Here is a 52,127-nt window from a genome sequence, read left to right as displayed (position 1 = left end):
ACGGCGAAGGACCGCACCGAGGAAGTCGGCAACCATCGTCGCGACAAGACGGCCGCCAATCACACGGCAGACATCGGTGGTCATCTGGAGCAGCGCGTGCAGGGGCATGCCGAGCTGGAGGCGGGACAAGCCATCCGACATCGCACCAAGGTTGTTGAGCTGCAAGCCGGTGAGGTATTCCGACTGCGCGGCCCGGGCGGCACGATCACGCTGGACGACAGCGGCATCACCCTCGACGCCGTGATGACGCGATTCAAAGGCCCACTGGCGGGCGGCGGGGTCGGTCGTGGCAATCGCTTCGGCATCGACGGCAACCCACTGCCTGGCGCGCCCACCAATCCGACCGACTTGCCGCTCTCCGAGTAACCCCCAGGAGCCCACCCATGCTCATCAGCTTTCCTTTCTTGCGCGTGCCTAAACCGCGGACCGACGACGACCAGAACGACGGGACATTCGGCCTGGGGGAAAAGAGCGGTAAGGGTGCCTTCCCCGTCAGCTACCAGTTCGGCTGGCACGGCGGTGTGCATCTGGTGGCGCCGGGAGGCGACGCGAATCCAGAGCCGGTACGTGCCATCGCCGATGGCGAAGTCGTGTTCGCCCGCGTCAGCGCACCCAAGCCGAAGCAAACGCCAAGCGGGGCAGAACGCGACGCGAACCCCCTGTACTACTACGCTGGCTGGACCAGCAACGGTGTCGTTATCCTGAAGCACCAGACCGAAATCGGCGAGGGCGTCGAGGTGGTCTTTTACTCGATCTATCAGCACCTGAGCACCGTGGCGAACAAGCCGGGCACGCAGGAGGCGTTGAAGCCGGGCACCAAGGTGTATCGCAAGGATCCGATCGGTCAGGCTGGCGACATCTACGGCAGGCGCAACCGCATCCACTTCGAAATCGTCGCAGACAAAGCGAACGTGGTAAAGCTGATGGGGCGCAGCGAAGGCAAGCTTCCGGGTGACGAAGGGCGGCGAAACTGCGTTTGGGGCGACATGCACATCGTGGTTCCCGCCGGCACGCCCCTTTACGCGGTCAATCCGCGTACCGAAACCCGGAAATATGTGGTGCGGGCCTTCAATTCCGCCGTAGGCGCGGCCAACGATACGCTCGAAAGCGTCGCGCAGCGCTTCCGCACTACGCCGGCGCGCATTCTCGCGCTCAACGGCAAGACCGAGGCGCAAGCTGGCGATTGGTGGCCGAGGGTCACCGGCGCCTACCAAGCGGCCAGGGCATCAGCCCCGCAATCAGGCAAGAAGCAGCCTGCCCTGCACACGGATGCGCAGCGCACCATCCGCGTGCCTGCAGTCTATGGGGCGGCGGCCGCGACGCCCCCCGACGGTCTGACCGCCGAAGTGTGGGCGCAGTGGACGGTACAGCCCATCGGCCGAACCAAGGAAGCACTCATCGTCACCCTGAGCGAGGCGCGCGGCGACATTACCCTGATTACGCGTGACGTCAACAACAAGCGCAGAGGTAACACGTCCGAGCCCCAAGGAGGCTACAACCTCTACAAGACTGCGGTAGACACCTACCCCGGATGTCCCAGTGCCGGCTACGAGATGCTGCGCTTCGGACGTATCCTTGGGCCCGACGCGCCCGCCGAGACGGACCTCCACGAAGGCCGCCTGCCACACTTTCGCAAGATCGCCATCGACGCGAGCGCGACCGCCTTCGTCGACCTCAACTGCGCGGGTGTCAAGGTATACAGCGACGCTGACTTCCCCCATTGGCAAGGCTGGACCTTTATCGATGACGATACAGACGGCAATAGCAGCTGCGACTCGACGCAATTGCTCGATCTGATCGAGCCCCGACTCCCAACAAAGCATCCCGCCCCGGGTTTGCCGGATCCTGGCAACGTGCCGCGAGATGCGGCCACCGTCATCGACGCCGCTACCGAATACCGCGGTCGGCGGATTCGCGCCTACGCTAAAGCGCAGACCGGCGAAATGCGCGAGCGCTTGAGTTACTGCGTGGTCAAGATGCCGAGCGAATGGGCTCGTGACGATTTCGACAAACGTTGGGACTGGCTGAAAGGCGCCGAAGGAGAGAGCGCCGTTGCAAACATTGTGTTTCCGATGCACCTAGGCGACCCGGCATATGAAAGGCTCAAGCGCCATCATCAAGCCTTGGCGTTTTGGGAGGAGGCGGTGTCGAAAGGATTGGCATTGGATAAAGAGCACTATCACTTTCATCCGGTAAAGTTTATTGATGCGTTGAAACGTTGCAGTTGGCGCAGTATCCGTGAGTTGGCGCAAACCTTACCTCGGCGCTCCTCCCCAAATGCAGGAGGGGTGATCCCATGGTCAATTGCTTGGGATCGATGGGCGCGTGGTAATAGCGGAGATGGCTTCATGCCGCGAAACATGCACATTGCTATAAATCGCATGTGGTTGAAATATGGGTTTATCACTCCACTGAGGCAGGCTCACTTTCTGGCGCAAATATACAAGGAGAGCGGTGCTTTTAAATCGACTGCTGAGAAAGGTGATGAGCGCTACTTTCGTACCATGTACGAAGGTTTAACGCCAACAGAGGCTGGCGAGGATTACGACAATAAGCGGGCCTGGTTACAGGCTATGGGATTTCTGAGGGGAAGGGATCGTCCAACCTATGTCTTGCAACGCCCTGGGGAAATTCGCGCAAAAGCTCAAAGTTTAGGGAATACCCAACAGGGCGATGGGCCTCGTTTTCGGGGGCGCGGACTGATACACCTCACCGGCCGTAATGGCTATAAAATCTATGGCGAATTCCGCAATGCCGATTTCTTGACAGATCCGAATCCGACTAGGTTGGCAACAGATCCGTCTGTCGCGGCAGACTCGGCTGGGTACTTTTGGACAAGCAAGATGATGGTGTCGCCAAATACCGGTGCTCTCCGGAGTGGTATGAACATCCATCGTCGAGCCGATCTAGGCACGACCGACATCAATGTGTCAGCAATTACAACTCCGGTGAATGGCGGTAATACAGGATTGCTAGAGCGGCAAGAATTTTTTAAATACATCCACTTCATTTTTGATAATGGGGAAATTATGCTGTCAAGTTTGATATTAAAAAGGCAGGTTGAGGATTGAATTGCGTGTTGCCTGAAAATGAAATTCAAGGAAATTCAATGCGTAAAAGTAGATTGGGTGTGGTTAATCCGGGGCGATGTATTTCGTGCTTGTCGGTAATCATTTGTTTGTTATTTTTTGGACCTTCTATCTCGGAAGGTCGCGAGTCGATGCGGCGTTATGGTTCTTATCAGAACTGTGGCCTGTCACTTAGTCTTCCAAAAGCCCTCGCTCCTGTTGTTGATTACGCTGCGAGGCCGTGCGTGGGTTCGTATCGTGAGCAAAATGGCGCGACAATGCTGATCGGTTCTTTAGTCGGCGGTCGGAAAAATCCCAATCTACTCGAAAAATTACCAGCATTACACATCTACAGGCGCGATCTCGATAGCGTTTTGACATCAATCAACGGAAGCGGTTTGCGTCGAATTGCAAACGGATCTGTCATCTCAATAAGTGAATTCGAAGAAAAGGAGTGTGGATTATCTGGTGCGACGCATATATCCGAGGTCGTGGGGGCGAATTGGAGAGGTTGGGTTGCGGAAGATTTTTACAAAAATAACCGGGGCGTCGTATCGAACCCGGATTATTGCGAGAGATTTGATGGTCGGCATCGATGTATCAGATTAATCGTTGGAAACGCAAAAGAAACTGTGGCAATGAGCCAATATTGCCGACGAGGCGGAGACTTCGATCTTGATGCAGGGTTGAGCTATGACATTTTTATGGAAATCCTCGAATCTATAAAACTGCTTGAAGAATGAGACAAGAACAAGGGCCGGTTCACTGTTGGCATGATGACCGCTGAAGCATGAACAGGGTCGGATGCTCGATCTGACGCGACACATCACGGTGGTAAATCGCGCAAATGTCGGTCAGCTATTCTGCCGTTCAGGCTCCAACGGAACCCCGCATCCGTCCGGATCGCCGGACGGATATTTTCCGGAAATCCGGAATCCCGGATTTCCTTGCCTGCCGCATTATGAGAAATACAATGAAAACAATGGCTTGAGGGGTTCCGGAAACCTGGCATCGACCTTGCGATATGAAAAGCACGGCCATCCCCCCCGGCCTGACTATTAAACCAAGGAGACAATCGATGACCACTGCCTTCCACTCCCTCCGGACGTCCTGAGGCATCGCTTGTTGCGGCACGGCAGCCGCGCGGGCGAATGGCTCTTCCCCTGACATTCGTCCGCGCGCGTGACGCCGTTTCCACCGGCTCATCTACTTCAGCAGGAACCATCGTGAAGAAGAAACCCTTCTACAAAGTGCTCTACGTGCAGGTGATCTTCGCCATCATCGTCGGCGTGATCCTCGGCCACTTCTACCCGGCGCTCGCCACCGACATGAAACCGCTCGGCGACGGCTTCATCAAGCTGATCAAGATGGTGATCGGACCGATCATCTTCTGTACGGTCGTCACCGGCATCGCCGGCATGGAGGACATGAAGAAGGTCGGCCGCGTCGGCGGCAAGGCGCTGCTGTACTTCGAGATCGTGTCGACCTTCGCGCTGCTGCTCGGCCTCGCGGCCACGCACATCCTGCGTCCGGGCGTCGGCTTCAACATCGATCCGGCGACGCTGAACGGCAAGGAAGTCGCGTCGTACGCGGCGAAGGCGCACGGGCAGTCGACGGTCGACTTCCTGATGCACATCATCCCGAACACGATGGTCGATGCGTTCGCGCAGGGCGAAATCCTGCAGATCCTGCTGATCGCGCTGCTGTTCGGCAGCGTGCTCGCGCACCTCGGCGAGCGCGGCAAGGTCGTGACCGACTTCATCGACGGCCTCACGCGTGTGCTGTTCGGCATCGTGCACATCGTCACGAAGCTGGCGCCGATCGGCGCGTTCGGCGCGATGGCGTTCACGATCGGCAAGTACGGCGTCGGTTCGCTGGTGCCGCTGCTCAAGCTGATCGGCACGTTCTACCTGACCTCGGTCGTGTTCGTGCTGGTCGTGCTCGGCGCGATCGCACGCGCCACGGGCTTCTCGATCATCCGCTTCGTGTCGTACATCAAGGAAGAGCTGCTGATCGTGCTCGGCACGAGCTCGTCGGAAGCGGCGCTGCCGCAGCTGATGGAAAAGCTGGAGAAGGCCGGCTGCTCGCGCTCGGTGGTTGGCCTCGTCGTGCCGACCGGCTACTCGTTCAACCTCGACGGCACCAACATCTACATGACGATGGCCGTGCTGTTCATCGCGCAGGCGACCAACATCGAACTGACGTGGATGCAGCAGCTCACGCTGCTGGCGGTCGCGATGCTGACGTCGAAGGGCGCGAGCGGCGTCACGGGCGCGGGCTTCATCACGCTGGCCGCGACGCTCGCCGTCGTGCCGACGATCCCGCTGTCGGGCATGGTGCTGATCCTCGGCATCGACCGCTTCATGAGCGAATGCCGCGCGCTGACCAACATCATCGGCAACGGCGTCGCGACCGTCGTCGTGTCGGCCTGGGAAAAGGAACTCGACCGCAACAAGCTGCGCCAGGCGCTGAAGGGCGGCGGCGAGGTCACGACGACCGAGACGGCCGGCGTCTGACGTCATGAAGGAGCAGGCGGCGGCACCGCCCGCGGGCGGCGCGCCGCGCGGTGGCCCGGGCGGAGATGCGGAGCCCTATGACACAATAGGCGATCCGCATCGCCAGGAAGTCACGTCCGTGAAGCGCCGCCTGCTCATCCTCGTCGTGCTTGCCGCCGCGCTCGCGGCGGCGTGCGCGCTGACGTGGACCGTCACGTGGCGGCGCGGCGTCGCCGAGCTGCAGCGCAACGCCGCGGTGCGCGTCGACCGCACCACCAACGCGCTCAAGAGCACGCTCGACCGCTACGAGTCGCTGCCTTATCTGCTCGGCAGCCACCCGTACGTGCTGGACCTGCTCGCCGAGCCGAAGCGCGCCGATTTCACCGCGCGCGCGAACCGTTATCTCGAAGACCTCAACGAACACGCGCACGCGACCGTCACGTACGTGATCGGCGCGGACGGCCTGTGCGTCGCCGCCAGCAACTGGCGCGCGCCCGACAGCTTCGTCGGGACCGGATACCAGTTTCGTCCGTATTTCATCGATGCGATGAGCGGCCAGGTCGGCCGCTTCTTCGGGATCGGCACGATCTCGCGCGATCCCGGCTACTACATCTCGCAGCCGGTGTGGCGCGACGGCAGGATCGCGGGCGTCGTCGTCGTGAAGCTCAATCTCGAATGGTTCCAGGGCGCCGACGCGTCCGAACCGCTCGTCGTCGCGGACGATCACGGCGTCGTGTTCCTGTCGTCCGTGCCCGCGTGGAAATATCACACGCTGCATCCGTTGACGGGGCCCGTCGCCGCGTCGATCTACGAGACGCGCCAGTACGCGCAGCAACCCGTCACGCCGCTGCCGCTGCGCGTCGAGCAGGTGCTCGACGCCGACGCGGAGATCGTGCGCCTCGGTCCCGGCCTGCGCGCGCCGCGCTTCCTCGCGAGCAAGCGGCGGATCGGCGAGCCCGACTGGCTGCTGGTGACGCTCGCGCCGATCGCGCCCATCGACGCCGACGCGCGCAACGCGACGATCGTCACGGGCTTCGGCTTCGTGTCGGTCGCGCTGCTCGCGTTTTACTGGCGCATGCGCCGCGCACGCGTGCGCGAGATGATCCGCGGCCGCGCATTGCTGCAGCAGGCGTATGCGGAGCTGAACCGGCGCGTCGAGGAGCGCACGGCCGACCTGTCGGAGGCGAACGAGCAATTGCAGAAGGAGGTCGGCGACCGGATCCGCGCGGAACAGGAACTGCGCGCCGCGCACGACGAACTGATCCAGGCGAGCAAGCTCGCCGCGCTCGGCCAGATGGCGGCCGGCATCACGCATGAACTGAACCAGCCGCTCGCGGCGCTGCGCAGCTTCTCGGACAACACGCGCGTGCTGCTCGATCGCGGCGAGCAGGCGGCCGCGCGCGAGAACCTCGAGGCGATCGCCGCGTTGACCGAGCGGATGGGCAAGATCACCAATCAGCTGAAGCTGTTCGTCGGCCGCGCGAAGCCGCGCAACGAACGGGCGCTCGTCGTGCGCGCGCTGCGCAGCGTGCTGTCGCTGCTCGGCGACCGGCTGCGCGGCGTCGCGCTCACGCTGACGTTGCAGGATGCGACCGTGTCGCCCGCGCAGGATGCCCCGCTCGACCTCGCGTGCGACTATCCGGAACTCGTCGCCCGCTGCGAGGACTTGCGCCTCGAACAGGTGCTGATCAACCTGATCGGCAACGCGCTCGACGCGGTCGCGGGCGTCGCGGCACCGGCGATCGAAGTGACGATCGCGGTGTCGGTCGCGACGCTCGCGATCGAGGTGCGCGACAACGGCTCCGGCATCGCGCCCGACTTGCTGCCGCGCCTGTTCGAACCGTTCTTCACGACCAAGGAAATGGGGCGCGGGCTCGGGCTGGGCCTCGCGATCTCGTCGTCGATCGCGAGCGATGCGGGCGGGGCGCTGACCGCGCGCAATGCACCGTCCGGCGGCGCGCTGTTCGTCTTGACGCTGCGGCGCGCGCGCACGCATCATCCGGACTCGGTGTCCGAACCGGCGGGCTCGCACTAGGGCCGACCGGCATCAACGAGGGCCGCGCGCACCAGCGCCGCGCGGCCTGTCAGGAGCAAGTGACCAAGATGGCCAACCGGCTGCAAGTGATCTATATCGAAGACGATGCGCTCGTTCGCCGGGCGAGCGTGCAGAGCCTCCAGCTCGCGGGGTTCGACGTCGTCGGGTTCGAATCGGCCGAGGCGGCCGACAAGGCGATCGTCGCGGAAACCGCCGGCGCGATCGTCAGCGACATCCGGCTGCCCGGCGCGAGCGGGCTCGACCTGCTCGCACAGTGCCGCGAGCGCGTGCCCGACGTGCCGGTGATCCTCGTCACCGGCCACGGCGACATCTCGATGGCCGTGCAGGCGATGCGCGACGGCGCGTACGACTTCATCGAAAAGCCGTTCGCGGCCGAGCGGCTGATCGAGACCGTGCGCCGCGCGCTCGAGCGGCGCGAGCTCGTGCTCGAGAACCATGCGCTGCGGCGCGAGCTGGCCGGGCAGAACATCGTCGCGCCGCGCATCATCGGCCGCAGCCCGGCGATCGAACAGGTGCGCAAGCTGATCGCGAACGTCGCGCCCACCGACGCATCGGTGCTGATCAACGGCGACACGGGCGCCGGCAAGGAGCTGATCGCGCGCAGCCTGCACGAGCTGTCACCGCGTCGCGACAAGCCGTTCATCGCGGTGAACTGCGGCGCGCTGCCCGAGCCGATGTTCGAGTCGGAGATGTTCGGCTACGAGCCCGGCGCGTTCACCGGTGCCGCGAAGCGCCGCGTCGGCAAGCTCGAATACGCATCCGGCGGCACGCTGTTCCTCGACGAAATCGAAAGCATGCCGCTCGCGCTGCAGGTGAAGCTCTTGCGCGTGCTGCAGGACGGCGTGCTCGAACGGCTCGGCTCGAACCAGCCGATCCGCGTGAACTGCCGCGTCGTCGCGGCCGCGAAGGGCGACATGAGCGAACTCGTCGCGGCCGGCACGTTCCGGCGCGACCTGCTGTATCGGCTCAACGTCGTGACGATCGCGCTGCCGCCGCTCGCCGAGCGCCGCGAGGACATCGTGCCGCTGTTCGAGCACTTCATGCTCGACGCGGCCGTGCGCTACGGGCGGCCGGCCCCCGTGCTGACCGACCGGCAACGCGCGAGCCTGATGCAGCGCGACTGGCCCGGCAACGTGCGCGAGTTGCGCAACGCGGCCGACCGCTTCGTGCTCGGCGTCGCCGACATGCCGCAGGAAGCCGGCGCGGGCGGCGACGATGCGGAGAGCGACCAGACGCTGAAGGAGCGCATCGAGCAGTTCGAGCGCGCGGTGATCGCCGAGGCGCTGAACCAGACGGGCGGCGCGGTCGCCGCGACGGCCGACCGGCTGCATGTCGGCAAGGCGACGCTGTACGAGAAGATGAAGCGCTACGGGCTGTCGGCGAAAGGCGAAACCGAACGCTGAAAAAGAGACGGACCGCGGAACCGGGCTGGCCGGTCGGGCGGTCCGTGGTGCGGAGCAGGGCGCGGTGGGCGGCCCCGCGAGTCTTGTCGTGCGGCGCTCAGGCCGCGTTGCCGTCGAGCGCCTTCTTGAGCAGCGCGTCGAGTTCCGCGAATTGCGGGGCGCCGACGTAGCGCTTCAGGATCTTGCCGTCCTTGTCGACGACGAAGGTCGTCGGCGTGAGCTGCACGTTGCCGAACTGCTTCGCGACGCTGCCGTCGTCGAGCGCGACCTTGAACGGCAGCTGACGCGTCTGCGCGTAGTTCGCGACGTACATCGGCGGATCGTAGTTCATCGCGACCGCGACGAATTCCAGCCCCTGGCCCTTGAAGCGATTGTAGGTATCGACCATCTGCGGCATTTCCTGCATGCAGGTCGCGCAGCTCGTCGCCCAGAAATTCACGAGGTAGACCTTGCCCTTCAGGTCGCCGGCCGTCGACACCTTCTGGCCCGACAGCAGCGTGAACGTGGCATCCGGCACGGTGGACTTGCCGTTGAACGCGAAGAAGCCGGCAACGGCGATGGCCGCGACGACGACGGCCGCCACGATATAGCGGACGGGGCCGGTGCGGCGCTGGGCGGGAGGCGTGGTGTTCATCTGCGGTGCTCTCGGAGTCGGTCGATGACGCGGATCGATGCAAAGGACGTCGAAATTCGGCGCTCATTTTAGCGCGAATGCGGCGCGCGCACCGGCGGCCGCCACGCATACCGGGCGCCGGCTTCGGCGGATAATGGGCGTTTTTGCCTGTCCCCATCACTGCCATGCCGAAGGAAGTTCTCCATTCGTTGCGCCCCCTTTTTCGTCCGCTGCGACACTTCGCCGCGCTCGCATGCGTGAGCGCGGCGCTGGCCGCGTGCTCGCCGTCGTATGACTGGCGCACGCTGCACAACGACGCCGGCTACACGATCGACCTGCCGGCGAAGCCGACCGTCGAGGATCAGCCGGTGGCGGTCGGCGGCGCGTCGATGCCGATGCGGATGCAGGCCGCGCACGTCGACGGTGCGGTGTTCGCGGTCGGCACGCTGACGCTGCCCGACGACCGCGACGATACGCGCCGCGCGGCGCTCGAGTTCCTGCGGTCCGGGTTGTCGCGCAATCTCGAAGGCGCGCCGCAGACGGCCTCGGTGCCGGTGCCGCTCGCGGCCGGTGGCGCGGTGAACGGGCTCGAACTGCGCGTCGCGGGCGCGGCCAGCGGCGGCGACCATTCGCACAAGACGATCGTCGCGCGGCTCGTGGCGCGGGGCCGGCACGCATATCAGGCCGTCGCGATCGCCGACCGGCCGCTCGCGCAGGAGCAACTCGACCAGTTTTTCGGTTCGTTCAAACTCGACTGACAGCAGCCGGCGAGGGCGCTTGGACGCTTCGTGACAATTGAAAGTTCATTCGCAGCTTTCGACGCTAATCGCCGGATTTTGCGGGGATTTTTCGGCTATCCACAGTGCATGTGGATAACTTTGTTGAAAAGTTGATCGAATCTCCCGCAAAGCCGCGCCGGACGGCCTTCCGGCGCATTTCACAGCTCGTGATCATTTTGAGAAAAATCAATAAAAACAAAGGGATACGAATTTTGCGATGAAAGGGCGCCCATGCAGGGTGATCCGGGGCCGGATTCGTGAAATTGTGCATAAGTCAAGTCTTGACAGCCGTATTTTGTCCTCCGAAGGCGCTCACAGCGCCGTGAGCGCACGCCGGTAGCGGATCGCTTCGGCGATCTGCGCGGCCGTCGGCAACGGGTCGCCGGCGAGGTCGGCGATCGTGCGCGCGACCTTCAGCACGCGGAAATACGCGCGCGCCGACCAGCCGAAGCGCTCGCCGGCCTCGCGCAGCAGCCGCTCGCCGTCGTCGGTCGGCCGACACAGGTCGTCGGTTTCTCGGCCGCTCAGCATGTGATTGGTCTTGCCTTGCCGGTCGCGTTGCAGCGCACGCGCCTGGGCGACCCGTGCGGCGACCGCCGCGCTCGGCTCGCCCGGTGCCGTCGCGCGCGACGCGAGTTCGGCCGGCGACAGCGCGGGCAGGTCGATCTGGATGTCGATCCGGTCGAGCAGCGGGCCCGACAGCTTGCGCAGGTAGCGCGCGGCGGCATCGGGCGTGCAGCGGCAGCGCCCGGACGGATCGCCGTGCCAGCCGCACGGGCACGGATTCATCGCGGCGATCAGCTGGCACGCGGCGGGGAAGTCGGCCTGCTGCGCCGCGCGCGAGATCGTGATGCGTCCCGCTTCGAGCGGCTCGCGCAGCATTTCCAGCACGTGCCGGTCGAATTCGGGCAGCTCGTCGAGAAACAGCACGCCGAGGTGCGCGAGCGTGATCTCGCCCGGCTGAGGCGGGTTGCGGCCGCCGACCAGTGCGGCGGCGCTCGACGAATGGTGCGGCGAGCGGAACGGGCGCCGCCGCCACTGCGAGGGCGAGAAGCCGATGCGGCTCGCGGAAAGGAGCGCGGCCGACGTCAGTGCCTCGTCGTCGGTCAGCGGCGGCAGGAGGCCGGGCAGCCGCGCGGCGAGCATCGACTTGCCGGCGCCGGGCGGCCCGATCATCAGCATGTGGTGCCCGCCCGCGGCAGCGACTTCGAGCGCGCGCCGGGCGCCGCGCTGGCCGACGACGTCCGCGAGATCGGGCGCGGCGGGCGCCGGCACGCCGTCGAGGCAGGGCGCCGCGACCGGCGCGAGCCGGGCATCCGGCGTGCCGGCCAGGTGCGCGCACAGCGCGGGGAGGTCGGGCGCGCCGAACACGGTGACGCCCGGCACCAGCGCCGCCTCGGCCGCGCTGTCGAGCGGCAGGTACAGCTCGGGCGGGCGCGACAGGGCTGACACGCCGGATATCGCGACGCAATCGACGCCGGAATGGCCGCTGGAATCGAAACGGGAACCGGGACCGGAATCGAGGTCCGCTGCGGCATGACCCGCGCGCCAGTCGCGCGCGGCGCCGCACGCCATCGCGAACGCACCGCGCATCGGCCGCAGCGCGCCGGTCAGCGACAGTTCGCCCGCGAATTCGCGGCCGGCCAGCGCGTCGGCCGGGAGCTGGCCGTTCGCGGCGAGGATGCCGAGTGCGATCGGCAGGTCGAAGCGGCCCGATTCCTTCGGCAGGTCGGCCGGCGCGAGATTGACGGTGATACGCCTGACGGGGAAATCGAATCCGCAGTTCTGCAGCGCGGCGCGCACGCGCTCGCGGCTTTCGCGGACTTCGAGATCAGGCAGGCCGACGATCGAGAACGACGGCAGCCCGTTGGCAAGATGAACTTCGACGGTGACGTCCGGCGCGCGGCCGGCCGCCGGCGCGCGACTGCGCACCACGGCGAGCGACATGGCGAGGCTCCTGTAGATGAATCGGACGGGCTACGGCCGTTCGGGGCCGCATGCCGCGGGAATCGGAGGAATCGGTGCGCGCTGCCGGCGTGGCGCGGGAAAGAACGAGGAACGACGAACTGCGAAGAGCGAGGAACAGCGAAGAACGACGGAACGGCTAGCTGACTGGCTGATTTCCGGGTGACAGGCGCGGGCCGCACGAGGCGGCCCGCGCCCGGAACAGTCGGTCGGGTGGGGCGTCAGGCCTGGGACGCTGCGAGCTTCTGCTCGAGTTCCGCGACGCGCTTCTCGAGTTCCTCGAGACGCACGCGAGTGCGGGCGAGCACATGTGCCTGCGTGTCGAACTCCTCGCGCGTGACGAGATCGAGCTTCGAGAAGCCTTGCGACAACATGGCCTTCACGTTGCGCTCGACATCCTTGGCCGGCGAGTTTTTCAGCAGATCGCTGACGCGCGACTGCAGGTCGTTGAAAACATCGCTGGGTTGCTTCATGAGATTTCCTTCCTTGCACAAAAAGTGTGCATATTCAGTTGCATACGTGCCCATGATGCACGCATGACCGGAAATGGTGCGCTCGCGGCGCGATTTCCGGGCACGGCGCCCGCATGGGTGAATGGCCCGGTAAGCCGGGACGTGCGTGCACTCTAGCAACGATCCTTTCGGCGCGCCAGCAAACCGGGCCATGTTGGCCATTCGGCCGGGCTTCCGCACCTTTCAGCATCGGATGCGACCCTGTTTAAGAGCGGTTCGAGGCGGTCTTCGCACGAACATGGCATGCGAGTTGCTGAGGAGAGACCGTTACACCATTCCAACCAATTCGACGGGACCACCCAGCGAGAGGACTTCATGAAACTGATTACCGCAATCATCAAGCCGTTCAAGCTCGATGAGACGCGCGAAGCGCTCTCCGCGCTCGGCGTCTCGGGCATCACGGTCACTGAGGTGAAAGGGTTCGGGCGCCAGAAGGGGCACACCGAGTTGTACCGGGGCGCCGAATACGTGGTCGATTTCCTGCCGAAGATGAAGATCGAGGCGGCCGTGTCCGACGATCTCGTCGACCAGGCGGTCGAGGCGATCGAGCGGGCCGCCCGCACCGGCAAGATCGGCGACGGGAAGATCTTCGTCACGCCGATCGAGCAAGTGATCCGGATCCGGACCGGGGAGACCGGCGCAGACGCGCTGTAACAGACAAAGACAAGCGACAAGAGGAAACCCGAGATGCGCAAACTTCTGATGTCCCTGCTGATGGCCGGCTCGCTGATCGCGGCCGGTGTCGGTCCCGCGCTCGCCGACGACGCGGCTTCCGCCGCGGCTGCGTCCGCGCCCGCCGCAACGGCGTCCGATGCGTCGGCAGCCGCCGCTCCGGCCGCTTCGGCGCCGGCCGCCACGGACGCATCGGCGCCTGCCGCTGCCGCCGCACCCGCTTCGGGCGCCGCCTCCGACGCATCGGCCGCTGCCGCCGCGTCCGCGCCGGCCGCACCCGCCGCGCCGACCGAGCCGTTCTCCGTCGATTCGTCGAAGATCAGTGCCGGCGACACCGCGTGGATGCTGACGTCCACCGCGCTCGTGCTGTTCATGACGATCCCCGGCCTCGCGCTGTTCTACGCGGGCATGGTCCGCAAGAAGAACGTGCTCGCGACCGTGATGCAGAGCTTCGCGATCACCGCGGTGATCACGGTGCTGTGGACGGTGGTCGGCTACAGCCTCGCGTTCACGCCGGGCAACGGCTTCATCGGCGGGCTGTCGCGCGCGTTCCTGCACGGCATGAGCTACGTGAAGGGCGACAAGGCGACCACGCTGACCGTCAGCCACCTCGCGACGACGATTCCGGAATCGGTCTACTTCGTCTACCAGATGACGTTCGCGATCATCACGCCGGCCCTGATCTGCGGCGCGTTCGCCGACCGGATGAAGTTCTCGGCGATGCTCGTGTTCATGGCGCTCTGGTCGCTGATCGTCTATGTGCCGATCGCGCACATGGTGTGGGAGCCGACCGGCTGGCTGTCGGCCGACGGCGTGCTCGACTTCGCGGGCGGCACCGTCGTGCACATCAACGCCGGTATCGCGGGCCTCGTGTCGTGCCTGATGCTCGGCAAGCGCGTCGGCTTCGGTCGTGAGTCGATGGCGCCGCACAACCTCGTGCTGACGATGATCGGCGGCTCGATGCTGTGGGTGGGCTGGTTCGGCTTCAACGCGGGCTCCGCGGTCGCGGCCGACGGCCGTGCCGGCTTCGCGATGCTGACGACGCAAGTCGCGACGGCGTGCGCGGCGCTCGGCTGGATGTTTGCCGAATGGATCTCGCACGGCAAGCCGTCGGTGCTCGGCATCGTGTCGGGCGCGGTCGCGGGCCTCGTCGCGATCACCCCGGCCGCCGGCTTCGTCGGCGTGACGGGTGCGCTCGTGATCGGTATCGCGGCGGGCGTCGTGTGCTTCTGGTCGGCGACCTGGCTCAAGTCGAAGCTCGGCTACGACGATTCGCTCGACGCGTTCGGCGTGCACGGCATCGGCGGGATTCTCGGCGCGCTGCTGACGGGCGTGTTCGCGGTCAAGGACATCGGCGGCGCCGACGGCAGCCTGCTGCTGCAGGCGAAGGGCGTGCTGATCACGCTGGTGTACAGCGGCGTGCTGAGCTTCGTGCTGCTGAAGCTGATCGACCTGACGATCGGCCTGCGCGTGACCGAAGAGGAAGAGCGCGAAGGCCTCGACGTGGTGCTGCACGGCGAGCACGTCGAATAAGTCGTACGGATGACGGCGGGCCGCCGCGCAGACGGAGCCCGCCCCGAATGAGCGCAGCGACTTCGGCCCGCCCGCCCGGCGGGCTTTTTTTCTCCCGCCGCGTGCTGCCGTAGCGCATAACCCTTCACGCTATCGGGTCAATAGCCGAAAACTTCCTCCAAACCCTTGCGAAGCCGGGAACAATCCCCAAATGGGCGGGGCAATTGCTCTACAATCTTCATTCTCCCGCTCGCGAGTGATTCATGGTTCCCCACCTCGTTACCGCGTTGAACGGTCCGCTGCTCGAGCTCGAGCGGAAGATCCTCGACGCGACGCCTGCGATCGAACGCTGGTTCAGGCTCGAATGGCAGGAACACACCCCGCCGTTCTATTGTTCGGTGGACCTGCGCAACGCCGGTTTCAAGCTGGCGCCCGTCGACGCGAACCTGTTCCCCGGCGCGTTCAATAATCTGCCGTCCGAAGTGCTGCCGCTCGCCGTCCAGGCCGCGATGGCCGCGATCGAGAAGATCTGCCCGGACGCGAAGAATCTGCTCGTGATTCCCGAGCTGCCGACCCGCAACGCGTTCTACCTGGAAAACGTCGCGCGGCTCGCGACGATCATGCGCCAGGCCGGCCTGAACGTGCGCTTCGGCTCGCTCGACCCGAGCATCACCGACATGACGCCGATCACGCTGGCCGACGGCCAGAAGATCGTGCTCGAACCGCTCGAGCGTTCGCAGCGCCGTCTCGGCCTGAAGAATTTCGATCCGTGCTCGATCCTGCTGAACAACGACCTGTCGGCCGGCATTCCCGCCGTGCTGGAAAACCTGCACGAGCAGTACCTCCTGCCGCCGCTGCACGCGGGCTGGGCCGTGCGCCGCAAGTCGACGCACTTCTCGTGCTACGACGACGTCGCGAAGAAGTTCGCGAAGATGGTCGGCGTCGATCCGTGGATGGTGAATCCGTATTTCGCGCACGTCGAAGGCGTCGACTGGCAGGGCCATGAAGGCGAGCAGGCGCTCGCCGACGCGATCGACGGCGTGCTGAAGAAGATCGCGCGCAAGTATCGCGAATACGGGATCAGCGAAAAGCCGTACGTCGTCGTGAAGGCCGACGCGGGCACCGCCGGGCGCGGCGTGATGACCGTGCACGACGCGGCCGAAATCGGCCGCATGTCGAAGGCCGAGCGCGCGCAGATGGCCGAGTCGAAGGCCGGCCTCGCGGTGCGCGACGTGATCGTGCAGGAAGGCGTCTACACGTTCGAGCGCGTCGGCGACGAAGTCGCGGAGCCGGTCGTGTACATGATCGACCGCTACGTGGTCGGCGGTTTCTACCGCACGCACGGCGGCCGCGAGCGCGACCAGAACCTGAACGCGCCCGGCATGCACTACGTGCCGCTCGGCTTCGAGCACACCGCGCTGCCGGATGCCGGCGCGAAGCCGGGCGCCGCGCCGCCGAACCGTTTCTACATGTACGGCGTCGTCGCGCGCCTGTCGCTGATCGCGTCGTCGATCGAACTGGAAAAGACCGATCCCGAAGCCATCCAGGTGTAACGGCTTCGCTACGTACAGGACCCGCATGGACATTCTCTTTATCGCCGACCCGCTCGAGCGCTTCAAGATCTACAAGGATTCGACCTACGCGATGATGGCGGAGGCCGCGCGGCGCGGGCATGCGGTATACGCGTGCCAGCCGCACCAGCTCGCGTGGACGGGCTCGGGCGTCGAGGCGGACGTGCAGCGCGTGACGATCGTCGGCGACACGGCCGACCTGCATCGCCATCCGTGGTACGAGACGGGCGCGCACGAATCGCGTCAGCTGACGTCGTTCGGCGCGGTGCTGATGCGCAAGGATCCGCCGTTCGACATGGAGTATGTGACGGCCACCTGGATGCTGGAGCTTGCCGAACGCGCGGGTGCACGCGTGTTCAACAAGCCCCAGTCGATCCGCGATCATTCGGAGAAGCTGGCGATCGGCGAGTTTCCGCAGTTCGTCGCGCCGACGCTCGTCACGCGCGACGCCGCGCGCTTGCGTGCGTTCCACGCCGAGCATGGCGACGTGATCGTGAAGCCGCTCGACGGCATGGGCGGGATGGGCGTGTTCCGCGTGAAGGCCGACGGGATGAATCTCGGCGCGATCATCGAGATGCTCGGCCACGACGGCACGCGCTCGCTGATGATCCAGAAGTTCATCCCCGAGATCACGGCGGGCGACAAACGCATTCTGCTGATCGCGGGCGAGCCGGTGCCGTATTCGCTCGCGCGGATTCCGCAAGGCAGCGAAGTGCGCGGCAATCTCGCCGCGGGCGGGCTCGGCGTCGCGCAGCCGCTGACGGCGCGCGACCGCGAGATCGCCGAGACGCTCGGGCCGGTGCTCGCCGCGCGCGGGCTGCTGCTGGTCGGGCTCGACGCGATCGGCGACTGGCTGACCGAGGTGAACGTGACGAGCCCGACGTGCTTCCGCGAAATCATGGAGCAGACGGGTTTCGACGTCGCCGCGATGTTCATCGACGCGCTGGAGCGGGCGGCCGCGTAGCCCGCTTTCCGCGCAAGCCCGGCGGCGGCCGCGCAGGTCCCCCGTCGCCGGAGCGGTTCGACCGGCCTGCTACAATGCCCGCTTGCCCGGTGCCGCGACCAGCGCGCCGAAGGCCCGGCGGTCGGGCCGAAACCGTTGCAAGGCTGAACATGAAACGATTCCCTCACTCGCTACGCTCGTTGCCCCGCTGCGGGGCGTCGGCCCGCCAGGGGCGGCCGGGGGCAGTCTGACATGGCCGGGATTCTGATCATCGCGCACGCACCGCTCGCCACCGCGCTGCGGGACTGCATCGCGCACATCTACGGCGGCGTGCCCGCGCGCATCGGCTGCATCGACGTGCTGGCGGACAGCGATCCCACCCAGGTGATGGCGTTCGCGCACGCGGAGCTCGCGCGGCTCAGGGAAGAAAATGGCGTCGTCGTGCTGACCGACATGTACGGCGCGACGCCCGCGAACATCGCGGGCCAGCTCGCGAAGCTCGACAACGTGCGCGTGCTGGCGGGCGTGAACCTGCCGATGCTGGTGCGGGCCGTCTGCTACCGTACCGTGCCGCTCGACAAGCTCGTCGACAAGGCGCTGTCCGGCGGCGCGAAGGGCGTCCACGAAGTGGCGGCCGGCACACCGCCGCCGCCGACCGAAGTCGGCTGCGGCCAGTGCGCGCCGATTCCGCCCGAGCCGCAACCGCGCACCGAATCGCACTGACTGCCCCGTTTTCCGTTTTAGACCGACCCGCCGACGCACGTCGCCGGCGGCCGCGACCGACCCGACCGAGAACCATGCTTCAACAAGAAACCACCATCGTCAACAAATTGGGGCTCCATGCACGCGCATCGGCCAAGCTTACGCAACTGGCCGGCAACTTCCAGTCGGAAGTCTGGATGACGCGCAACGGACGCAAGATCAATGCAAAAAGCATCATGGGCGTGATGATGCTGGCGGCGGGCATCGGCAGCACCGTGACGATCGAGACCGAAGGTCCCGACGAACGCGAGGCGATGGATGCGCTGCTCAAGCTGATCGCGGACAAGTTCGGCGAAGGTCAGTGATCCCCGCGCGGGATCGTTGTCGTTTCGAAGCAGAATGCCGCGCTTGTCGCGGCATTTTTTTCGTCCGCGGCATTGATGCGGAAATGGCAATGCTGCGCTGCACGCAGTCAGCATGGAGGTACGGAATTTATAATCGCTAACCGGGGTCATAAGCGCATCGCAGCAGTGTGCCGCGGCTTTACATGTACAGAGGAGGTGCGCGTGTCCTTCACGCTGCATGGCATTCCCGTCTCACGTGGTATCGCGATCGGGCGAGCATACCTGATCGCGCCGGCGGCGCTCGACGTCGCCCATTACCTGGTCGAGGCGAACCAGATCGACGCCGAGGTCGCGCGTTTCAGCACGGCGCGCGAGGTCGTGCATCACGAACTCGAGGCGCTGCGCGCCGACCTGACCGACGACACCCCGACCGAAGTGGCCGCGTTCATCGACGTCCACGCGATGATCCTGAGCGACGCGATGCTCGTGCAGGAAACCATCGACCTGATCCGCACGCGACGCTACAACGTCGAATGGGCGCTGACCGAGCAGCTCGAGCTGCTCACGCGTCACTTCGACGACATCGAGGATGAATACTTGCGCGAGCGCAAGGCCGACATCGAGCAGGTGGTCGAGCGCGTGTTGAAAGCGCTCGCCGGTGCGCCGTCGGCGTCGCAGGCGCTCGATGGCGCCGCCGCGCAAGGTCAGAGCGAGATGATCGTCGTCGCGCACGACATCGCGCCGGCCGACATGATGCAGTTCAAGTCGCAGTCGTTCCAGGCGTTCGTCACCGATCTCGGCGGCCGCACGTCGCACACGGCGATCGTCGCGCGCAGCCTCGGCATTCCCGCCGCGGTCGGCGTCCAGCATGCGAGCGCGCTGATCCGGCAGGACGACCTGATCATCGTCGACGGCGACCAGGGGATCGTGATCGTCGATCCCGCGCCGATCGTCCTCGAGGAATATTCGTACCGTCAGTCCGAGAAGCTGCTCGAGCAACGCAAGCTGCAGCGGCTGAAGTTCTCGCCGACGCAAACCCTGTGCGGCACGAAGATCGAGCTGTACGCGAACATCGAGCTGCCCGACGACGCGAAGGCGGCGGTCGAGGCCGGCGCGGTCGGCGTCGGGCTGTTCCGCTCCGAGTTCCTGTTCATGCATCAGAAGGAGATGCCCGAGGAGGAGGAGCAGTTCGCCGCGTACAAGCGCGCGGTCGAGTGGATGAAGGGCATGCCGGTGACGATCCGCACGATCGACGTCGGCGCGGACAAGCCGCTCGAGGCGCTCGACGAAGGCTACGAGACGGCGCCGAACCCGGCGCTCGGCCTGCGTGCGATCCGCTGGAGCCTGTCCGAGCCGCAGATGTTCCTCACGCAGCTGCGCGCGATCCTGCGCGCGTCCGCGTTCGGGCAGGTGAAGATCCTGATCCCGATGCTCGCGCACGCGCAGGAGATCGACCAGACGCTCGACCTGATCCGCGAGGCGAAGCGCCAGCTCGACGACGCGGGGCTCGCGTACGATCCGAACGTGCGCATCGGCGCGATGATCGAGATTCCGGCCGCGGCGATCGCGCTGCCGCTGTTCCTGAAGCGCTTCGATTTCCTGTCGATCGGCACGAACGACCTGATCCAGTACACGCTCGCGATCGACCGCGCGGACAATGCGGTCGCGCACCTGTACGACCCGCTGCATCCGGCGGTGCTGCACCTGATCGCCTACACGCTGCGCGAAGCGAAGCGGGCCGGCGTGTCGGTGTCGGTGTGCGGGGAGATGGCGGGCGATCCGGCGCTCACGCGCCTGTTGCTCGGGATGGGGCTCACCGAGTTCTCGATGCACCCGAGCCAGTTGCTGGTGGTGAAGCAGGAGATCCTGCGCGCGCACCTGAAGGCGCTCGAGAAGCCCACGGCCGACGTGCTGGCCGCATTCGAGCCGGAGGAAGTGCAGGCGGCGCTCAAGCGCCTGTCGGTCGCGGAGCCGCGCGCGGACGCGGCCGCCTAGGCGGCGCGGGCCGCACCGCGGAACCGTCGCGAAGGTTGCGAAACGTCACGCATGCGCCGTTCGGCGCATGCATCCCGCGCGCGTCAGTGCCGGCCCTGGCACACGGGGCAGTCGGCCTGGCGCGCGATCTTCATCGTCGTCCATTCCATCCGCAGCGAATCGAGCATCATCAGCCGGCCGTTGAGCGTCGTGCCGATCGCGCCGATCACGCGCAGCGCTTCGGCGGCCTGCATCGCACCGATGATGCCGACCGTCGGCGCGAACACGCCCATCGTCGCGCACGCGACTTCCTCGAACGGCTGGTCTTCCGGAAACACGCACGCGTAGCAGGGCGCGGCCGGGTCGCGGAAATCGAACGTGCTGATCTGGCCGTCGAAGCGCAGCGCGGCGCCCGACACGAGCGGCACGCCGTGCGCGACGCACGCGCGGTTGATCGCATGGCGCGTCGCGAAGTTGTCGGTGCAGTCGAGCACGACGGTGGCCCGCGGCACATGTTCGTCGAGCCACGCATCGTCGACGCGCGCCGCGACCGCATGCACGGTCACTTCCGGGTTCAGCCGCGCGAGCGCGTCGCGCCCCGATTCGACCTTGCTGCGGCCGACCGATGCGGTCGCGTGGAGGATCTGCCGCTGCAGGTTCGTGAGGTCGACCGTGTCGGCGTCGACGAGCGTGATCGTGCCGACCCCGGACGCCGCGAGATACATCGCGGCCGGCGAGCCGAGACCGCCGGCGCCGACGACGATCGCATGCGCGTCGAGAAAGCGCTGCTGCGCCTCGATGCCGATTTCGTCGACGAGGATGTGGCGGGAGTAGCGGAGGAGTTGATCGTCGTTCATGGGGAAGTCGTGAGCGGGGCGGAAGCGCCGGCGTATCGATTCATTCTAGGCGCACATGAAAAACGGGCCATCGCGGTCTTCCCGCGATGGCCCGTCGGATGCCGGCCGGCGCTTACTGCGGTGCCGACGCGGGCTTCGGTGCGGCCGCCTTCGCGCCCGACGCCTTCGTGGTGGACGCGGCCTTGGCTGCAGGGCTCTTCGTCGTGCTTTCGGCGAGCAGCGACTTCGATTCCTGCACCGGCTTGCCCTCGAGCTTGTTGAGCGCCTGCTGCATCATGAAGTCGTCGGTGCTGCCGAACTCGATCGGCTTGCGATCGCGGTCCTTCTGGCGCTGTTCCGGCGTCTTCTTGTCGTTCTGCTCCTCGAGGACGCGCAGCTGGTCCATCCGGCGCTGCTCGCGTTCCTCCTGTTCCTTCTTCTCGTTCGGATCCTGCGTGTTCGCGAGGTGGTTCGTGTAGTCGACCTCGCGCGTCACGAGCACGTCGTCCGGATCGCCGTCCGCGTACTGATCGACCGGCACGTCGGGCGTGATGCCCTTGTTCTGGATCGAACGGCCGCTCGGCGTGTAGTAGTAGGCCGTCGTCAGGCGCAGCGCGGTGTCGGCCGTCATCGGACGGACCGTCTGCACCGAGCCCTTGCCGAACGTCGTCTTGCCCATGATCTGCGCGCGCTTCGAATCCTGCAGCGCGCCGGCGACGATTTCCGACGCGGACGCCGAATACGCGTTCGTCAGCACGACCATCGGCACGGTCTTGAAGACCGGCGGCAGGCTCTTCAGCGGATCGCCGTCGAAGGACGGCAGGCGGTAGTTGTCGTAGGTGTCGCGGTAGACCTGCTTCGAATCCGGGATCTGGCCGTTGGTCGACACGACGACGGAGTCGGGCGGCAGGAACGCGCCGGCGACGCCGACCGCGCTTTGCAGCAGGCCGCCGCCGTTGTTGCGCAGGTCGAGGATCAGGCCCTTCAGATTCGGCTGCTGGCGTGCGATGTCCTGCAGCTTCGCGGCGAGATCGGGCGTCGTGCGTTCCTGGAAGCTCGTGATCCGGATGTATGCGTAGCCCGGGTCGAGCAGCTTCATCTTCACGCTCTGGACCCTGATGATCGCGCGCGTGACCGTGATCGGGAACGTGCGGTCGTCGCTCTTGCGGAAGATCGTCAGCGTGACCTTGGTGCCCGGCTCGCCGCGCATCTGCTTGACGGCCTTGTCGAGCGTCATGCCGCGCACGGGCTTGTCGTTGATGCGGGTGATCAGGTCGCCCGGACGGATGCCGGCGCGGAACGCGGGGGTATCTTCGATCGGGGAGATCACCTTGACGAGACCGTCTTCCTGCGAGATCTCGATGCCGAGACCCGCGAAGCGACCCTTGGTCTGCTCCTGCAGTTCGTCATAGTCGGTCTTGTCGAGGAACGACGAATGCGGGTCGAGGCTCGACACCATGCCCTTGATCGCCGCCGTCAGCAGCTTCTTGTCGTCGACCGGTTCGACGTACTCGCGCTTGATCTGGCCGAACACTTCCGCGAACAGGCGGAGCTGGTCGAGGGGAAGCGGCGCCGTGGCGGTCTGCTCGGCCGACGCCGAAACCTGCAGCGTGGCGAATACGCCCGTGGCGAGGCCCGCGGCAATCAGGCCGATGTTCTTCAATTTCATTCGCATAGAGAGTCTGGTGCGGTCGGGAAGCGCGTGGCGGTAGCGGGGATGTAGCGGACAAGTATAACTGTTCGTCCGATTGCCCAGTGGAACGGTGCGAATTGGCCCCGGAGCCCTGGTTCCCGGCGGGGTGCCGCCGGACGCGCAGCGGATTCGAAAGCGGATTCGACCGCACCGGGGCCGCGAAGGTTCGCGCCGCACGCCGGGTTGGGCCGGGCAGGCCGCGCGCGCGGCGGCATGCCCGGCATCGCGGGTATCAGCCCGCCTTGCCCTGTTTCGCGACGGCGGCCTGTGCCTTCGCGATCGCGTCCTGGTCGCCCAGGTAGTAGTGCTGGATCGGCTTCAGGTTCTCGTCGAGTTCATACACGAGCGGCACGCCGTTCGGGATGTTCAGGCCGACGATGTCGCTGTCCGAGATGCCGTCGAGGTACTTGATCAGTGCGCGCAGCGAGTTGCCGTGCGCGGCGATCAGCACCTGCTTGCCCGCACGGACGGCCGGCGCGATCGATTCGTTCCACAGCGGCAGCACGCGCGCGACCGTGTCCTTCAGGCATTCGGTGAGCGGCAGCTGTTCGCGCGGCACCTTCGCGTAGCGCGGGTCGGCGAACGGCGCGCGTTCGTCTGTCGGCTCGAGCGCCGGCGGCGGCGTGTCGTAGCTGCGGCGCCACACGAGCACCTGGTCGTCGCCGAACTTGGCGGCCGTTTCCGCCTTGTTCAGGCCCGACAGCGCACCGTAGTGGCGTTCGTTCAGGCGCCACGAGTGGACGACCGGCAGATACATCAGGTCCATCTTGTCCTGCACGTGCCACAACGTGCGGATCGCGCGCTTGAGTACCGACGTGTACGCGATGTCGAACGTGTAGCCTGCCTCCTTGAGCAATTCGCCGGCCTGGTAGGCCTCGTTGCGACCCTGTTCGGTCAGGTCGACGTCGACCCAGCCGGTGAAGCGGTTTTCCTTGTTCCACGTCGATTCGCCGTGGCGGATGAGAACGAGTTTGTACATGGATCTTGCGGTCGGTAGTGATAGGGAAGCGGGGCGCGTCGCGCGGTACCCGGTCCGGGTCCGCCATCGCGCAAGACGGTTATTTTATAATGGCAGGATTGTCCTTTTCCGATTTCTCTTTTTCCGGCGGCATTCCGTGACGTTCTTTACCAATTACACGAACCTGGCCCTTATCGCGATCCTGCTGGTTTCCGGCGGCCTGCTCGCATGGCCGGCCCTGCGCCGCGGCCGTGGCGGCCTGTCGGCCGCGGAGGCGACGCAGCTCATCAATCGCCGCAACGCGATCGTGATCGACTTGCGTACCGCGTCCGACTTCGCCGCCGGCCATCTGCCGTCGGCGCGTCAGGTCGCCGCCGGCGAGATCGGCGCGAAGATCGCGCAGATCGCGAAAAACAAGAGCACTCCCGTGCTGCTCGTCTGCCAGAATGGCCAGCAGTCGCAGAAGGCGGCGCGCGAGGTCGAGGCGGCGGGCTATGCCGAGGTGCACGTGCTCGAGGGCGGCGTCGCCGCCTGGCAGCAGGCCGGGATGCCGGTCGTCAAACAAGGAGTGGCGAAGTGAGCAAGGTTTTGATGTACAGCACGCAGGTGTGTCCGTATTGCATCCAGGCCGAGCGCCTGCTGAAGCTGCGCGGCGTCGAGCAGATCGAAAAGGTGCTGATCGACCGCGATCCGGCCCGCCGTGACGAAATGATGACGCGCACGGGCCGTCGCACGGTGCCGCAGATCTACATCGGCGACACGCACGTCGGCGGTTACGACGATCTGTCGAAGCTCGACCGCGAAGGCGGCCTCTTGCCGCTTCTGCAAGCGGCCTGATTAGGGCAGAATGGCCGCCGGTCGCGCCGCGGCTCGAGCGCGCAGGAATCAACCGAGGCGGCCGGCGTGAAGCCGGGCCGCCCCGTCACCACTTTTAGGGAAACACCATGTCCGACGTCGAAAACCAACCGTTCTTCAACATCCAGCGCGTCTACCTGAAGGATATGTCGCTCGAGCAGCCGAATTCGCCGGCGATCTTCCTCGAGCAGGACATGCCGTCGGTTGAAGTCGAAGTCGACGTCAAGGCCGAACGCCTCGCGGAAAGCGTGTTCGAGGTTGTCGTGTCGGGCACCGTCACCGCGAAGGTGAAGGACAAGGTCGCGTTCCTGATCGAAGCGAAGCAGGCCGGCATTTTCGACATTCGCAACATTCCCGACGAACAGCTCGACCCGCTCGTCGGCATCGCCTGCCCGACGATCCTGTTCCCGTACCTGCGCTCGAACATCGCCGACGCGATCACGCGTGCGGGCTTCCCGCCGATCCACCTGGCGGAAATCAACTTCCAGGCGCTGTACGAGCAGCGTCTCGCGCAGCTTCAGCAGCAGCAGGCCGGTGCGGCAGGCGCGCCGAACGGCACGACGCTGAACTGACGTTTCACTCCGGACCGGTGCTGGGTATGAAAGTAGCCGTTCTCGGCGCCGGTGCCTGGGGCACCGCGCTCGCGGGCCATCTGGCCGCGCGGCACGATACGCTTCTCTGGGCGCGCGACGCCGCGCTGATCGCCGGGCTGCAGGCCCGGCACGAAAATTCCCGCTATCTGGACGGCATCGCGCTGCCCGATGCGCTGCGCTACGACGCCGATCTCGGCGCCGCGCTCGCGCACGGCGCCGCGGACGACGCGCTGTGCGTGATCGCCGCGCCCGTGGCCGGGCTGCGCACGCTGTTCGGCGCGATGCGCGACGCCGGCTGCGTGCCGGCGCACATCGTGTGGGTCTGCAAGGGTTTCGAGGCCGACACGCACCTGCTGCCGCACCAGGTGATCGCGGCCGAGTTGCCGGAGCAGCACAGCAACGGCGTGCTGTCGGGGCCGAGCTTCGCCCGCGAGGTCGGGCTCGCGCTGCCCGTCGCGCTGACGGTCGCAAGCACCTCCGCCGAGTGCCGCGAGCGCACGCTCGCCGCGTTCCATCACGGCGCGATGCGGATCTATACGGGTGACGACGTGGTCGGCGTCGAGGTCGGCGGCGCGGTGAAGAACGTGCTGGCGATCGCGACGGGCATCTCCGACGGCCTCGGGCTCGGGCTGAACGCGCGCGCCGCGCTGGTCACGCGCGGCCTCGCCGAAATGTCGCGGCTCGGCGTCGCGCTCGGCGGCCGTGCGGAAACCTTCACGGGCCTCACGGGCCTCGGCGACCTGATCCTCACCGCGACGGGCGACCTGTCGCGCAATCGCACGGTCGGCCTGCAACTGGCAGCCGGCCGCTCGCTGAACGACATCCTCGGCGCGCTCGGCCACGTGGCCGAAGGCGTGCGCTGCGCGCAGGCCGTGCTCGCGCTCGCGCGCGCGCAAGCGATCGAAATGCCGATCACCGAAGCCGTGTGCGGCGTGCTGTTCGACGGCGTCGCACCGCGCGATGCGGTCAGCGGCCTGCTGCGGCGCGACGCGCGCGCCGAATAACACTGACGAATCACACCGATTTTTGCGGCCGGGCGCGCCCGCGCAAAGCGGGCGGCGCCAAAGCGCACTACGCTTGAACAATCTCCGGCGTTTCGGGAGGGTGTCATGCTGCAGATCGGTTCCACCACGTTCGACGCGCAACGCGTCGACATCACGACGCTCGACGTCGACGCGATCGTCAACGCCGCGAACGGTTCGCTGCTCGGCGGTGGCGGGGTCGACGGCGCGATCCATCGCGCGGCCGGCCCGGGCCTCCTGGCCGAGTGCCGCACGCTCGGCGGCTGCGAGACCGGCGACGCGAAGCTCACGCGCGGCCACGCGTTGCCGGCGAGGTACGTGATTCATGCGGTCGGCCCGGTGTGGCACGGCGGCGGGCGCGGCGAGCCCGAACTGCTCGCCGCATGCTACCGGCGCGCGATCGAGCTGGCCGAGGAAGTGGCGGCGACCTCGATCGCATTCCCGGCGATCAGCTGTGGCGTGTACCGCTATCCGGCCGAGGAGGCCGTCGACATCGCCGTCGGCACGGTCGCCGAAATGCTGCCGCAGGCGCCGAACCTCGCACGCGTGATATTCGCGTGTTTTTCATCCGATATCTACGACCTGTATCGCGCGCGGCTCGCGCGCAGCTAACGTTGCGTGGCCGCGCAGCGCGATGCGGTTCGGGCCGGACGCGCGTCAGGCGCCGCCTTCGAAACCGGCCTGGCGCCACGCCTCGAACACGACCACGGCCACCGTATTCGACAGATTCAGGCTGCGGTTGCCTGGCCGCATCGGCAGGCGCACGCGCTGTTCGTTCGGGAAGCGTTCGAGCAATTCGGCCGGCAGGCCGCGCGTTTCGGAGCCGAACACGAACCAGTCGCCGAGCACGAACGCATGGTCGTGGAAGCGGCCCGAGCCGCGGGTCGTGAACGCGAACATCCGCGCGGGATCGGGCGCTTCGGTAGCGACGAACGCGTCCCAGTCGCGGTGCACGCGCATTTCCGCGTACTCGTGATAGTCGAGGCCCGCGCGGCGCATCTTCGCGTCGTCGAGCGGAAAGCCGAGCGGCTCGATCAGATGCAGGCGCGCGCCGGTATTGGCGCACAGGCGGATCACGTTGCCGGTGTTAGGCGGAATTTCTGGGGCGACGAGGACGACGTTGAACATGGTTGGGTCTGGCTGGGCCGGCCGGGGCGGAGCAGCGTGCATTCCGTCCCGGCCGGCCGGTTCGTGACGGCCGTCGCCGCGTGCGGGCGGCCGGCCTCTCTAACTAATTAATCCCTGGCGGTGCGCAGCGCAACCAGATTCGTCACGCGCGCGGCACCCGCCGCCTTCAATGCATTCGCGGCTGCCGCGAGCGTCGCACCGGACGTCATCACGTCGTCGACGAGCGCCACGTGGCGGCCGGTGAGGTCGCCCGCCGCCGCGAACGCCGCCTGCACGTTGTCGCGCCGCGCACGCCGGTCGAGCCGCGACTGCGGCGCGGTTTCGGTCATGCGTGCAAGCAGCGCCGCGTCGGCGCGCACGCCGAGCCGGCGCGCGAGCGGCCGCGCGATCGCCCACGCCTGGTTGTAGCCGCGCGCGACGAGCCGTCCGCGCGACAGCGGCACCGGTGCGATCACGTCGAAGCGGCCGGCGGCGTGCATCGCGTCCGTGTCGTCGACCCGCTGCGCGAGCCGGGCCGCGAATTCCGCACCCAGCGCGAGCCGCGCATGAAACTTCAGGCCGCGCGCGAGCCCGTCGAGCGGGGCGCGGTAATCGGCGAGCGCGAGCGTCGCATCGAACGGCGGCGGAGTCGCGCGGCATGCGTCGCATCGGTACGCGGACGCGGAACCGGCGCCATCATGCCGGCCGCGCGCTCGGCGCGGCCGCGGCTGCCCGGCACCCAGCGGCACCGCGCAGACGTCGCAGCGCAGTCGCGCTTCGTTCCAATACGCGGCGTCGCAGGCGCTGCACATCACCGTATGTGACAAATTGCCGCACAGCGCGCACCGATTCGGCAACGCGAGTGCGACGACGCGCACGGCTAGCGCACGAACCTGCGACAAAACGACGCGCATTGGGCGCGGGGCGAAACGGCGATCCATCGCGAACACTCCTGGCGGCCCCGTCTCGCTGAAGGCAGCGAGGCGAGCGAGTATACTTCGGGCTCTTCGCCAGTGTGCCTGACATGTCCCCAGCTTCGACTTCAACCGGCCGTCCGGCCAATGACGCCCGGCGTTTGCGGCGGATCTTCGATCGCCGTGCCGCCGCGTTCGACGCGGTCGCGTTCCTGCCGCGCGAGATCGCGCAGCGGATGAACGAGCGCCTCGAATACATCAAGGTGAGCCCCGCGGCCGTGCTCGACGCGGGCTGCGGGCCGGGCGACGACCTGCCGGCGCTGCGCGCGCGCTTTCCCGAAGCGCCGGTGTTCGGTGTCGACCTGTCCGGCGCGATGCTCGCGCGGGCGGGCCAGCGCGAGGTCGAGCAGACGAGCTGGCGCCGCTGGCTGCCCGCGTCGCTCGGCCGGGCGCTGGGCCAGCGCGGCCCGCGCGTCGCGCAGGCCGACTTCTCGATGCTGCCGTTCGCGGCCGGCGCGTTCGACCTGATCTGGTCGAATCTCGCGCTGCACTGGCATTCGCGTCCCGATACGGTGTTCCCTGAATGGCAGCGCGTGCTGCGCGTGAACGGCCTGCTGATGTTCAGCACGCTCGGCCCCGACACGCTGCGCGAACTGCGCGCGGCCTGCGCGGACGCCGAAGCGGCGCTCGGCATTGCGCCGCCCGCCGCGCGCGTCGTCGATTTCGTCGACATGCACGACCTCGGCGACATGCTCGTCGAGAGCGGCTTCGAGATTCCGGTGATGGACCAGGAAGTGCTGACCGTCACGTACAAGACCGCCGATTCCCTGCTGGCCGACGTGCGTCGCTGGGGCGCCTATCCGTTCGACCGCGCGGTGCCGCAGCATGCGGCGCGGCGCTTTCGCGCGGCGCTCGGCGACGCGCTGGAAGCGCGCCGGCGTGCGGACGGCACGATTCCGCTGACGTTCGAAGTGATTTACGGCCACGCGTGGAAGGCCGTGCCGCGCACGACCGCCGAGGGGCACGGGATCGTGCGCATCGAAGATATCGGAAAGGGGCGTCCGAAGAATCGGTGAAGCGGTAAAGAGGGGTTTTGTTATGTCCGAAATTAGCGGCGCAAAGCGGGGTCGAATTGACGTGAAAAACGGCCGGGAAGCTTGTGGCGCTTGGCTCGCGGGCCGATAGCCGCTTGCTTGTGGATGCCATTGAACCCGCCTATAATGCGTCAGCTTGTCGTCCCGGGGTCCCCGCAATACGGGCCGGCGAGCCCGATGCAGGCATGCATCGCATGCCATTCGCGTGAGGCGGCGATGGAAGCAGCGAGGGTTTTGGCGGAGACGACGAACGGTGAGCCGGTCCTCGAAGACTGGCTCATGAAACGCAACTGTTCGGTGTCGCCGCGCCAGTTCGTGCTGTTTTACGCGTCGCTCGCGGGCTTCTCGCTGGTGATCGCGGCATTGCTGATGTGGCGGGGGGCCTGGCTCGTCATGCCCTTCACCGGAATCGAATTGCTGGCGGTAGGCGTCGCGTTTGCGGTCTACGCCCGTCATGCGGTCGATTACGAGCGCATCAGGCTGTTTCCGCACCGGCTCGTGATCGAGCGGATGGATGCGGAGCGGTTCACGCAGATCGAATTCAACCCGCGCTGGGTGCGGGTCGAGTCGGGTGCGACGCCACGCGATCCGATTCGACTGGTATCGCGCGGGCAGACCGTCGTAATTGGGCAGCATCTCGCGCAGCACAAGCGTGCGCAGTTCGCCGACGAACTGCGCGTATCGCTCAGGCGCTGCGGCTGACGAGGCGCGGGCATCGACCGGAACGGGTCGACGGCTTGCGACGGGGGAGGGTTTGAATGGAAATTTTGGGTAAGGATGCTATGAAAACAATCAAGCGAGCCCTCACGGGCGTGCTGGCATGCAGCGGATTGCTCTTTGCCGGCGCTGCTCTGGCGGTCGGTGATAGCCCGGGCGGCCCCCGCGTCAACGAGATCAACTTTCAGCCGCCGGTCACGAAGATCGCCGAGGAGCTCTACGATCTCCACACGATGATGCTGATCCTGTGTACGCTGATCTTCGTCGGCGTGTTCGGCGTGATGTTCTATTCGATCTTCGCGCACCGCAAATCCAAGGGCCACAAGGCCGCCAATTTCCATGAAAGCACGACCGTCGAAATCATCTGGACGATCGTGCCGTTCATCATCGTCGTGCTGATGGCGCTGCCGGCCACGAAGGCCGTCGTCGCGATGAAGGACACGACCAACGCCGATCTCACGATCAAGGTCACCGGCTACCAGTGGAAGTGGGGCTACGACTACGTGAAGGGCCCGGGCGAGGGCATCAGCTTCCTGTCGACGCTCAGCACCCCGCGTGACGAAGTGATGGGCAAGAAGCCGATCACCGAGACGTACCTGCAGGAAGTCGACAATCCGCTCGTCGTGCCGGTCAACAAGAAGATCCGCATCATCACGACCGCGAACGACGTCGTCCACTCGTGGTACGTGCCCGCGTTCGGCGTGAAGCAGGATGCGATTCCCGGCTTCGTGCGCGACACGTGGTTCAAGGCCGACAAGGTCGGCACGTTCCGCGGCTTCTGTACCGAACTGTGCGGCAAGGAACACGCGTTCATGCCGGTCGTGGTCGTCGTGCTGTCGGACGACGACTACGCGAAGTGGGTCGCCGCGCAGAAGGCCAAGCTGGCCAGCGCTTCGGTCGATCCGAACAAGGTTTACACGATGGCCGAACTCGTCGCGCACGGCGAGGAAGTCTACAAGGCGAACTGCGCGGCCTGCCACCAGGTGAACGGCAAGGGCCTCGGCGCCTTCCCGGCGATGGACGGCAGCCAGATCGTGAACGGCCCGATCGCCGGTCACGTCGAGCGCGTGCTGCACGGCAAGGGCGCAATGCCGTCGTGGGCATCGCTGTCGGACCTCGACATCGCATCGGTCATCACGTACGAGCGCAATTCGTGGGGCAACCACAAGAACGACCTGCTGCAGCCGAAGCAAGTGGCTGACGCGCGCAACGGCAAGATGCCGGAAGACGCGGCAGGCGCGGCGGCTCCGGCCGAAGCGGCCTCGGCACCGGCGCAAGCCGCGTCGGGCGCGGAACCGGCGGCAGCATCGGCTGCGCTGTCGACGATCTACTTCGAGACCGGCAAGAGCGTGCTGCCGGCCGACGCGAAAGCGGCGATCGCCGCAGCGGCCGACTATGCGAAGGCACATCCGGACGCGAAGCTCGCGCTGTCGGGTTTCACCGACAAGTCGGGCTCGGCCGACGCGAACGCCGAACTCGCCAAGCATCGTGCACAGGCCGTGCGCGACGCGCTGAAGGCAGCAGGCGTGGCGGAAGACCACATTATTCTCAAAAAGCCGGAAACGATCACGGGCGGGGCTGACGCCAAGGAAGCCCGGCGGGTCGAGATCGGGCCGGCGGCTTGACGTGTCGCTGAGTTAGTCGACGTATTCGCATTAGGAGATTCTCATGTCTAGCATCGGGCACGACGTAGCCGCGGACCACGCGCACGACGACCACGCGCACGAAGCCCCGCACGGCTGGCGTCGCTGGCTGTTCGCCACCAACCACAAGGACATCGGTACGCTGTACCTGCTGTTCTCGTTCATCATGTTCCTGTCGGGCGGCGTGATGGCACTCGGCATCCGTGCCGAGCTGTTCGAGCCGGGCCTGCAGATCATGCGTCCGGAGTTCTTCAACGAACTCACGACGATGCACGGCCTGATCATGGTGTTCGGCGCGATCATGCCGGCGTTCGTCGGCTTCGCGAACTGGATGATTCCGCTGCAGATCGGCGCGTCCGACATGGCGTTCGCGCGGATGAACAACTTCAGCTTCTGGCTGCTGCCGGTCGCGGCCGTGCTGCTGGTCGGTTCGTTCTTCGCGCCGGGCGGCGCGACGGCCGCCGGCTGGACGCTGTACGCACCGCTGTCGACGCAGATGGGCCCGGGCATGGACTTCGCGATCTTCGCGGTCCACATCATGGGCGCATCGTCGATCATGGGCGGGATCAACATCGTCGTGACGATCCTGAACATGCGCGCACCGGGCATGACGCTGATGAAGATGCCGATGTTCGCATGGACCTGGCTGATCACCGCGTACCTGCTGATCGCCGTGATGCCGGTTCTGGCAGGCGCGATCACGATGGTGCTGTTCGACCGCCACTTCGGTACGTCGTTCTTCAACGCGGCAGGCGGCGGCGACCCGGTGATGTATCAGCACATCTTCTGGTTCTTCGGCCACCCCGAGGTGTACATCATGATTCTGCCGGCGTTCGGGATCGTGTCGCAGGTGATCCCGGCGTTCGCACGCAAGACGCTGTTCGGCTATAGCTCGATGGTGTACGCGACGGCTTCGATCGCGATCCTGTCGTTCATGGTCTGGGCGCACCACATGTTCGCAACGGGCATGCCGGTCACCGGTCAGCTGTTCTTCATGTACGCGACGATGCTGATCGCGGTGCCGACGGGCGTGAAGGTGTTCAACTGGCTCGCGACGATGTGGCGCGGCTCGATGACGTTCGAAACCCCGATGCTGTTCGCGATCGGCTTCCTGTTCGTGTTCACGTTCGGCGGTCTGACGGGCCTGATGCTGGCGATGGCGCCGCTCGACATCCAGTACCACGGCACCTACTTCGTGGTGGCGCACTTCCACTACGTGCTCGTGGCCGGGTCGCTGTTCGCGCTGTTCGCGGGCTGGTACTACTGGGCGCCGAAGTGGACGGGCTGGATGTACAACGAGACGCGCGGCAAGATCCACTTCTGGTCGTCGATGATCTTCTTCAACCTGACGTTCTTCCCGATGCACTTCGTCGGTCTCGCGGGCATGCCGCGCCGCTATGCGGACTACCCGGCGCAGTTCACGGACTTCAACCAGGTGGCGACGATCGGTGCATTCGGCTTCGGCCTCGCGCAGGTGTACTTCCTGTTCGCGGTCGCGCTGCCGGCCTACCGTGGCGGCGGCGAGCTGGAAAAGGCGTCGGACAAGCCGTGGGATGGCGCGACGGGCCTCGAGTGGACGGTGCCGAGCCCGGCTCCCTTCCACACGTTCGAGCAACCGCCGCACGTCGAATAAGTTTCACCCAGCGTTCCGCCGTTGCCTGCCGCGCAGGCAGGCGCGGCGGGCGCGGAACCGAAGTTTCAGATGAACCGGAATCCACAAGAAAGACGAACGCCCGAGCAGATTCGCGCGGGCAACAAGCGGCTCGGCCTCACCCTGCTCGTCATCGCCGCCGTTTTTTTTGTGGGTGTCGTGATCAAGCAGTGGTGGCTGTCCACTCACTGATGCAGCAACTGACGCAGTAGCGAGGAAGTAGTCGTATGTCGAAGCCGGAAGAGGGCGCCGTCGATCGCGCGTTCAATCGTTCGATGCTGATGAAGCTCTTCGTCGTGGCCGGGCTGATGTTCGGCTTCGGCTTCGCGCTGATTCCGATGTATCGCGCGATTTGCCAGATCACCGGCATCAACAACCTGGTGCAGCGCGATGTCAGCGAACGCGAGGCGAAGAACACGCAGGTCGACTACAGCCGCACGGTGTCGGTCGAGTTCGATGCGAATGCGCGCGGCCCGCTCGGGTTCAAGCCGGAGCACAACAGCCTCGACGTGCATCCGGGCGAACTGACGACGATCGTGTACGACGTGACCAACGGGCAGGGCCGGCCGATGGTGGCGCAGGCGATTCCGAGCTACGCGCCGAAGCAGGCAACGGAATTCTTCAAGAAGATCGAGTGTTTTTGCTTCACGCAACAGACGCTGGCCGCGAACGAGTCGCGCAAGATGCCGGTGGTGTTCGTGATCGATCCGAAGCTGCCGAAGGATGTGAAGACGATCACGCTGTCGTACACGTTCTTCGAGCTGAACACGCCGGCCGCGCCGGCGCCGGCACCGCGCAAGACGGCGGCGCAGGGCGCGGCGAAGCCGGACGCATGACGATGGAGACGGGGCGGTGACAGAGACCAAGCGGAGCGGGTCGTTCGGCCAGGCGTTGCGAGCGGTGTTGTGGTCGTTCTTCGGGGTGCGCAAGCGGCGCGACCTGGAGGCCGATGCGACGCAGCTCAATCCGCTGCACGTGCTGATCGTCGCGTTGATCGCGGCCGGTGTGTTCATCGGCGTGCTGATCCTGATCGTGCGCGCGGTCGTGGGCTGAGGCCCGCGGCCCGCGGCCACGAAAGAATGCAGTGCGTGGCGCCCGGGCGCCGCGTGCGGGAAAGCGCGGCGGCGGCACGCGCCGTGCAAGAAATACAGCCGGAGCGGTTTCCGGTACACAAATTGGACTGAAGTGGAGAATCAAGCATGAGCGGTCAAAACCAGACCCCGTACTATTTCGTGCCGCATCCGTCGCAGCATCCGATCAGCGCGGCCATCGGCCTGCTGGTCATGCTCGCGTCGGTGGCGCTGTGGATCAACGGTCACGACTGGGCTCCGTACACGGCGCTGCTTGGCCTGCTGTGGTTGCTCTTCACGCTGTATCACTGGTTCGGCGACGCGATCGCCGAGTCGGAAGGCGGTCATTACGGCAAGAACGTCGACAAGTCGTACCGCTGGAGCATGAGCTGGTTCATCTTCTCCGAAGTCATGTTCTTCGGCGCATTCTTCGGCGCGCTGTTCTATGCGCGTGAAATCGCGCTGCACCAGCTCGGCAGCCTCGACTACAAGCTGATCTGGCCGGACTTCTCCGCCGTGTGGCCGAACGAAGGCCCCGCTGCGCTCGCCGGTCACTTCAAGACGATGGGCCCGTGGCCGGTCCCGACGCTGAACACCGCGTTCCTGCTGGCGTCGGGCGCGACGCTGACGGTGTCGCACCACGCGCTGCGCGACGATCACCGCAACAAGGCGATCGCCTGGCTGGCCGCGACGCTCGTGCTCGGTGTCTGCTTCCTGTTCATGCAGGGCTTCGAGTACTACCACGCGTACAACGAACTGAACCTGACGCTGAACTCGGGCGTGTACGGCTCGACGTTCTTCCTGCTGACGGGCTTCCACGGCTTCCACGTGTTCCTTGGCGGCACGATGCTCGCGGTGGTGCTGGTGCGGATGATCCGCGGCCACTTCAAGCCGGATCACCACTTCGCATTCGAAGGCGCCGCGTGGTACTGGCACTTCGTCGACGTCGTCTGGCTCGGCCTGTACGTCGTCGTCTACTGGCTGTAAATGCAGGAACGGCCCGCGCAGCGATGCGCGGGCCGTTTTCATTGGCGGGGACGGGGCAGCGGCTGGTTGCCTGCGCTCAACGCCAACCCGGCGCCGCCGCGACTCCGTCAGGCGGCGCTTTTGCTTGGTGGTGCCGTTGTGCGGCGAAATGTCACAGCGGTCGCGGCGGTCACGGCGACCGCCGGCACGAACGAATGCATCAACGCCCGATCGGCAGGCCGGTCGAATGGATCCAGCCCATCCAGTTCGCGAACAGGATGAACAGGAACAGCGAGATCGACAGCCCGACGCGGGTGGCAAGCGACCACACCATGCGTTTCGTATGGCCGCGGTCTTGCATCATGAAGTAGAGCGCCGAGCCCATGCTGGCGACGATGAGGACGAAGGCGATGGGAACGAGGATGTGCATGACACGAACCGGACGACGGCAATTCGAAAGGAAGAGGATAATTATCGCACTTCGCTTTCGCGAATGCGCCTCGCGGGTGGCCCGATGAAGATCCGCTGGCTGCCTGCGCTGCTGATTCTCGTCGTCGTCGCGGTCACGATTCGCCTCGGATTCTGGCAGCGCGACCGCGCGCACCAGAAGGAAGCGCTGCAGGCGAGCATCGTGCGCTACGAGCACGCGGCGCCGGTCGACGTGGGTGCGCAGCCGATTCCGCTCGCGTCGATCGAATTCCACCGCGTGCGGGCACGGGGCCGCTTCCTGCCGGAGCAGGCGGTGTTTCTCGACAATCGGCCGTATAACGACCAGCCGGGTTTTTACGTCGTGATGCCGTTTAAACTCTCGGGCGGCGGCGTCGTGCTGGTGAACCGCGGCTGGCTGCCGCGCAACATCGCCGATCGCACGGCGATCGAGCCGTTTTCGACGCCGGACGGCGACATCGAGATCGAAGGCATCGCGCGCGCCGATGCGTCACGCGCGTTCGAGCTTGGCGAAGGCGGCTCGGCCGCGCACCAGAAGATCCGGCAGAACCTGGACGTCGCCGCGTATGCGAAGGAAACGGGGCTGCCGCTGCAGCCGTTCGTGATCCAGCAGACGAGCGACGACGGCGACAAGCTCGTGCGCGACTGGCCGGCGGCGACGACCGGCGTCGAGCGCAATTACGGTTACATGTTTCAGTGGTGGGCCATGGCGGCGGCCGCGCTCGGTTTCGGCCTGTACGCCGCGCGGCGTGCGGCGAAGAAGTCGGCCGGCGCGTGAGCGCCATGCCAGGACGCGGCGCAAGCGCCGCGGGTTCGTTTCGAGAGGTCTGATTTGTCCATGCAATCTTCCCGTCAGGGTCCGGCCGCAGCGCCGATCTCGCCCGCGGCCCGCAAGCGCGGCCGCTGGATGCTCGTGCTGCTGGGTCTCGTGTGCGCAGCGCCGATCATCGCGTCGTACTTCACCTATTACGTGATCAAGCCGAAGGGCGGTTCGACCAACTACGGCACGCTGATCGAGCCTCAGCGGCCGATTCCGGCCGACCTGCAGGTGACCGATGAAACCGGCAAGACGGTGCCGCTGTCGTCGCTGCGCGGCGTGTGGCTGTTCGTGATGACCGACCGCAGCGCGTGCGACGACGCCTGCGCGCAAAAGCTCTACTTCATGCGCCAGATCCGCGTCACGCAGGCGGGCGAGCGGCACCGGATCACGATGGTGTGGCTGCGCAGCGATGCGGGCGCGGTACCGCCGAAGGTGCTGGAGGCCTACCCGGACACGCGCCGGCTGATCGCCGATCCGGCCGCGGTCGCCGCGTGGCTGCCGGCAGAAGCCGGCACCCAGGACAGCGACCACATCTATATGGTCGATCCGAGCGGCAACCTGATGATGCGTTTCCCGAAGAACCCGAACCCCAGCAAGATCAAGACGGACGTCACGAAGCTGCTGAAGTGGTCGAGCATCGGCTAAGGCGAGACGGCGAGGCAACCATTCGATGTCGTATCTACTGCAACTCGGCCTGATCGGCCTCTGCATCGCGCTGCTGCCGCTGTCGTACGTGTGGGTGAAGGCCGACGACGACAAGTTCCGCAAGCTGGTGTGGATCACCACGTTCCTGACCCTCGACCTGGTGATGTTCGGCGGCTTCACGCGGCTGACCGATTCGGGCCTCGGCTGCCCGGACTGGCCCGGCTGCTACGGCACGTCGTCGCCGTTCATCGCGCACGCCGCGATCACGGCCGCGCACCAGGCGATGCCGACCGGCCCCGTCAGCATGACGAAGGCGTGGATCGAGATGATCCACCGCTATTTCGCGATGGCGATCGGCGTGCTGATCATCGCGCAGGTCGTGATTGCGTGGTCCGCGCGACTGCGCCGCCGCCCGCTGCACGTGTCGCCGTGGTGGCCGACGAGCCTCCTGCTGTTGATCGTCGTGCAGGGCGTGTTCGGCGCGTGGACGGTCACGATGAAGCTGCAGCCGGTGATCGTCACGACCCACTTGCTGCTCGGCCTCACGCTGCTCGGCACGCTCGGCTGGCTCGCGGCGCGGCAGACGCCGCTGCCGTCGCATGACCCGGAGGCCGGCCGCTACCGCGCGGCCGCGCTCGCGGCGCTGGTGCTGCTGGTCGTGCAGATCGCGCTCGGCGGCTGGGTGAGCACCAACTACGCGGTGCTCGCGTGTACCGACTTCCCCACCTGCAACGGCCAGTGGATTCCGCCGATGAACTTCGAGCAGGGCTTCCATCTGTGGCGCGCGCTCGGCATGACGAAGGATGGCGATGCGATCACGCAGGACGCGCTGGTCGCGATCCACTGGACCCACCGCACGTTCGCGTTCGTCGTCGTCGCATACCTGATCGCGTTCGCGCTGAAGATGCGCCGCTTCGAGTCGTTGCGCCGGCCCGCGAACGGCGTGCTGCTGGTGGTCCTGCTGCAGTTCCTGACGGGCCTGACCAACATCGTGCTGCAGTGGCCGCTGCCGGTCGCCGTCGCGCACAACGGCGGCGCCGCGATCCTGCTGCTGCTCGTCGTCATGTTAAACTTTCGCATCCTTTCAAGCCGCCCCGGCCGTGTCGTGCAGCCCGCGCGCGACGCCGCCCCGGCGTGACCGTCCCCATGCAAAGCACCCTTTCCCAATCGCCCGGTAGCCGGTTCTCGCAGTACATGGCGCTGACGAAGCCGCGTGTCACGCAGCTCGCGGTGTTCTGTGCGGTGATCGGCATGTTTCTCGCGACGCCGGGCATGGTGCCGTGGCATGTGCTGATCGGCGGCACCGTCGGCATCTGGCTGCTGGCCGGCGCGGCGTTCGCGATCAACTGCCTCGTCGAACAGAAAATCGACGCGATGATGCGGCGCACCGCATGGCGTCCGTCCGCGCGCGGCGAGATCACGACCCCGCAGATCCTGCTGTTCTCGGCCGTGCTCGGCAGCGTCGGCGCATGGACGCTCTATACGTTCACGAATCCGCTGACGATGTGGCTGACGATCGCGACGTTCGTCGGCTACGCGGTGATCTACACGCTGCTGCTCAAGCCGATGACGCCGCAGAACATCGTGATTGGCGGCGCATCGGGCGCGATGCCGCCGGCGCTCGGCTGGGCCGCGGTCACCGGCGCGGTGCCCGGCGATGCATGGATCCTCGTGCTGATCATCTTCGTGTGGACGCCGCCGCATTTCTGGGTGCTCGCGCTGTATCGCCGTAAGGATTACGAAAACGCGGGCCTGCCGATGCTGCCCGTCACGCACGGCGAGAAATTCACGCGGCTGCACATCCTGCTGTACACGGTGATCCTGTTCGCGGTCACGCTGATGCCGTTCATCTCCGGGATGAGCGGGGCCGTCTACCTGACGAGCGCGGTGTTGCTCGGCGCGGTGTTCCTCGCGTATGCATGGAAGATCCACCGCGACTATTCGGACGAACTCGCCCGCAAGGCTTTCCGTTACTCGATCGTCTACCTGTCGCTGCTGTTCGCCGCGCTGCTCGTCGATCACTATGCACGCCCGCTGCTCGGCGTGTAACCGCACGGTTTGAACGCAATGCTCCATTCATGGTTCGGGCGCCGCGCGCGCCAAGGCTGGATGCTCGCGTGCGCATTCGCGGCAGCCACGCTGCTCGCCGGCTGCGACAACGCGCCGAAATTCCAGAATCTCGACATCACCGGCAACACGCAGTTCGGCAGCGATTTCTCGCTGCCCGACACGACGGGCAAGGTGCGCACGCTCGCCGACTTCAAGGGCCGTGCGGTCGTGATGTTCTTCGGCTATACGCACTGTCCGGATGTTTGCCCGACGACGATGGCCGAACTGTCCGAGGCACTGAAGCAGCTCGGGCCCGACGCCGCGAAACGCGTGCAGGTGCTGTTCGTCACCGTCGATCCGGAGCGCGACACGCCCGCGCTGCTCGGCCAGTATGTGCCCGCGTTCGATCCGTCGTTCATCGGCCTGCGGCCGGCCGACGAAGCGGCGCTCAAGAAGGTCGCGAAGGATTTCCGCGTGTACTACGCGAAGGTGCCCGGCAAGACGCCCGGCAGCTACACGATGGATCACACCGCCGCGAGCTACGTGTTCGACCGCGACGGCAAGCTGCGCCTGTTCGTGCGCGACGGCCAGGGCCCCGGCCCGTGGGTCCACGACCTGAAGCTGCTGGTCGACTGAGCGGCGCGCGCCGCATGTTCGCCCGGGCGGTCGCCCGGCGAAACGCGTGACGGCCGCGCCGCGCCGTCACGCATTCCTCCCGTTTCCCCTCGATCTGCATTCGCCGCCTCGCGAGGCGGCGTGCGTGCGCGTATTCGCGCGCCGGCGCGCGTTACGGCAGTGCCGGCACGTTGAAGCCCTGCGCGGCACGCGTGATCCGGAATTCCGTCACACGGTACGTCGCGAGCCCTTCGGTCACGAACGGATCGGTCTCGAGGATCGCGTCCAGTTCGTCGCGGTCGATGCGGGCCGCGAGGATCACGCCGCCTTCGCGCGGCACCTTCGGCCCCGCCGCGATGAAGATGCCGCGCTCGAACAGCGGCTGCAGATACGCACGGTGGCGTTCGAGCGCATCGTCGATGCGCTCGAGCGACGCGTTGTAGTGGATGTCGATGACGTACATGGATGGCCCTGGAATGTCGCCGGCGCGTCGTGTGCCGGTCAGCCGGTCTTTTTAGCACAGCGGCCGTCGCGTGTCGTGCCGGCCGTCGCGCGTGTATTCAAGTTGTAAGTCTCGCTGCCGTAAATACGGGGGCAACCGTTTGCGCGCGACCGGCCGTTCGCGCGTATGCGGGAATCGACTTCGACAACGAGGCACGCAGATGAGCAGAATGAGTTTGAATCGCAAGCTGTGGCTCGCGCTTGCGCTGGTATGGATCGGCTTGCTCGGCGTCGGCGCATGGAGCGCATACGAGACGCGCGCGACGATGCTCGCCGAACGCAAGGCCGGCATCGCCAACCTGGTCGACTCGGCGACCGGCATCGTCAACGCATATCACGCGCTCGTCCAGAGTGGCACGCTGCCTGAGGCTGACGCGAAGCGCGACGCGCTCGCGAGCCTGGCCGCGATGCGCTACGGCGAGTCGGGCTATGTGTTCGTGATGGATTCGAAACCCGTCGTGCTGATGCACCCGACGCTGCCGAAGCTGGTCGGCACCCAGGTCGGCGACTATCTCGACCCGGACGGCAAGCCGCTGTTCGTCACGATCCTGAACGCGGCGAAGGCGACCGGCAGCGGCTTCGCCGAGTATCGCGGGCGGTTGCCGCACAGCGAGACCGCGGTGCCGAAGATCAGCTACGTCACGCGCTTCGCGCCGTGGGACTGGAACATCTCGAGCGGCGTGTTCCTCAAGGACATCGATACCGTCTATTACCGGACGCTGTTCGGCCACCTCGCGGTCGTGTTCGTGATCGGTTTCGTGATCAGCGCGGCGATGCTCGTGATCATTCGCAACGTTCGCGGCAGCCTCGGCGGCGAGCCGGACGAAGCGGCCGCGCTGGCAACGCGCATCGCGCAGGGCGACCTCACGCGGCCGGTGCCGGTGCGTGCGGGCGACGACACGAGCATGATGGCGGCGATGCGCGACATGCAGGCGCGCCTGCAGGCGACGATCGGCGGAATCCGCCAGTCGGCCGAGTCGATTGCGTCGGCGAGCCGCGAGATCGCGTCCGGCAACGACGACCTGTCGCAGCGCACCGAGGAGCAGGCCGCATCGCTCGAGGAAACGGCCGCGAGCATGGAACAGCTGACCGCGACGGTGAAGCAGAACGCCGACAACGCGCGGCAGGCGAGCGGGCTCGCGAACAACGCATCGGAGATCGCGCGGGCGGGCAACGACGTCGTCAGTCGCGTGATCGGCACGATGGGCGAGATCGACGACAGCTCGCGCAAGATCGCCGACATCATCGGCGTGATCGAGGGCATCGCGTTCCAGACCAACATCCTCGCGCTGAACGCGGCGGTCGAGGCCGCGCGGGCCGGCGAGCAGGGGCGCGGCTTCGCGGTGGTCGCGGGCGAGGTGCGATCGCTCGCGCAGCGCAGCGCGACGGCGGCGAAGGAGATCCGCGAACTGATCGTCGATTCGGTCGAGCGCGTGCGCAACGGCTCGACGCTGGTCGGCCAGGCCGGCACGACGATGGGCGAGATCCTGCAGGCGGTTGCGCGCGTGACCGACATCATGGGCGAGATCGCGGCGGCGTCCGAAGAGCAGGCGAGCGGCATCACGCAGGTCGGGCGCGCAGTCACGCAGATGGATCAGGTCACGCAGCAGAACGCGGCGCTCGTCGAGGAGGCCACCGCGGCCGCTGCGTCGCTGCAGGAGCAGGCCGGGCGGCTGCGCGACGCGATCGGCGCGTTCCGGGTCGCCGATGCCGGTGCCCGCGTGCACTGAACGCAACTAACGGCCGAGCCGCGCATCGTCTGCCGGCACTGCCGCGGTGCATACCCATATGAGCGGGATGTATTTCACTTCCGGCCGATCCTGTGACACCATTTGCCCCTTCCTGCGAGTTCGGGGATACCCGTATCGCGCCCCATTTTTAGTTAGCAAGCAAGCGAGAAACAGATGAAGCGTCGCAGTCTCCTGAAGGTATTTTCCGTGCTGGCCACCGGTGCCGCGCTGACGCTGTCGGCGGGCGCGCACGCCGAGGACAAGGTCATCAAGGTCGGCACGGTCGCCGGCCCGGATGCGGAAGTGTGGCAGCTCGTGCAGAAGGTCGCGAAGGAGAAGGAAGGCCTGAACGTGAAGGTCATCGAGTTCAACGACTACGTGCAGCCGAACGCGGCGCTCGATGCGGGCGACCTCGACGCGAACAGCTTCCAGCACCAGCCCTACCTCGACAGCCAGGTGAAGCAGCGCGGCTACAAGATCGTCAGCGCGGGCCTGACCTACATCTCGCCGATCGGCGTGTACTCGAAGAAGTTCAAGGCGCTGAAGGACCTGCCGCAGGGCGCGAAGGTCGCGGTGCCGAACGATCCGTCGAACGAGAACCGCGCGCTGCTGCTGCTGCAGACGCAAGGCGTGATCAAGCTGAAGGCCGGCGCCGGCACGGGCGGCAACAACGCGACGGTGCTCGACATCGCCGAGAACCCGAAGAAGCTGAAGATTTCCGAGCTCGACGCCGCGCAACTGCCGCGCGTGCTGTCGGATGTCGACGCCGCCGTGATCAACACGAACTACGCGCTCGCCGCGAACCTGCAGCCGACCAAGGACGCAATCGCGCTCGAATCGCTGACGAGCCCGTATGCGAACCTGATCGCCGTGCGCGCGAAGGACAAGGATCAGCCGTGGGTGAAGAAGCTGGTGAAGGCGTACCAGTCGGCGGAAGTACGGGAATTCATCAAGAAGCAGTTCAAGGGCTCGATGGTCGCGTCGTTCTGAACGCCGCACATCGGTCGGACCGCTGAAACGAAAGGGCCTGCATCGCGCAGGCCCTTTTTCGTTGGCGACGCCGGCAGACCAATGCGCGGCGCCCGGCGTTCGGCGCCGGCTCACATCTCGCCGCGCCGCGAGCAGATCGCCATGATCTGCTGGATCGCGTAGTTGTCGCGCACGCCCGGCAACGACTGCACGACGCACTCGTGAAAGCGCCGCTCGCGCGGCAGCAGCATCGCGTTGTTGCGGTACAGCGCGTCGCACGAGCGCTGGATCAGTTGCGCGGCCGCGCCGTTGCGGCTCTCGCGCAGCGCGCCCAGCATGCAGTCGTCGTATTGCGCGCTGCCGTCGGTCAGCGCGAATGCCGCGCCTGGCAGCACCAGCGCGACGGCCGCGCACGCGATCGCGTGGAGTCCCCGTTTCATGCGCCCTCCGATGGTGTGGATTGGGTCGGCGGACAGCATAACGTAAAGCTGTGAATGCGGCTGACGCGTTGCGCCGGGACCGGCGCGGAGCGCCGCCGGCCGGGCTTCCCGAGCCTTTCGCGGCGGCGCGGCGGCCGCGTGTGCCGCCCGCTTGGCCGAAAGCGCGGAGTCAGGCGGTGGTCTGCGGAAATGGTATCCTCGTGCGTTCGCCGCCGCGCGCCTTCCCGGGGCCCGCGCGGGGCCGCTGCCGCCCGCGCCGTCATCCGGTTGCGCGCGCATCGGCACCTGCATGACGGCGGCGGGAATCCATCATCCAGAACCGACACAAATACGGGGGAGACTCACCCATGAAGCGTTTCAAGACTTTCGCGATCCGTTCGATCACGGCCGGCGTCGCCGCATTCGCGCTGGCAGGCGCCGCGCACGCCCAGACGGTCAAGGTGCTGTCGATCGTCGACCACCCGGCGCTCGATGCGATCCGCGACGGCGTGCGCGCCGAACTGAAGGCGGAAGGCTACGGCGACGACAAGCTCAAGTGGGAATACCAGAGCGCGCAGGGCAACACGGGCACGGCCGCGCAGATCGCGCGCAAGTTCGTCGGCGACCAGCCCGACGTGATCGTCGCGATCGCGACGCCGGCCGCGCAGGCGGTGGTTGCGTCGACGAAGAGCGTGCCGGTCGTCTATTCGGGCGTGACCGATCCGGTCGCAGCCCAGCTCGTGAAGGGCTGGGGCGCGTCGGGCACCAACGTGACGGGCGTCTCCGACAAGCTGCCGCTCGACCGCCAGGTCGCGCTGATCAAGCGCGTCGTGCCGACGGCGAAGACGGTCGGCATGGTCTACAACCCGGGCGAGGCGAACTCGGTCGTGGTCGTGAAGGAGCTCAAGGAGCTTCTCGCGAAGCAGGGGATGACGCTGAAGGAAGCGGCCGCGCCGCGCACCGTCGACATCGGCCCGGCCGCGAAGAGCCTGATCGGCAAGGTCGACGTGATCTACACGAACACCGACAACAACGTCGTGTCCGCGTACGAAGCGCTCGTGAAGGTCGCGAACGAAGCGAAGATCCCGCTCGTCGCCGGCGATACCGACAGCGTGAAGCGCGGCGGCATCGCGGCGCTCGGCATCAACTACGGCGACCTCGGCCGGCAGACCGGCAAGGTCGTCGCGCGCATCCTGAAGGGCGAGAAGCCGGGCGCGATCGCGTCGGAGACGAGCAGCAACCTCGAATTGTTCGCGAACACGGGCGCGGCCGCGAAGCAGGGCGTGACGCTGTCGCCGGATCTGCTCAAGGAAGCGAAGACGGTCATCAAGTAAGCCGCGGCCCGAGCGCCGCGCTTGCAGGCCCGATCCGGGCCCGAACGAAACCGCCGGGCGGGCGGCTCCCACCCGGGGCCGCCCGTCCGCTTCGCCCGGCCGTACACGTCCGGCCGGGAAGCAACAGGATTTCCCCATCATGTCTCTGTTCTCGTTTCTGGGCGCGCTGGAGATCGGCCTGATCTTCAGTCTCGTCGCCCTCGGGGTGCTGATTTCATTCCGCATCCTCAACTTCCCCGACCTGACCGTCGACGGCAGCTTTCCGCTCGGCGGCGCCGTCGCCGCGACGCTGATTTCCGCCGGCCACGACCCGTTCACGTCGACGGTGATCGCGATCGTCGCGGGCGCGCTGGCCGGCTTCGTCACCGGCTGGCTCAACGTGCGCCTGAAGATCATGGACCTGCTCGCCAGCATCCTGATGATGATCGCGCTCTACTCGGTGAACCTGCGGATCATGGGCCGGCCGAACGTGCCGCTCATCACCGAGCCGACGATCTTCACCGTGCTGCAGCCCGACTGGATGCCCGACTACGTGCTGCGCCCGGCGCTGCTCGCGATCGTCGTCGTGGTCGCGAAGCTCGGCCTCGACTGGTTCTTCTCGTCGCAGCTCGGCCTCGCGATGCGCGCGACCGGCGCGAACCCGCGGATGGCGCGCGCGCAGGGCATCGCGACGGGCCGCGCGACGCTCGCCGGGATGGCGCTGTCGAACGCGCTCGTCGCGCTCGCCGGTGCGCTGTTCGCGCAGACGCAGGGCGGCGCCGACATCTCGATGGGGATCGGCACGATCGTGATCGGGCTGGCCGCGGTGATCATCGGCGAGACGCTGCTGCCCGCGCGCCGGCTCGTGCTGACGACGCTCGCCGTCGTGCTCGGCGCGATCGTCTACCGCTTCTTCATCGCGCTTGCGCTGAACAGCGAATTCATCGGCCTGAAGGCGCAGGACCTGAACCTCGTGACGGCCGCGCTCGTCACGATCGCGCTGGTGCTGCCGGCGACGCGCAAGAAGCTGTTCGCGCGCAAGAACGGAGGGGCCTGACATGCTGTCCGCACACGACCTGAAACTCACGTTCAACCCCGGCACGCCGATCGAGACGCGCGCGTTGCGCGGGCTGTCGCTCGAGATTCCCGACGGCCAGTTCGTCGCGGTGATCGGCTCGAACGGCGCCGGCAAGTCGACTTTCCTCAACGCGATCAGTGGCGACCAGCGCGTCGATGCGGGACGCATCGCGATCGACGGCACGGACGTCACGCGCCAGCCGGCGTGGGACCGCGCGCACCTCGTCGCGCGCGTGTTCCAGGATCCGATGGCCGGCACCTGCGAGGCGCTGACGATCGAGGAAAACATGGCGCTCGCGATGGCGCGCGGCGCCCGGCGCGGCTTTCGCGCGGCGCTCGACCGGCCGTCGCGCGAGCTGTTCCGCGACAAGCTGCGTCTGCTGAACCTCGGGCTGGAAAACCGGCTGACCGATCGGATCGGGCTGCTGTCGGGCGGTCAGCGGCAGGCGGTGAGCCTGTTGATGGCGTCACTGCGGCCGTCGCGGATCCTGCTGCTCGACGAGCACACGGCCGCGCTCGACCCGAAGACGGCCGCGTTCGTGCTGGAGCTGACCGCGCGCATCGTCGCCGAGAGCAAGCTGACGACGATGATGGTCACGCACAGCATGCGCCAGGCGCTCGACTACGGCGACCGCACGGTGATGCTGCACCAGGGGCAGGTCGTGCTCGACGTGTCGGGCGACCAGCGCCGCGGGCTCGACGTGCCGGACCTGCTGCAGATGTTCGAGAAAGTGCGGCACGAGCAGCTCGACGACGACGCGTTGCTGCTCGGCTGACGCGCGGCGGGCGGGCCGGCGCGGTGCGGGGTGCCGCATCGTGCCGGTTCGCCCGGCGGTTGGCGTGTCGGCCCGGCGATTCGGACGACACGATCTGGCCCGCCCGCTCCGGTGCGGCGTGACATGAACGGTCGCGCTGGATTTCCCGTCGTTTTTCCTCTGACGAAAAACCGGTTTCGCCTCAGTACTGTGCGACGCACGCGCATTGCCATATACTGTATATCCATACAGTTGTGGGTGGCGTCATGCTCGCATCCTCCATTTCTCCCGAATCCCTTCATCCGTCGCTCTGGCGCGGCTCGCAGCTCGCGCGCGGCGGTTCGCGCACGATCGACACGGGTTTCGCGCCGCTGTCCGCCGAGCTGCCGGGCGGCGGCTGGCCGGTCGGCGGGCTCGTCGAGTTGCTGGCCGCTCAGCCGGGCTGCGGCGAGATGCGGCTGCTCGCGCCCGCGCTCGCGCGCACCGTCAGCGCGCGGCGTCCGCTCGCGCTCGTTGCACCGCCTCAGTCGCCGCATGCGACGGCGCTCGCCGGTCTCGGCGTGCCGGCCGACGCACTGCTGTGGCTGCGCGCCGGCAGCCGCACGGATGCCTTGTGGGCCGCCGAGCAGGCGCTCAGGACGGGCTGCTGCGGTGCGCTGCTGCTCTGGCAGGACGCGCGGCCCGATGCGCTGCGGCGCCTGCATCTCGCGGCCGCGCGCACCGGCGACACGCTGTTCGTGATGCTGCGCCCGCTGTCGGCCGCGCGGCAGCCGTCGCCGGCCGTGCTGCGCGTCGCGCTGCATCCGGTGCCGGGCGGCGTGTCGCTCGACATCGTCAAGCGCCGCGGGCCCGCGCGCAGCGAGCCGCTCGCGCTCGATTTGCCGTCGCCCATCGTGGAGAGCCGCTATGCGCGTCTTGCTCGGCATCCATCTGCCGCGCCTGCCGCTCGACGTGTGCGTCCCGCCGCCGTCTGACGGCGCGGCGGACGACGCAGGCGACGCAGGCTGCGCGGTGCTCGAGCAAGGTGTCGTGCTGATTGCCGATGCGCCCGCGCGCCGGCAGGGCGTGCGCGCGGGCATGAAGCGCGGCGGCGTGCTGACGCTCGCGCCCGACACACGGCTCGTCGAACGCGATCCCGCCCGCGAGGCCGATGCGCTGCGCGCGGTCGCGCTCGCATTGCTGCGCTTCTCGCCGTGCGTCGCGCTCGACGACGAAGCGACGCTGATCGTCGACGTCGGCCCGAGCCTGCGCCTGTTCGGCGGCCTGCCGTCGCTGTGCCGCCAGGTGCGCGCGACGCTCGCGGCGCTCGGCTATGCGGCGCGCCTGTCCGCCGCGCCGACCGGGCGCGGCGCGTGGCTGCTCGCGCGCATGTCGGCGCGTGCGCGCATCCGGCGCCGCGTGGCCGGGCCGGCTTCGCTCGTCCGTACGCTCGATCGTCTGCCGTGCGCGCTGCTGCCCGACGCGCGCGCGTATGCGGGCTGGTTCGACGGCCTCGGCTGCCGCACGCTCGCCGATCTGCGCGGCCTGCCGCGCGCGGGGCTGCAGCGCCGCTGCGGTCCGGCGCTGCTCGCCGCGCTCGATCGCGCGTACGGCGATGCGGTCGAGCCGCTTGCGTGGATGGCGGTGCCGCCCGTGTTCGACGTGCGGCTCGAATTGCCGGAGCGCGTCGAATACGCGGAAGCCGTGCTGTTCGCCGCGCGGCGGCTCGTCGTGCAGCTCTGCGGGTGGCTGGCCGCGCGGCAGCTGTCGCTGGCCGCGATGACGTTCGATCTCGAGCACGAGCGCGGCCGTCAGGCCGTGCCGCCGACACCGCTCGAACTCGCGTTCGCCGCGCCCGTGCGCGACGAGACGCACTTCATGCGGCTGCTCGGCGAGCGGCTCGCGCGCGTCGAATTGCCGGCCGCGGTGATCGCGGTGCGGCTGAAGGCCACACGCGTCGAATCGGTCGCGCCGCCGGCCGACGATCTTTTTCCCGAGCCGGGCGGCACGCGCGAGACGCGTGCGCGGCTGTTCGAACTGCTGGTCGCGCGGCTCGGCGCGGAGAACGTGCTGCGCGCGGCGCCCGTCGCCGATCACCGTCCGGAGGCCGCGAACCGCTGGCTGCCGCTCGATGCGCAAGCGGGCAGGCCGGCCGGCGGGCCGCCCGCCGTGCCGCCGCGCCCCGCGTGGCTGCTGGCCGAGCCGCAGCCGCTCCTGATGCGCGAGAACCGGCCGGTGTTCCATACGCCGCTCAGGATGATGTCGTCGGCCGAGCGGATCGAAGCCGGGTGGTTCGACGGGCAACTGGCCGCACGCGATTACTACGTCGCGCAAGACGAGATCGGTGCGTGCTACTGGGTATTCCTGGAGCGCTCGGGAAGCCAGGCCGAGCCGCGCTGGTTCCTGCATGGCTTGTTCGGGTAAGTCGAAATGAGTGCGGAATTCAGCTGGCTGCCCGATTACGCGGAGTTGTTCTGCCGATCGAACTTTTCGTTCCTGCATGGCGCGTCGCATGCGGACGAACTGGTCGAGCGCGCGGCCGAACTCGGCTATCGCGGGATCGCGATCACCGACGAATGCTCGCTGGCCGGCGCGCCGCGCATGCATGTCGCGGCGCAGGCGCAAGGGCTGCCGCTCGTCATCGGTTCGTATTTCGAAGTCACGCCGGATGAAGTCGCACCGGGCCACGATCCGGGCCCCGGCGCGTTCGGCCTCGTGCTGCTCGCGCAGAACCGCGAGGGTTACGGCAATCTTGCCGAGCTGATCTCGTGGCGGCGGATGGCCGCGCCGAAGGGCACCTACACGTTGACGTCGCGGATGCTGTCGGCCCCGCCCGCGGCGTTTGCGCACCTGCGCGGCATGCCCGACTGCTTCGCGATCCTCGTGCCCGCGTATCCGGTGCGCGCGGACGTGCTCGATGCGCAGGTCGCATGGTTTCGCGCGACCTTCGGCGAACGCGCGCGGCTCGGGCTCGTGCAGTTGCAGCGCGCGCTCGATGGCGCGCAGCGCGAAGAGATTCGCGCGGCCGGCGAGCGGCGCGGCGTGCGTATCGTCGCACTCGGCGACGTGACGATGCACCGGCGCTCGTGCAAGGCATTGCAGGACGTGATGACGGCGATCCGGGTCGGGATGCCGGTTGCCGAGTGCGGGTATGCGCTGGCGCCGAATGCGGAGCAGCACCTGCGGTTGCGGCAGCGGATCGGACAGTTGTACGCGCCGGACGAGATCGCGGAGACCTGCGCGATTCTCGACGCGTGCGATTTCGACCTCGGCTCGCTGCGCTACGAGTATCCCGACGAGATCGTGCCGCAGGGGCTGACGCCGACGCGCTATCTTGAACAGGAAACCTTCGCGGGGGCGGCGGGGCGTTATCCGCAAGGCATCCCGGAGAAGGTCGAGAGGCAGATCCGCCATGAACTCGACCTGATCGCGAGGCTGAGCTACGAACCGTTCTTCCTGACCGTCTACGACATCGTCAAATACGCGCGCAGCCAGAACATCCTGTGCCAGGGCCGCGGCTCGGCCGCGAACTCGGTCGTCTGCTACTGCCTCGGCATCACCGAGGTCGATCCCGACCAGAGCACGATGCTGTTCGAGCGCTTCATCAGCGAGGAGCGCGGCGAGCCGCCGGACATCGACGTCGACTTCGAGCATCAGCGCCGGGAAGAGGTCATTCAGCATATCTACGAAAAATACGGCAAGGATCGCGCGGCGCTCGCGGCGGCGGTCTCGACGTATCGTCCGCGCGGCGTGCTGCGCGAAACCGGCAAGGCGCTCGGCGTCGATCCGATGTTGGTCGACCGCGTCGCGAAGGGGCATCGCTGGTTCGACGGCAGCCGCGACCTGCTGCAGCAATTCGCGACGACCGGGCTCGATCCGGCCACGCCGATCATTCGCGCATGGGCCGAACTCGCGGGGCGCTTGCTCAACTTTCCGCGCCACCTGTCGCAGCATTCGGGCGGCTTCGTGATCAGCCGCGGCAAGCTCACGCGGCTCGTGCCGGTCGAGAACGCGGCGATGGACGGGCGGCGCGTGATCCAGTGGGACAAGGACGATCTCGAGGCGCTCGGGCTGATGAAGGTCGACGTGCTCGCGCTCGGCATGCTGTCGGCGCTGCATCGCGCCTTCGACATGCGCACCGCGTGGCGCGGGCCGCAGGAGGACGGCCAGCCGTTCACGCTGAAGCATATTCCGCAGGATGACGAACCAACCTACGACATGATCTGCCGGGCGGATACGGTCGGCGTATTCCAGATCGAATCGCGTGCGCAGATGTCGATGCTGCCGCGGCTGAGGCCGCGCAACTACTACGATCTCGTCGTCCAGGTGTCGATCGTGCGGCCCGGGCCGATCCAGGGCGGCGCCGTGCATCCGTATCTGAAGCGGCGCAGGATCGTGGCCGGCGAGGAGGAGGGCGAGGTCACGTATCCGAGCGAGGCGCTCAAGGAAGTGCTCGTTCGCACGCTCGGCGTGCCGATCTTCCAGGAGCAGGTGATGCAGATCGCGATCGTCGCGGCGGGCTTCACGCCCGGCGAGGCCGACGAACTGCGCCGCGCGATGGCCGCGTGGAAGCGCAAGGGCAACCTCGAGAAGTATCACGACAAGATCATCGACGGCATGCTCGAACGCGGCTACACGCGCGAATTCGCCGAGCAGATCTTCGAGCAGATCAAGGGCTTCGGCGAATACGGCTTTCCCGAGAGCCACGCGGCCAGCTTCGCGAAACTCGCGTACGCGAGCAGCTGGCTCAAATGCCACGAGCCCGCGATCTTCGTCGCGTCGCTGCTGAACAGCCAGCCGATGGGCTTCTACGCACCCGCGCAGCTCGTGCAGGACGCGAAGCGCCACGGCGTGAAGGTCTTTCCGGCCGACGTCACGCGAAGCGGCTGGGAAGCGTCGCTCGAAGCGCTGCCCGGCCAGCCGCCGCCGCACGGCCAGCCCGCGGTGCGGCTCGGCCTGTCGCTCGTGCGCGGCCTCGGCGAGGCTGCCGCGCGGCGCATCGAGGCCGCGCGCGCGGCCGGCCCGTTCGAGAACGTCGACGCGCTCGCGCGCCGCGCGCAGCTCGAACGGCGCGATCTCG

General features: G+C 66.9%; 50 protein-coding genes and 1 pseudogene (1 of these 51 running past the window's edge). 40 read left to right on the top strand and 11 right to left on the bottom strand.

All coding sequences use genetic code 11. The annotated features are described in order from the left end of the window. The 6 genes and pseudogenes from WS49_RS35550 to WS49_RS08105 form a co-directional block, all read left to right on the top strand. Positions 1-366 (top strand): annotated as a pseudogene (locus tag WS49_RS35550) (type VI secretion system Vgr family protein); the annotation flags it as partial. A 17-nt stretch (positions 367-383) separates the two neighbouring features. Further along, the gene (locus WS49_RS35995; RefSeq protein WP_059526279.1) at positions 384-3,071 is read left to right on the top strand and encodes a M23 family metallopeptidase; all 2,688 of its coding nucleotides are present in this window, start codon (positions 384-386) and stop codon (positions 3,069-3,071) included. A 5-nt stretch (positions 3,072-3,076) separates the two neighbouring features. Further along, positions 3,077-3,811 (top strand): hypothetical protein, encoded by a 735-nt coding sequence (locus WS49_RS34885; RefSeq protein ID WP_156441361.1) that lies wholly within the window; start codon positions 3,077-3,079, stop codon positions 3,809-3,811. A 483-nt stretch (positions 3,812-4,294) separates the two neighbouring features. Beyond that, on the top strand, positions 4,295-5,584 hold the full coding sequence (locus WS49_RS08115) for a dicarboxylate/amino acid:cation symporter (RefSeq protein ID WP_059526276.1): 1,290 nt from the start codon (positions 4,295-4,297) through the stop codon (positions 5,582-5,584). A 4-nt stretch (positions 5,585-5,588) separates the two neighbouring features. Then, positions 5,589-7,598 carry a sensor histidine kinase gene (locus WS49_RS08110; protein WP_059526272.1) on the top strand — a complete coding sequence of 670 codons (2,010 nt, stop codon included), beginning with the start codon at positions 5,589-5,591 and terminating at the stop codon, positions 7,596-7,598. 68 nt (positions 7,599-7,666) lie between these two features. Beyond that, positions 7,667-9,022, top strand: coding sequence for a sigma-54-dependent transcriptional regulator (locus tag WS49_RS08105; RefSeq protein WP_059465914.1), 1,356 nt, complete (start codon positions 7,667-7,669; stop codon positions 9,020-9,022). A 97-nt stretch (positions 9,023-9,119) separates the two neighbouring features. On the opposite strand, the gene WS49_RS08100 is transcribed toward WS49_RS08105, so the two are convergent. Beyond that, positions 9,120-9,656, bottom strand: coding sequence for a peroxiredoxin family protein (locus WS49_RS08100; protein ID WP_059526269.1), 537 nt, complete (start codon positions 9,654-9,656; stop codon positions 9,120-9,122). Positions 9,657-9,820: 164 nt separating this feature from the next. Here WS49_RS08100 and WS49_RS08095 point away from each other — a divergent pair, with 164 nt between their 5' ends. Further along, positions 9,821-10,393 (top strand): hypothetical protein, encoded by a 573-nt coding sequence (locus tag WS49_RS08095; RefSeq protein WP_059526266.1) that lies wholly within the window; start codon positions 9,821-9,823, stop codon positions 10,391-10,393. A 333-nt stretch (positions 10,394-10,726) separates the two neighbouring features. On the opposite strand, the gene WS49_RS08090 is transcribed toward WS49_RS08095, so the two are convergent. Together WS49_RS08090 and WS49_RS08085 are read right to left on the bottom strand one after the other, a co-directional pair. Beyond that, complete coding sequence (locus tag WS49_RS08090) at positions 10,727-12,361, bottom strand: YifB family Mg chelatase-like AAA ATPase (protein WP_059526262.1); 1,635 nt, start codon at positions 12,359-12,361, stop codon at positions 10,727-10,729. Positions 12,362-12,600: 239 nt separating this feature from the next. Beyond that, entirely contained in the window at positions 12,601-12,852 is a 252-nt protein-coding gene (locus tag WS49_RS08085) for an accessory factor UbiK family protein (protein ID WP_059526259.1), read from the bottom strand. A gap of 354 nt (positions 12,853-13,206) precedes the next feature. On the opposite strand from WS49_RS08085, the gene WS49_RS08080 reads away from it, so the two are divergent. From WS49_RS08080 to ptsP, 7 genes are all read left to right on the top strand, one after another. Further along, positions 13,207-13,545, top strand: a complete 339-nt coding sequence (locus WS49_RS08080; protein WP_006398175.1) for a P-II family nitrogen regulator — start codon at positions 13,207-13,209, stop codon at positions 13,543-13,545. A 33-nt stretch (positions 13,546-13,578) separates the two neighbouring features. After that, on the top strand, positions 13,579-15,096 hold the full coding sequence (locus WS49_RS08075) for an ammonium transporter (protein WP_059526256.1): 1,518 nt from the start codon (positions 13,579-13,581) through the stop codon (positions 15,094-15,096). Between the two features lie 242 nt (positions 15,097-15,338). Continuing rightward, the gene (gshA, locus tag WS49_RS08070; protein ID WP_059526253.1) at positions 15,339-16,628 is read left to right on the top strand and encodes a glutamate--cysteine ligase; all 1,290 of its coding nucleotides are present in this window, start codon (positions 15,339-15,341) and stop codon (positions 16,626-16,628) included. Positions 16,629-16,653: 25 nt separating this feature from the next. After that, the gene (gshB, locus tag WS49_RS08065) at positions 16,654-17,610 is read left to right on the top strand and encodes a glutathione synthase (protein WP_059526250.1); all 957 of its coding nucleotides are present in this window, start codon (positions 16,654-16,656) and stop codon (positions 17,608-17,610) included. Positions 17,611-17,841: 231 nt separating this feature from the next. After that, positions 17,842-18,312: a PTS sugar transporter subunit IIA gene (locus WS49_RS08060; RefSeq protein ID WP_059526247.1), complete on the top strand. Its 471-nt coding sequence runs from the start codon at positions 17,842-17,844 to the stop codon at positions 18,310-18,312. Positions 18,313-18,386: 74 nt separating this feature from the next. After that, entirely contained in the window at positions 18,387-18,656 is a 270-nt protein-coding gene (locus WS49_RS08055; protein WP_006477716.1) for an HPr family phosphocarrier protein, read from the top strand. Positions 18,657-18,857: 201 nt separating this feature from the next. Next, entirely contained in the window at positions 18,858-20,630 is a 1,773-nt protein-coding gene (gene ptsP / locus WS49_RS08050; protein ID WP_059526298.1) for a phosphoenolpyruvate--protein phosphotransferase, read from the top strand. A gap of 83 nt (positions 20,631-20,713) precedes the next feature. Here ptsP and WS49_RS08045 read toward each other — a convergent pair whose 3' ends face one another. From WS49_RS08045 to gpmA, 3 genes are all read right to left on the bottom strand, one after another. After that, positions 20,714-21,466 carry a HesA/MoeB/ThiF family protein gene (locus WS49_RS08045; protein ID WP_059526244.1) on the bottom strand — a complete coding sequence of 251 codons (753 nt, stop codon included), beginning with the start codon at positions 21,464-21,466 and terminating at the stop codon, positions 20,714-20,716. 112 nt (positions 21,467-21,578) lie between these two features. Next, a complete protein-coding gene (locus WS49_RS08040; protein ID WP_059526241.1) occupies positions 21,579-23,120 on the bottom strand; it encodes a S41 family peptidase in 1,542 nt (513 codons plus the stop codon). Positions 23,121-23,370: 250 nt separating this feature from the next. Then, positions 23,371-24,117, bottom strand: a complete 747-nt coding sequence (gpmA, locus tag WS49_RS08035) for a 2,3-diphosphoglycerate-dependent phosphoglycerate mutase (protein WP_059526237.1) — start codon at positions 24,115-24,117, stop codon at positions 23,371-23,373. Between the two features lie 136 nt (positions 24,118-24,253). Between gpmA and WS49_RS08030 the strand changes: the two genes are divergently transcribed. The 5 genes from WS49_RS08030 to WS49_RS08010 all read left to right on the top strand — a co-directional run bounded on the left by WS49_RS08030 (position 24,254) and on the right by WS49_RS08010 (position 27,178). Next, positions 24,254-24,676, top strand: a complete 423-nt coding sequence (locus tag WS49_RS08030) for a rhodanese-like domain-containing protein (protein ID WP_059526234.1) — start codon at positions 24,254-24,256, stop codon at positions 24,674-24,676. Beyond that, positions 24,673-24,933, top strand: a complete 261-nt coding sequence (gene grxC / locus WS49_RS08025; protein ID WP_006752069.1) for a glutaredoxin 3 — start codon at positions 24,673-24,675, stop codon at positions 24,931-24,933. Before WS49_RS08030 ends, grxC begins: the two co-directional genes overlap by 4 nt. 107 nt (positions 24,934-25,040) lie before the next feature. After that, positions 25,041-25,523 carry a protein-export chaperone SecB gene (gene secB, locus WS49_RS08020; RefSeq protein ID WP_014895954.1) on the top strand — a complete coding sequence of 161 codons (483 nt, stop codon included), beginning with the start codon at positions 25,041-25,043 and terminating at the stop codon, positions 25,521-25,523. A 26-nt stretch (positions 25,524-25,549) separates the two neighbouring features. Beyond that, on the top strand, positions 25,550-26,548 hold the full coding sequence (locus WS49_RS08015) for an NAD(P)H-dependent glycerol-3-phosphate dehydrogenase (RefSeq protein ID WP_059526231.1): 999 nt from the start codon (positions 25,550-25,552) through the stop codon (positions 26,546-26,548). Positions 26,549-26,653: 105 nt separating this feature from the next. Then, positions 26,654-27,178, top strand: a complete 525-nt coding sequence (locus WS49_RS08010) for an O-acetyl-ADP-ribose deacetylase (RefSeq protein ID WP_059526229.1) — start codon at positions 26,654-26,656, stop codon at positions 27,176-27,178. 45 nt (positions 27,179-27,223) lie between these two features. Here WS49_RS08010 and trmL read toward each other — a convergent pair whose 3' ends face one another. Both trmL and WS49_RS08000 read right to left on the bottom strand, forming a co-directional pair. Further along, a complete protein-coding gene (trmL, locus tag WS49_RS08005) occupies positions 27,224-27,694 on the bottom strand; it encodes a tRNA (uridine(34)/cytosine(34)/5-carboxymethylaminomethyluridine(34)-2'-O)-methyltransferase TrmL (protein WP_059526226.1) in 471 nt (156 codons plus the stop codon). Positions 27,695-27,801: 107 nt separating this feature from the next. Continuing rightward, positions 27,802-28,614: a ComF family protein gene (locus WS49_RS08000; RefSeq protein ID WP_059526223.1), complete on the bottom strand. Its 813-nt coding sequence runs from the start codon at positions 28,612-28,614 to the stop codon at positions 27,802-27,804. Between the two features lie 83 nt (positions 28,615-28,697). On the opposite strand from WS49_RS08000, the gene WS49_RS07995 reads away from it, so the two are divergent. The 8 genes from WS49_RS07995 to WS49_RS07960 all read left to right on the top strand — a co-directional run bounded on the left by WS49_RS07995 (position 28,698) and on the right by WS49_RS07960 (position 35,749). After that, positions 28,698-29,663 (top strand): methyltransferase domain-containing protein, encoded by a 966-nt coding sequence (locus tag WS49_RS07995; protein ID WP_059526219.1) that lies wholly within the window; start codon positions 28,698-28,700, stop codon positions 29,661-29,663. Positions 29,664-29,858: 195 nt separating this feature from the next. Beyond that, positions 29,859-30,383: a DUF2244 domain-containing protein gene (locus tag WS49_RS07990; RefSeq protein WP_059526216.1), complete on the top strand. Its 525-nt coding sequence runs from the start codon at positions 29,859-29,861 to the stop codon at positions 30,381-30,383. Positions 30,384-30,439: 56 nt separating this feature from the next. Next, on the top strand, positions 30,440-32,023 hold the full coding sequence (gene coxB, locus WS49_RS07985; RefSeq protein WP_059526213.1) for a cytochrome c oxidase subunit II: 1,584 nt from the start codon (positions 30,440-30,442) through the stop codon (positions 32,021-32,023). Between the two features lie 43 nt (positions 32,024-32,066). Beyond that, positions 32,067-33,674 (top strand): cytochrome c oxidase subunit I, encoded by a 1,608-nt coding sequence (gene ctaD, locus WS49_RS07980; RefSeq protein WP_059526209.1) that lies wholly within the window; start codon positions 32,067-32,069, stop codon positions 33,672-33,674. 69 nt (positions 33,675-33,743) lie between these two features. Next, a complete protein-coding gene (locus WS49_RS35545) occupies positions 33,744-33,884 on the top strand; it encodes a cytochrome oxidase small assembly protein (protein ID WP_006752059.1) in 141 nt (46 codons plus the stop codon). A 35-nt stretch (positions 33,885-33,919) separates the two neighbouring features. After that, positions 33,920-34,528 (top strand): cytochrome c oxidase assembly protein, encoded by a 609-nt coding sequence (locus WS49_RS07970; RefSeq protein WP_059507798.1) that lies wholly within the window; start codon positions 33,920-33,922, stop codon positions 34,526-34,528. 16 nt (positions 34,529-34,544) lie between these two features. Then, positions 34,545-34,745 (top strand): DUF2970 domain-containing protein, encoded by a 201-nt coding sequence (locus tag WS49_RS07965; protein WP_006760730.1) that lies wholly within the window; start codon positions 34,545-34,547, stop codon positions 34,743-34,745. Between the two features lie 146 nt (positions 34,746-34,891). After that, the gene (locus WS49_RS07960; RefSeq protein WP_059464449.1) at positions 34,892-35,749 is read left to right on the top strand and encodes a cytochrome c oxidase subunit 3; all 858 of its coding nucleotides are present in this window, start codon (positions 34,892-34,894) and stop codon (positions 35,747-35,749) included. A 199-nt stretch (positions 35,750-35,948) separates the two neighbouring features. Here WS49_RS07960 and WS49_RS07955 read toward each other — a convergent pair whose 3' ends face one another. Beyond that, positions 35,949-36,158 carry a twin transmembrane helix small protein gene (locus tag WS49_RS07955; protein ID WP_044848213.1) on the bottom strand — a complete coding sequence of 70 codons (210 nt, stop codon included), beginning with the start codon at positions 36,156-36,158 and terminating at the stop codon, positions 35,949-35,951. Positions 36,159-36,242: 84 nt separating this feature from the next. Here WS49_RS07955 and WS49_RS07950 point away from each other — a divergent pair, with 84 nt between their 5' ends. Genes WS49_RS07950 through WS49_RS07930 form a run of 5 tightly spaced genes read left to right on the top strand, consistent with a single transcriptional unit; the run spans position 36,243 to position 40,325 of the window. Next, a complete protein-coding gene (locus WS49_RS07950) occupies positions 36,243-36,953 on the top strand; it encodes an SURF1 family protein (protein ID WP_059526295.1) in 711 nt (236 codons plus the stop codon). A gap of 60 nt (positions 36,954-37,013) precedes the next feature. Continuing rightward, positions 37,014-37,640: an SCO family protein gene (locus WS49_RS07945; protein WP_059526203.1), complete on the top strand. Its 627-nt coding sequence runs from the start codon at positions 37,014-37,016 to the stop codon at positions 37,638-37,640. A gap of 25 nt (positions 37,641-37,665) precedes the next feature. Further along, the gene (locus tag WS49_RS07940; protein ID WP_059526200.1) at positions 37,666-38,778 is read left to right on the top strand and encodes a COX15/CtaA family protein; all 1,113 of its coding nucleotides are present in this window, start codon (positions 37,666-37,668) and stop codon (positions 38,776-38,778) included. A gap of 8 nt (positions 38,779-38,786) precedes the next feature. Next, the gene (gene cyoE / locus WS49_RS07935) at positions 38,787-39,689 is read left to right on the top strand and encodes a heme o synthase (protein ID WP_006477738.1); all 903 of its coding nucleotides are present in this window, start codon (positions 38,787-38,789) and stop codon (positions 39,687-39,689) included. A gap of 18 nt (positions 39,690-39,707) precedes the next feature. Beyond that, entirely contained in the window at positions 39,708-40,325 is a 618-nt protein-coding gene (locus tag WS49_RS07930) for an SCO family protein (RefSeq protein WP_059526197.1), read from the top strand. A gap of 151 nt (positions 40,326-40,476) precedes the next feature. On the opposite strand, the gene WS49_RS07925 is transcribed toward WS49_RS07930, so the two are convergent. After that, entirely contained in the window at positions 40,477-40,767 is a 291-nt protein-coding gene (locus WS49_RS07925) for a YciI family protein (protein WP_044848209.1), read from the bottom strand. A gap of 199 nt (positions 40,768-40,966) precedes the next feature. Between WS49_RS07925 and WS49_RS07920 the strand changes: the two genes are divergently transcribed. Both WS49_RS07920 and WS49_RS07915 read left to right on the top strand, forming a co-directional pair. Then, on the top strand, positions 40,967-42,535 hold the full coding sequence (locus WS49_RS07920) for a methyl-accepting chemotaxis protein (RefSeq protein WP_059526196.1): 1,569 nt from the start codon (positions 40,967-40,969) through the stop codon (positions 42,533-42,535). 174 nt (positions 42,536-42,709) lie between these two features. Continuing rightward, entirely contained in the window at positions 42,710-43,525 is an 816-nt protein-coding gene (locus WS49_RS07915; RefSeq protein ID WP_059526193.1) for a MetQ/NlpA family ABC transporter substrate-binding protein, read from the top strand. 110 nt (positions 43,526-43,635) lie between these two features. On the opposite strand, the gene WS49_RS07910 is transcribed toward WS49_RS07915, so the two are convergent. Then, entirely contained in the window at positions 43,636-43,944 is a 309-nt protein-coding gene (locus WS49_RS07910; protein ID WP_059526188.1) for a VF_A0006 family four-cysteine protein, read from the bottom strand. Positions 43,945-44,291: 347 nt separating this feature from the next. Between WS49_RS07910 and WS49_RS07905 the strand changes: the two genes are divergently transcribed. The 6 genes from WS49_RS07905 to WS49_RS07880 all read left to right on the top strand — a co-directional run. Continuing rightward, the gene (locus WS49_RS07905) at positions 44,292-45,257 is read left to right on the top strand and encodes an ABC transporter substrate-binding protein (RefSeq protein WP_059526185.1); all 966 of its coding nucleotides are present in this window, start codon (positions 44,292-44,294) and stop codon (positions 45,255-45,257) included. Between the two features lie 139 nt (positions 45,258-45,396). Further along, positions 45,397-46,293 (top strand): ABC transporter permease, encoded by an 897-nt coding sequence (locus WS49_RS07900; RefSeq protein WP_059526182.1) that lies wholly within the window; start codon positions 45,397-45,399, stop codon positions 46,291-46,293. 1 nt (position 46,294) lies between these two features. Next, a complete protein-coding gene (locus WS49_RS07895) occupies positions 46,295-47,089 on the top strand; it encodes an ABC transporter ATP-binding protein (RefSeq protein WP_059526179.1) in 795 nt (264 codons plus the stop codon). Between the two features lie 245 nt (positions 47,090-47,334). Then, entirely contained in the window at positions 47,335-48,042 is a 708-nt protein-coding gene (gene imuA / locus WS49_RS07890; protein WP_059526176.1) for a translesion DNA synthesis-associated protein ImuA, read from the top strand. Continuing rightward, complete coding sequence (locus WS49_RS07885) at positions 47,975-49,471, top strand: Y-family DNA polymerase (RefSeq protein WP_059526173.1); 1,497 nt, start codon at positions 47,975-47,977, stop codon at positions 49,469-49,471. The genes imuA and WS49_RS07885 overlap by 68 nt, the downstream gene beginning before the upstream one ends. A 6-nt stretch (positions 49,472-49,477) precedes the next feature. Next, on the top strand, positions 49,478-52,127 hold the 5' portion of the coding sequence (locus WS49_RS07880; RefSeq protein WP_059526171.1) for an error-prone DNA polymerase. 566 nt of this gene lie beyond the right edge of the window; 2,650 of the gene's 3,216 nt are visible here — the first part of the coding sequence; the start codon lies at positions 49,478-49,480; the stop codon falls past the right edge of the window.

It is taken from the genome of Burkholderia sp. RF7-non_BP4 (assembly GCF_001521935.1).
GTDB classification, from domain to species: Bacteria; Pseudomonadota; Gammaproteobacteria; order Burkholderiales; family Burkholderiaceae; genus Burkholderia; species Burkholderia diffusa.
Note: the sequence above shows the minus strand (reverse complement) of the source record. Positions and strands in the feature narration are given on the sequence as shown.

Excerpts from the sequence above, each read along its gene's own strand:
- WS49_RS35995 (WP_059526279.1), top strand. The coding sequence starts at position 384 with ATGCTCATCAGCTTTCCTTTCTTGCGCGTGCCTAAACCGCGGACCGAC.
- WS49_RS08110 (WP_059526272.1), top strand. The coding sequence starts at position 5,589 with ATGAAGGAGCAGGCGGCGGCACCGCCCGCGGGCGGCGCGCCGCGCGGT.
- WS49_RS08105 (WP_059465914.1), top strand. The coding sequence starts at position 7,667 with ATGGCCAACCGGCTGCAAGTGATCTATATCGAAGACGATGCGCTCGTT.
- WS49_RS08100 (WP_059526269.1), bottom strand. The coding sequence starts at position 9,656 with ATGAACACCACGCCTCCCGCCCAGCGCCGCACCGGCCCCGTCCGCTAT.
- WS49_RS08095 (WP_059526266.1), top strand. The coding sequence starts at position 9,821 with ATGCCGAAGGAAGTTCTCCATTCGTTGCGCCCCCTTTTTCGTCCGCTG.
- WS49_RS08090 (WP_059526262.1), bottom strand. The coding sequence starts at position 12,361 with ATGTCGCTCGCCGTGGTGCGCAGTCGCGCGCCGGCGGCCGGCCGCGCG.
- WS49_RS08085 (WP_059526259.1), bottom strand. The coding sequence starts at position 12,852 with ATGAAGCAACCCAGCGATGTTTTCAACGACCTGCAGTCGCGCGTCAGC.
- WS49_RS08080 (WP_006398175.1), top strand. The coding sequence starts at position 13,207 with ATGAAACTGATTACCGCAATCATCAAGCCGTTCAAGCTCGATGAGACG.
- WS49_RS08075 (WP_059526256.1), top strand. The coding sequence starts at position 13,579 with ATGCGCAAACTTCTGATGTCCCTGCTGATGGCCGGCTCGCTGATCGCG.
- gshA (WP_059526253.1), top strand. The coding sequence starts at position 15,339 with ATGGTTCCCCACCTCGTTACCGCGTTGAACGGTCCGCTGCTCGAGCTC.
- gshB (WP_059526250.1), top strand. The coding sequence starts at position 16,654 with ATGGACATTCTCTTTATCGCCGACCCGCTCGAGCGCTTCAAGATCTAC.
- WS49_RS08060 (WP_059526247.1), top strand. The coding sequence starts at position 17,842 with ATGGCCGGGATTCTGATCATCGCGCACGCACCGCTCGCCACCGCGCTG.
- WS49_RS08055 (WP_006477716.1), top strand. The coding sequence starts at position 18,387 with ATGCTTCAACAAGAAACCACCATCGTCAACAAATTGGGGCTCCATGCA.
- WS49_RS08045 (WP_059526244.1), bottom strand. The coding sequence starts at position 21,466 with ATGAACGACGATCAACTCCTCCGCTACTCCCGCCACATCCTCGTCGAC.
- WS49_RS08040 (WP_059526241.1), bottom strand. The coding sequence starts at position 23,120 with ATGCGAATGAAATTGAAGAACATCGGCCTGATTGCCGCGGGCCTCGCC.
- gpmA (WP_059526237.1), bottom strand. The coding sequence starts at position 24,117 with ATGTACAAACTCGTTCTCATCCGCCACGGCGAATCGACGTGGAACAAG.
- secB (WP_014895954.1), top strand. The coding sequence starts at position 25,041 with ATGTCCGACGTCGAAAACCAACCGTTCTTCAACATCCAGCGCGTCTAC.
- WS49_RS08015 (WP_059526231.1), top strand. The coding sequence starts at position 25,550 with ATGAAAGTAGCCGTTCTCGGCGCCGGTGCCTGGGGCACCGCGCTCGCG.
- WS49_RS08010 (WP_059526229.1), top strand. The coding sequence starts at position 26,654 with ATGCTGCAGATCGGTTCCACCACGTTCGACGCGCAACGCGTCGACATC.
- trmL (WP_059526226.1), bottom strand. The coding sequence starts at position 27,694 with ATGTTCAACGTCGTCCTCGTCGCCCCAGAAATTCCGCCTAACACCGGC.
- WS49_RS08000 (WP_059526223.1), bottom strand. The coding sequence starts at position 28,614 with ATGGATCGCCGTTTCGCCCCGCGCCCAATGCGCGTCGTTTTGTCGCAG.
- WS49_RS07995 (WP_059526219.1), top strand. The coding sequence starts at position 28,698 with ATGTCCCCAGCTTCGACTTCAACCGGCCGTCCGGCCAATGACGCCCGG.
- WS49_RS07990 (WP_059526216.1), top strand. The coding sequence starts at position 29,859 with ATGCAGGCATGCATCGCATGCCATTCGCGTGAGGCGGCGATGGAAGCA.
- coxB (WP_059526213.1), top strand. The coding sequence starts at position 30,440 with ATGGAAATTTTGGGTAAGGATGCTATGAAAACAATCAAGCGAGCCCTC.
- ctaD (WP_059526209.1), top strand. The coding sequence starts at position 32,067 with ATGTCTAGCATCGGGCACGACGTAGCCGCGGACCACGCGCACGACGAC.
- WS49_RS35545 (WP_006752059.1), top strand. The coding sequence starts at position 33,744 with ATGAACCGGAATCCACAAGAAAGACGAACGCCCGAGCAGATTCGCGCG.
- WS49_RS07970 (WP_059507798.1), top strand. The coding sequence starts at position 33,920 with ATGTCGAAGCCGGAAGAGGGCGCCGTCGATCGCGCGTTCAATCGTTCG.
- WS49_RS07960 (WP_059464449.1), top strand. The coding sequence starts at position 34,892 with ATGAGCGGTCAAAACCAGACCCCGTACTATTTCGTGCCGCATCCGTCG.
- WS49_RS07955 (WP_044848213.1), bottom strand. The coding sequence starts at position 36,158 with ATGCACATCCTCGTTCCCATCGCCTTCGTCCTCATCGTCGCCAGCATG.
- WS49_RS07950 (WP_059526295.1), top strand. The coding sequence starts at position 36,243 with ATGAAGATCCGCTGGCTGCCTGCGCTGCTGATTCTCGTCGTCGTCGCG.
- WS49_RS07945 (WP_059526203.1), top strand. The coding sequence starts at position 37,014 with ATGCAATCTTCCCGTCAGGGTCCGGCCGCAGCGCCGATCTCGCCCGCG.
- WS49_RS07940 (WP_059526200.1), top strand. The coding sequence starts at position 37,666 with ATGTCGTATCTACTGCAACTCGGCCTGATCGGCCTCTGCATCGCGCTG.
- cyoE (WP_006477738.1), top strand. The coding sequence starts at position 38,787 with ATGCAAAGCACCCTTTCCCAATCGCCCGGTAGCCGGTTCTCGCAGTAC.
- WS49_RS07930 (WP_059526197.1), top strand. The coding sequence starts at position 39,708 with ATGCTCCATTCATGGTTCGGGCGCCGCGCGCGCCAAGGCTGGATGCTC.
- WS49_RS07925 (WP_044848209.1), bottom strand. The coding sequence starts at position 40,767 with ATGTACGTCATCGACATCCACTACAACGCGTCGCTCGAGCGCATCGAC.
- WS49_RS07920 (WP_059526196.1), top strand. The coding sequence starts at position 40,967 with ATGAGCAGAATGAGTTTGAATCGCAAGCTGTGGCTCGCGCTTGCGCTG.
- WS49_RS07915 (WP_059526193.1), top strand. The coding sequence starts at position 42,710 with ATGAAGCGTCGCAGTCTCCTGAAGGTATTTTCCGTGCTGGCCACCGGT.
- WS49_RS07910 (WP_059526188.1), bottom strand. The coding sequence starts at position 43,944 with ATGAAACGGGGACTCCACGCGATCGCGTGCGCGGCCGTCGCGCTGGTG.
- WS49_RS07905 (WP_059526185.1), top strand. The coding sequence starts at position 44,292 with ATGAAGCGTTTCAAGACTTTCGCGATCCGTTCGATCACGGCCGGCGTC.
- WS49_RS07900 (WP_059526182.1), top strand. The coding sequence starts at position 45,397 with ATGTCTCTGTTCTCGTTTCTGGGCGCGCTGGAGATCGGCCTGATCTTC.
- WS49_RS07895 (WP_059526179.1), top strand. The coding sequence starts at position 46,295 with ATGCTGTCCGCACACGACCTGAAACTCACGTTCAACCCCGGCACGCCG.
- imuA (WP_059526176.1), top strand. The coding sequence starts at position 47,335 with ATGCTCGCATCCTCCATTTCTCCCGAATCCCTTCATCCGTCGCTCTGG.
- WS49_RS07885 (WP_059526173.1), top strand. The coding sequence starts at position 47,975 with ATGCGCGTCTTGCTCGGCATCCATCTGCCGCGCCTGCCGCTCGACGTG.